The sequence below is a fragment of the Streptomyces sp. NPDC085946 genome, from assembly GCF_044540485.1.
In the GTDB taxonomy this organism is placed as follows: Bacteria; Actinomycetota; Actinomycetes; order Streptomycetales; family Streptomycetaceae; genus Streptomyces.
In genome coordinates, this window is the sequence record NZ_JBITSF010000002.1 from 225,761 (window position 1) to 283,100 (window position 57,340).

A 57,340-nucleotide genomic window follows, 5' to 3' on the forward strand; every position below is an offset into this window, starting at 1 on the left:
CCTCGCGGACGAGGACCAGGCCGAGCCCGAGAAGACCGCTGTCTGACCCCCATCCGCCTCACGCACAACCAGTTAAGGAGCCCGCCGTGGCCGGCACCCTGAAGAATGTGACCGACGACTCCTTCGAGCAGGACGTCCTCAAGAGCGACAAGCCCGTCCTGGTGGACTTCTGGGCCGCCTGGTGCGGTCCCTGCCGCCAGATCGCCCCGTCCCTCGAGGCGATCGCCGCCGAGTACGGCGACAAGATCGAGGTCGTCAAGCTGAACATCGACGAGAACCCGGGTACGGCCGCCAAGTACGGGGTGATGTCCATCCCGACCCTGAACGTCTACCAGGGTGGCGAGGTCGCCAAGACCATCGTCGGTGCGAAGCCGAAGGCCGCGATCGTGCGCGACCTCGAGGACTTCATCGCCGAGTGAACGGCGGAGCGCCGCACTGACGGCGTGTGTTTCACGTGAAACACGGAAGGGCCGGCCCGGACGGGCCGGCCCTTCCGCACGTGTGGCCGGGCACTGCTAGAGCGGCCTCAGGGCCGGTTCCTTCTGTACGGCTCCCAGCAACCGGTCCAGTGCCATCTCCACGTCTTCCTTCCAGGACAGCGTCGTCCTCAGCTCCAGCCTCAGCCGGGGATGGGCAGGGTGCTGGCGGACCGTCTTGAAGCCCACGGCCAGGAGATGATCGGCGGGCAGGACACACGCGGGTTCCTTCCAGCGGGCATCCCCGAACGCCTCGATCGCCTTGAAGCCACGCCGCAGGAGATCCTTGGCGACCGTCTGGACCATGACTCGGCCCAGTCCCTGCCCCTGGTAGCCCGGCATGATGAACGCGGTCATCAGCTGCACGGCGTCGGGGGAGACGGGGCTCGTGGGGAATGCGGTGGAGCGGGGGACGTAGGCGGGAGGGGCGTAGAGCACGAAACCCACCGGCACATCGTCGACGTAGACCACACGCCCGCAAGAACCCCAGTCCAGCAGGACGGCCGAGATCCAGGCCTCCTTCTCGGCAGCGGAGGTGCCCGCCCTTACCGCTGCCTCGCCACTGACCGGGTCGAGTTCCCAGAAGACACACGAACGGCAGCGCTTGGGAAGGTCCTGAAGGTTGTCCAGCGTGAGCGGTACGAGCCGGCGCCCCATGAAGGCTGTTCCTCGCTTCCTTCGCCCGCCGCATCACGGGCGGCTGTCAGAGCGCTCCGTTCCCTGAGCAGACTGCCGAGGAACCCACCGACCGCGCCCAGCCCCAGGCCTGCGCTCACCAGTCCGGTGCGGCTCATCGATCGCATGGGCCTCTGCCTCCCTCTTCGAGGTCCTGCCAGGTGGATGCGCCATACCCGAACGCATCGTATCCACGATGAGATTCCATCGATACCGCCAAAAAGCAAAGGGCGAGCCGTTTTCCGGTACACACCGGACACGGCCCGCCCTGGCGGCCGCGCGGCGCTGCCCGCGCCGCGTGGCCGACGGATCAGGAGTCCGTCTCCTCCGCGTCGTCCTCATGGAGGGTCTTCTGCAGAACCGGCCCCTCGCCGGGAGCGAGGGTGCTGAGGATCCGCTCCAGGTCCTCCATGGAGGCGAACTCGACGGTGATCTTGCCCTTCTTCTGCCCGAGGTCGACCTTCACCCGGGTCTCGAAGCGATCGGAGAGCCGGGTGGCGAGGTCGGACAGCGCCGGCGACACCCGGCCACCCGCTCGGGGCCCCTTGGGGCGCTGCGTCTTCTGGGGCCGTGATCCCATCAGGGTCACGATCTCTTCTACGGCCCGCACCGAGAGCCCCTCGGCCACGATCCGGTGGGCCAGCCGGTCCTGCTCCTCCGAGTCCTCCACGGACAGCAGGGCCCGCGCATGTCCGGCGGACAGCACCCCGGCTGCCACCCGGCGCTGCACCGCCGGCGAGAGCTTCAGCAGACGCAGGGTGTTGGACACCTGAGGACGGGACCGGCCGATGCGGTCCGCCAGCTGGTCGTGCGTGCAGTTGAAGTCCTTCAGCAGCTGATCGTACGCAGCCGCCTCCTCCAGCGGGTTCAGCTGGGCTCGGTGCAGGTTCTCCAGCAGCGCGTCCAGGAGGAGCTTCTCGTCCTCGGTCGCCCGCACGATCGCCGGGATCGACTCCAGGCCCGCCTCACGGCAGGCCCGCCAGCGCCGCTCGCCCATGATGAGCTCGTAGCGCCCGGCATCCACCTGTCGTACGACGACCGGCTGGAGGAGTCCCACTTCCTTGATGGAGGTGATGAGTTCCTGCAGCGCGTCCTCGTCGAAGACGTCACGCGGCTGGCGCGGGTTCGGCGAGATGGCGTCGAGCGGGATCTCGGCGAAGTGCGCACCGATGGGAGGCGCGGGCGTCGCCGCGACGCCGTTGGCCGGCGGCTCCTCCGTTTCACGTGAAACAGGCGGCAGCGTGGCGACCTTCGCCGCGGCCACTCCGCGGTCCGTCAGCAGCGGCATTCCGGCAGGCGAGGGAGCGGCGCTCCCCGTCGCGGCCGCAGCCACCGTCCTTTCCGTCGGGGCAGCAGGGATCAGCGCGCCGAGACCACGGCCCAGCCCCCTCCGTCGCTCACTCACTGAATCCCCTCCATGCTCGGGTCGTTCTGTTGTGCGCCGATGTGGGCGTGCGTCGCGTCGTAGCTGATGCCGACGCCCCTCAGCGCAATTTCGCGGGCCGCCTCCAGATAGGAGAGAGCACCGCTCGATCCTGGATCGTAGGTCAGCACTGTCTGGCCGTAACTCGGGGCCTCGGAGATACGGACGGAGCGGGGAATGCTCGTTCGCAGCACCTCGTCGCCGAAGTGGGTGCGCACCTCTTCCGCGACCTGGGACGCGAGGCGCGTCCGGCCGTCGTACATGGTGAGCAGGATGGTCGACACGTGCAGTGTGGGGTTGAGGTGCCCCCGCACCAGGTCGACGTTGCGGAGGAGCTGGCCCAGGCCCTCCAGCGCGTAGTACTCGCACTGGATCGGGATCAGGACCTCCTGGCCGGCCACCATCGCGTTGACCGTCAGCAGGCCGAGCGAGGGCGGGCAGTCGATGAGGATGTAGTCCAGTGGCTGCTCGTAGGCCTGGATCGCCCGCTGGAGCCGGCTCTCGCGGGCCACCAGGGACACCAGCTCGATCTCCGCGCCGGCGAGATCGATCGTGGCAGGGGCGCAGAAGAGGCCTTCGACGTCCGGGACCGGCTGCACGACCTCCGAGAGCGGCCTGCTGTCGACCAGCACGTCGTAGATGGACGGGACCTCGGCGTGATGGTCGATGCCGAGTGCTGTGGACGCGTTCCCCTGTGGGTCGAGGTCGATCACCAGGACACGGCCACCGTGCAGCGCCAGCGATGCGGCGAGGTTGACGGTCGTCGTCGTCTTGCCCACACCGCCCTTCTGGTTGGCGACCACGATGATGCGGGTCTGCTCAGGCCGGGGCAGACCCTCACCGGCGCGGCCCAGAGCATCCGCCGCCAGTTGGGCAGCTCGACCGATCGGCGTGTCGTCCATCGGAGGCGGTGTTTCACGTGAAACATCCGCCCCCGTCGACTCGGTACGGGGACCGGGGACCGGATCGGTCATCGGTCCCGCGATGTTGGCGTCGGACCGCAAGGATTCACTCTCCTCGACTTCAGGCTCGCAATGAACAGAGCCTCCCATGCCTCCCGGGTCGTGAACCAGTGAGGCCTGTCGTTCTGTGGAGAAATCCACCTCTGTGGACAACTCCGCGACCCCCGAGAGGGATGGAACGTCTGCGGGAACAGGCCTCTCGCCGAGAGAACCGAGGGGCTTGCGGTCGCGGGGTTCGGCCACAGCGCGGCCGCGGTTGATGATGCCGTGCAGCAGGGAGCGACGTTTCACGTGAAACACGATGCACAGCCGCCGCGACCGAACTGTCCCGACACTCCGGCATGCACAGCTTGGGATGCTTATGTGGAGTACGTCTCGTCGTCAGGACGGATCAGGCCTGTCCGCCGCGTCCGCTCGGCGGCTCACCCGCGGCGACGGCGTGTCCGACCGGTACGCGCCGCCTTGGCCCGCTTGGCCGCGAAGCGCACGCCGCCGGGGCTCTCGCCGACCTCCACCCGGACCACCGTGGACATCGGGTCCACGATCCCCTCGCCGACGTGCACGACCGAGGTTCCCACGGCGCCCAGTTTGCTCAGCGCCGTGGCCGCGCTCTTGAGCTCCTCCTCGGCGGTGTCGCCCTTGAGCGCGAGCATCTCCCCGTAGGGCCGGAGCAGGGGGATGCCCCAGGTGGCGAGGCGGTCGAGCGGAGCGACGGCGCGTGCCGTCACCACGTGGACCGGCGGGATCTTGCCCATGACCTCTTCGGCCCGGCCGCGGACGACCGTCACGTGGTCCAGCCCCAGCAGCTCGACGACCTCGGTCAGGAAGGTGGTGCGCCGCAGCAGCGGCTCCAGCAGCGTGATCTTCAGGTCCTCGCGGACCAGGGCGAGCGGAATGCCCGGCAGGCCGGCGCCGGAGCCCACGTCGCACACGGTCACGCCCTCGGGCACGACCTCCGAGAGCACCGCGCAGTTCAGCAGGTGCCGCTCCCACAGCCGGGGAACCTCACGCGGGCCGATCAGGCCGCGCTGCACACCCGCCTCAGCGAGCAGCTCCGCGTAGCGGACCGCGTCGGCGAACCGATCGCCGAAGACCTCGCGTGCCTGCTCGGGCGCGGGGGGAAGCTCCGCTGCCTCCGTCACGGGGGACCGTCCTTCCGTACACCGGCGCACCGGGCGCCGACATCAGAACCACCAGAACTATCAGGCTGACAAAGTTCGGCCCCGTCTGCGCAACAGACGGGGCCGGGGAGACGTACGAGCCGATCAGGCGGGGAGCACGACGACGAAGCGCTGCGGCTCCTCGCCCTCGGACTCGCTGCGCAGGCCGGCGGCCTTGACCGCGTCGTGCACGACCTTGCGCTCGAACGGCGTCATGGGCTTCAGCCGCACGGGCTCGCCGCTGCTCTTGGCCTCCGCGGCGGCCTTGGCGCCCAGCTCGGAGAGCTCGGTGCGCTTGCGGGCGCGGTAGCCGGCGATGTCCAGCATCAGGCGGCTGCGGTCCCCGGTCTCCCGGTGCACGGCCAGGCGCGTGAGCTCCTGGAGGGCCTCCAGCACCTCACCGTCCCGGCCGACCAGCTTCTGCAGGTCGCGGCTGCCGGTGTCGCTGATGATCGAGACGGCGGCGCGGTCCGCCTCGACGTCCATGTCGATGTCGCCGTCGAGGTCGGCGATGTCGAGCAGACCCTCCAGGTAGTCCGCCGCGATCTCACCCTCCTGCTCCAGGCGGGTCAGGGTGTCTGCACCCTCGGCAGCGGCGGAGGTGGTGCCTTCCGTCACGGGATGGACTCCTTCTTACTTCTTGGACGGGGACTTGGGCCGCTGCGGCCCCTTGCGCTGGCCGGACTGGGCCTTGCTCCGGGTGGCGGTACCGGGCTTGGCGGCGGCCTTCTTGGCAGCGGCGGCGGGCTTGGCGTCCTCGGACACGGCGTCCTCGGGCTCGTCCTTGATCAGCGACGTCTTCGGCTCGGACTCACCGGCCGTCTTCGACTGCCGCTGGGCCTTGGTCTGCCGCTTGGGCTGCTGGCGCTTGGGGACGGCGGCGGCGGTGGTCGGCGTACCGTCCTCGGTCTGGACGGCGACGGCGGACTCGCTCTTGATCACGGTGCCGTCGGGCTGGGCGGCCAGGCCCGCCTTGTTCAGACCGTTGATGAACTTGCGCTCGTGCTCGTTGCGGTCCCGGCCCTTGGCCACGATGGCCTTGATGATGACCTTGTCCCGGCGCCGCGTGACCTTGCCCCGGTGCGTGACGTGCTTGTGCAGGCGCTCCAGGTAGGAGGCCTGGGCCTTGGAGCCCGGGGTCGGGTTGTTGTGGATGACGTACATCTGCTGGCCCATGGTCCACACGTTGGTGGTCAGCCAGTAGACGAGGACACCGACCGGGAAGTTGATGCCGAAGACGGCGAAGATGACCGGGAAGACGTACATCAGCATCTTCTGCTGCTGCATGAACGGCGTCTTCACCGAGGTGTCGACGTTCTTCGTCATCAGCTGGCGCTGCGTGTAGAACTGCGACAGCGACATCAGGACGATCATGATCGCGGTGACGACCCGCACGTCGGTCAGGGAGGAGTTGAGCGCCTCGACCTTGTCCGAGCTGTCCGTGAACTTCGCCGCGAGCGGGGCGCCGAAGATGTGCGCCTTCTGCGCGCTCTCCAGCAGGCTCTTGTTGATCACGCCGATGGTGTCGTTCGACGCGATGCTGTTGAGCACGTGGTAGAGGGCGAAGAAGAACGGGGACTGCGCCAGGATGGGAAGGCACGAGGAGAGCGGGTTGGTGCCCGTCTCCTTGTACAGCTTCATCATCTCTTCGGACTGGCGCTGCCGGTCGTTCTTGTAACGCTCCTGGATCTTCTTCATCTCCGGCTGGAGCGTCTGCATGGCCCGCGTCGCCTTGATCTGCTTCACGAAGAGCGGGATCAGGCAGATCCGGATCAGGATCACCAGGGACACGATGGACAGGCCCCAGGCCCAGCCGGTGTCGGGCCCGAAGAGGGCGCCGTACACCTTGTGGAACTGGACGATGACCCAGGAGACAGGTGTTGTGATGAAGCTGAAGAGGCTGGCAATCGTGTCCACTAATCATGCTCCTTGGGCATGGGACGAGGTCTCTGCGGCCGGGCTCGAAGGAGTCGACGGACTCGTGCGAGAAGTCTGTCCCCCGGTGGCCGGTTCGGCGGCGGAGGGCCCGCCCCTGCGTGCACGCCAGGCGTTACGCAGCATTTCGTGCCACCGCGGGCGCTTGCGCGGCGGGACGTGGTCCACACCGCCCGGCGACCACGGATTGCACCGCAGGATGCGCCAGGCCGTGAGTGCCGTTCCCTTGAGGGCACCGTGCCGGTCGATGGCCGTGTAGCCGTAGTGGGAACACGACGGGTAGTACTTGCACACCGGCCCCAGCAGCGGACTGATCGTCCACTGGTAGAGCTTGATCAGAGCCAGCAGCGGGTACTTCATCGCGCGCCCCCTCCCAGCAGCCGCTGGACTGCGGCATCCAGGTCTCGGGCCAGCTGTGCGTGGTCGGCGTCACCCGCACCGGGCAGCGCTCGTACGACTACCAGGCTACCGGGGGGAAACAGGTCGACTCGGTCGCGCAGGAGGTGACGCAGTCGGCGCTTCACCTTGTTGCGCACGACCGCGCCGCCCACGGCTTTGCTCACGACGAAACCCGCACGCGTCGGGGGAGCGCTCTCCCCAGGCGCATGCGGGTCCGTGGCACCGCTACGAAGGTGGACGACGAGCGTCGGGCGTCCTGCCCGGCGGCCTCGTCGTACCGCGGTCGCGAAGTCCTCGCGCCGCCTCAGCCGGTTCTCGGTGGGCAGCACGACGTCATGACCTGACCGGGATCAGGCGGACAGACGGGCGCGACCCTTGCTACGGCGGGACGCGAGAATCGCGCGGCCGGCACGGGTGCGCATACGCAGCCGGAAGCCGTGGGTCTTCGCGCGACGACGGTTGTTCGGCTGGAAGGTGCGCTTGCTCACTCGGGGGCTCCAGAAAAGAATCGGGGTTGGCGGGGTGCCGTCCTGGCTGTCACCGTGCGCCCACGAGTAGCTCGCGTTACGCCCGAGTGCACCGCTGTCCGATCACCTTTGACGCGATCTTGTGCCCATCGGAGGCAGGCGGCAGCAGCCATCGACAACTCGACCTGGTTACGGTACGCGCGGCTGCGCCATTCGGTCAAACCAGGGGTCCTGGGGAGACACTATCCACAGGCTGGGGACAACAACTTGAACCGTGGCCGTCGCCCTGACTACCGTGACTGGACTCCGATTCGTTCCCTTGTCCCCGCACCACCCGATTTACATCCCGACCCGTCCACGAACCACACGTTCGAGTGGACCTGTGAGAGAGCGTGCCCTGTGGCTGACGTACCTGCCGATCTTGCCGCAGTGTGGCCACGCGTACTGGAGCAGCTCCTCGGGGAGGGCCGCGGCCAGGGTGTGGAGGCGAAGGACGAGCGCTGGATCAGGCGCTGCCAGCCGCTCGCGCTGGTCGCCGACACCGCGCTGCTCGCCGTGCCGAACGAGTTCGCGAAGGGGGTCCTGGAGGGGCGTCTCGCGCCGGTCGTCAGCGAGACGCTGAGCCGCGAGTGCGGCCGCCCGATCCGCATCGCGATCACCGTCGACGACTCCGTCGGCGAGTCCCCGGCCCCGCCGGCGCCCTCCGCCCGCCCGCAGCCGCGCTACGAGGAGCCCGAGCTGCCCTCCGCCGGCCAGGGCAGGGACGGCTACGACCAGGACGGGTACCACCGCGAGGGCTACCAGCGGGACGCCTACGACCAGGACGGGTACGCCCAGGGCCGCGACGGCTACGGCCGGCACCGCGCCGACCAGCACCCCGGCGGCGAGCAGCAGTCCCCGTCCGGCCGCCCGGACCAGCTCCCCAACGCCCGCCCGGCCTACCCCTCGGAGTACCAGCGCCCCGAGCCGGGCGCCTGGCCGCGGCCGTCCCAGGAGGACTACGGCTGGCAGCAGCAGCGCCTCGGTTTCCCGGAGCGGGACCCGTACGCCTCGCCTCCGCAGGACGCGTACGGCTCGCAGGAGGGGTACGGCGGGCAGGACGCGTACGGCTCGTCGCCCAAGGACGCCTACGGCTCCCCGGACTCCTACGGGCCGCCGCAGGACTACCGCCCGCAGGCGATGGAGCGTCCGCCGTACGACCAGGCGCGCCCCGACTACGACACGCCGCGCCCCGACTACGACCAGCGCGACCCGGTCCGGCGCGAGCTGCCGAACCCGCCGGCCGGCTCCGGCCACGTGCACCGCGGCGGCCCGGTCGGGCCGAACCTGCCCACCACGGGCGCGCCCGGGCCGCTGGCCGCGCAGCCCGCGCCGGCGACCGGCCCCGGTGAGCCGACCGCGCGGCTGAACCCGAAGTACCTCTTCGACACGTTCGTCATCGGCGCGTCGAACCGCTTCGCGCACGCGGCCGCGGTCGCCGTCGCCGAGGCGCCCGCGAAGGCCTACAACCCGCTGTTCATCTACGGGGAGTCCGGGCTGGGCAAGACGCACCTGCTGCACGCGATCGGGCACTACGCGCGGAGCCTGTACCCGGGCACGCGCGTGCGGTACGTGAGCTCGGAGGAGTTCACCAACGAGTTCATCAACTCCATCCGCGACGGCAAGGGCGACAGCTTCCGCAAGCGCTACCGCGAGATGGACATCCTGCTCGTCGACGACATCCAGTTCCTGGCGGACAAGGAGTCGACGCAGGAGGAGTTCTTCCACACCTTCAACACGCTGCACAACGCCAACAAGCAGATCGTGCTGTCCTCCGACCGGCCGCCCCGGCAGCTGGTGACGCTGGAGGACCGGCTGCGGAACCGTTTCGAGTGGGGTCTGACCACCGACGTCCAGCCGCCCGAGCTGGAGACGCGCATCGCGATCCTGCGCAAGAAGGCGGTCCAGGAGCAGCTGAACGCCCCGCCGGAGGTGCTGGAGTTCATCGCCTCCCGGATCTCGCGCAACATCCGCGAGCTGGAGGGCGCGCTGATCCGGGTGACGGCGTTCGCGTCGCTCAACCGGCAGCCGGTGGACCTGGGCCTGACCGAGATCGTCCTCAAGGACCTGATCCCCGGCGGCGACGACTCGGCGCCGGAGATCACCTCGACGGCCATCATGAGCGCGACCGCCGACTACTTCGGGCTGACGGTCGAGGACCTGTGCGGCACCTCGCGCGGGCGCGCGCTGGTGACGGCCCGGCAGATCGCCATGTACCTGTGCCGCGAGCTGACGGACCTGTCGCTGCCGAAGATCGGCGCGCTGTTCGGCGGCCGCGACCACACGACGGTCATGCACGCCGACCGCAAGATCCGCAATCTGATGGCCGAGCGGCGCTCGATCTACAACCAGGTCACCGAGCTGACCAACCGGATCAAGAACGGCTGACGGCCGACGGCCGTGCCGGTCCGTACGCCGCTGAGGGCGCCCGGGGAGTCCGTCCCCGGGCGCCCTCAGCCGTGCGGGTACGGGCGAGGCGGCCGCACGGCTGAGGACGACGGGCGAGGCGGAGGGCCTCGGGGAACCTCCCTCTCCGGGCGGGCCGGAGGTCCGGAAGGCCGTGCGGGACGGGGCGCCCTGCGGGACGGACAGGCCGGCCACAGGGCGCCCCGGGGCCGGCCGAGAGGCCCCTTCGCAGCCGCCGGCGCCGCCCCCGCAGGCCTCCTGGCGCCCGCAATCCCCACGCATCCCGGGCTACGCGCCCGTCCCGTGGCGCACGCGCGTGCCCCTCGCTGTTCGAACAGCGGCCAGGTCACGGCCGTTCTCCACAGATTCGGCGACTTTTTCCCGTCCACATCCTGGGGACCGCGGAGTTGTCCCGATCTTGTCCACAGCGTGAGGCGACGCTACGCCAACAGGGCAGGTCAGGCCGCTGTGGATTCGTGGACGAACACTCTCCACAGCCTGTGGACAACTTTTCCGCCCCTGGCCCGCGCACCGGGTTGTCCACGGCCGGCCCACAGGCTATGGCCGGTTGTCCCCAGCGATCACCGACTTCTCCACATCCCTGTCCACTGTTCGGCAACGCGACGCACGTCCTCACCCCGTCGAGTGAAAGGCGTCACATCGAGGTGCTGGATTGGCCTGTGGGAAAGACGGGTAAACCTGGGGACGGCGCTGGGGAGAACTCGCCCCGACCTGTGCACGGGGTGTGCAGAACTTTCCGTTCTCCACAGCGACCCCTGGTTGTCCACGGCCGCCACCCACAGGCCCCGTGGACAAAATTTCCGCGCTGAGCTGGGCAAACGTGGTTATCCACGGTATCCACAGGCCCTACTACTACGTCCGACTAGAGAGAGCGCGGAAAACGTCTGGAAGCGGGTCCTGTGCACAACTCGGCGCATCGGGCCCGACTGCCCCTCGTCGCGACTTGACCCCGACGGGCACCTACTGTCAGTGCGGTGCGTCAGACTGGTTCCCGGTGTCCTTCCCCACCCTGGGGACGGCGACACCGAGTCAGACGACGAAGGCGAAGCAGGGCGCGAACGCCGGCAACAGCAGGAGGCGGCTTACGGTGAAGATCCGGGTGGAACGCGACGTACTCGCGGAGGCAGTGGCCTGGGCGGCGCGCAGCCTCCCGGCCCGTCCGCCGGCGCCGGTCCTCGCCGGCCTGCTGCTGAAGGCCGAGGACGGCCAGCTGAGCCTGTCCAGCTTCGACTACGAGGTCTCCGCGCGGGTGTCGGTGGAGGCGGAGGTCGAGGAGGAGGGCACGGTCCTGGTCTCCGGCCGCCTGCTCGCCGACATCTCCCGCGCCCTCCCCAACCGGCCGGTGGAGATTTCCACAGACGGTGTACGGGCGACGGTGGTGTGCGGCTCCTCGCGGTTCACCCTCCACACCCTTCCGGTGGAGGAGTACCCGGCGCTGCCGCAGATGCCGAACGCCACGGGCACGGTCCCGGGCGAGGTCTTCTCCTCCGCCGTGCAGCAGGTCGCCATCGCCGCCGGGCGCGACGACACGCTGCCCGTCCTCACCGGTGTCCGCATCGAGATCGAGGGCGACACGGTCACGCTGGCCTCCACCGACCGCTACCGCTTCGCGGTCCGCGAGTTCCTGTGGAAGCCGGAGAACCCGGACGCCTCCGCGGTCGCCCTGGTGCCCGCCAAGACGCTCCTGGACACCGCCAAGTCGCTGGGTGCCGGTGACAGCGTCACGCTGGCGCTGTCCGGTTCCGGGGCGGGCGAGGGCCTGATCGGCTTCGAGGGCGCCGGGCGCCGCACGACCACGCGGCTGCTGGAGGGCGACCTCCCGAAGTACCGCACGCTGTTCCCGACGGAGTTCAACAGCATCGCCGTCATCGAGACCGCCCCCTTCGTGGAGGCCGTCAAGCGCGTGGCCCTGGTCGCCGAGCGGAACACCCCGGTGCGGCTCAGCTTCGAGCAGGGCGTGCTGATCCTGGAAGCCGGCTCCAGCGACGACGCACAGGCTGTGGAAAGGGTCGACGCCCAGCTGGACGGCGACGACATCTCGATCGCCTTCAACCCGACGTTCCTGCTGGACGGTCTGAGCGCCATCGACTCCCCGGTCGCCCAGCTGTCCTTCACGACCTCCACGAAGCCGGCGCTGCTGAGCGGCCGGCCCGCGGTGGACGCCGAGGCGGACGAGGCGTACAAGTACCTGATCATGCCGGTGCGGCTCAGCGGCTGATCCCGGTCGCGGGCGTCCCCGGCGGCCGCGTGCCGTCGGGGTTGTCCACAGGGTGAGGACAAAGGCCCAGGTGAGGGCGTGCGTCTGAGCGCGTATGCCCACAGATGTGCGTGACCGTCCGGGTTTAGGCTCGGACGCGAAGACGGAAGTGCCGCGGCACGCAGGTGCCCGGCACGGACGTACCGCCACGCCACGTCGCACACCTAAGGAACACAACTGATGGAGCTCGGTCTCGTCGGCCTCGGCAAGATGGGCGGCAACATGCGCGAGCGGATCCGCCGCGCCGGCCACACCGTCATCGGATTCGACCGCAACCCGGACCTCGCCGACGTCCACAGCCTGGAAGAGCTGGTGGGCAAGCTCAAGGGCCCGCGGGTGGTCTGGGTGATGGTCCCGGCCGGCGAGCCCACGCAGTCCACCATCGACGAGCTCGCCGAGCTGCTGGAGCCCGGCGACGTCGTCGTGGACGGCGGCAACAGCCGCTGGACCGACGACGAGAAGCACGCCGCGGAGCTGGCAGCCAAGGGCATAGGCTTCGTCGACTGCGGAGTCTCCGGCGGTGTGTGGGGCCTGGAGAACGGCTACGCGCTGATGTACGGCGGCGACCCCGAGAACGTCGCCAAGGTGCAGCCGGTCTTCGACGCCCTGAAGCCGGCGGGCGAGTTCGGCTCGGTGCACGCCGGCAAGGTCGGCGCGGGCCACTTCGCCAAGATGGTCCACAACGGCATCGAGTACGCGATGATGCAGGCCTACGCCGAGGGCTGGGAGCTGCTGGAGAAGGTCGACTCCGTGGAGAACGTCCGCGAGGTCTTCCGCTCCTGGCAGGAGGGCACGGTCATCCGCTCCTGGCTGCTGGACCTCGCGGTGAACGCCCTCGACGAGGACGAGCACCTGGCGGGGCTCCGGGGCTACGCCCAGGACTCCGGTGAGGGACGCTGGACGGTGGAGGCCGCGATCGACAACGCGGTGCCGCTGCCCGCGATCACCGCGTCGCTGTTCGCGCGGTTCGCCTCCCGTCAGGAGGACTCGCCGCAGATGAAGATGATCGCGGCGCTGCGCAACCAGTTCGGCGGCCACGCGGTCGAGAAGAAGTAGCACCACCGAAGGTCTGGAGGTCGGCGAAACGACCATGCACGTCACGCATCTGTCGCTGGCCGACTTCCGCTCCTATCCCCGGGTCGAGGTCCCGCTCGACCCGGGGGTGACGGCCTTCGTCGGCCCCAACGGGCAGGGCAAGACGAACCTGGTCGAGGCGGTCGGCTACCTCGCCACCCTCGGCAGCCACCGGGTCTCCTCCGACGCCCCGCTGGTCCGCATGGGCGCCGACCGCGCGATCGTGCGGGCCCAGGTCCGCCAGGGCGACCGGCAGCAGCTGGTCGAGTTGGAACTGAACCCGGGCCGCGCCAACCGCGCCCGCATCAACCGGTCCTCGCAGGTCAGGCCCCGGGACATCCTCGGCATCGTCCGCACGGTCCTCTTCGCGCCGGAGGACCTCGCCCTGGTCAAGGGCGACCCCGGGGAGCGGCGCCGCTTCCTCGACGAGCTGATCACCGCGCGCTCCCCGCGCATGGCCGGGGTCCGCTCCGACTACGAGCGGGTCCTCAAGCAGCGCAACACCCTGCTGAAGTCCGCCGCGCTGGCCCGCCGGCACGGCGGCCGCACCATGGACCTGTCCACCCTCGACGTCTGGGACCAGCACCTCGCGCGCGCGGGCGCCGAACTGCTCGCCCAGCGCCTGGACCTGATCGCGGAGCTCCAGCCGCTGGCCGACAAGGCCTACGAGCAGCTGGCGCCCGGCGGCGGCCCGGTCGCGCTGGAGTACCGGCCGTCCGCGCCCGGTGAGGCGCACACCCGCGAGGACCTCTGCACGCAGCTGACGGCCGCGCTCGCCGACGTCCGCAAGCAGGAGATCGAGCGGGGCGTCACCCTCGTCGGCCCCCACCGGGACGACCTGCTGCTCAAACTCGGCCGGCTGCCCGCCAAGGGATACGCCTCCCACGGCGAGTCCTGGTCGTACGCGCTGGCCCTGCGCCTGGCCTCGTACGACCTGCTGCGCGCCGAGGGGAACGAGCCGGTGCTCGTCCTCGACGACGTCTTCGCCGAGCTGGACGCCCGCCGCCGCGAGCGGCTGGCCGAACTGGTCGCGCCCGGCGAGCAGGTCCTGGTGACCGCCGCGGTCGACGACGACGTGCCGCACGTGCTGGCCGGGGCGCGGTTCGCGGTGTCCGAGGGGACGGTGGAGCGCGTATGAGCGAGAACACACCCGAGCGCGCGCCCGGCATGCCGCCCCGCCCCGCACCGGCCGGCCGGAGCGCGCCCGGTGTTCCCGGGACGCCGCGCGAGCCCTCCGGTGTCGACCTCGCGCGCGTGGCGCTGCGCGCGGCGAAGGAGGCGGCACGCGCGCGTGGCGAGGCGGCGCAGCAGAAGAAGCAGGCGCGGCGCGGCGGCGGGCTGCGCTCCGGCGCGCACGCCGACCGCCGCGATCCCATGGCGCTCGGCGCCGCCATCAACCGGCTCATCAGCGAGCGGGGCTGGGAGGCCCCGGCCGCCGTGGGCGGTGTCATGGGGCGCTGGCCGCAGATCGTCGGCGAGGACGTGGCCAAGCACTGCGTGCCGGAGCGGTACGACGAGGACGAGCGCGTCCTGGCCGTGCGCTGCGACTCCACGGCCTGGGCGACCAACCTGCGCCTGCTCGCGCCCACGCTGGTCGCGCGCCTCAACGAGGACCTCGGCCACGGCACGGTCCGGCTGATCAAGGTGAACGGGCCCGGCGGCCCGGCCCGCCGCTACGGCCCGCTGCGCGCCCCGGGCAGCACGGGCCCCGGCGACACCTACGGATGATCCGAACGAGGGCCGCGGCACCGTTGTCCACAGCTGTGGACAACGGGTGACAGACATCACATCGGACAGCGCACCGACGGGCGCCGACGGTCCTCCGGGACCGCCGGCGCCCTTCCTGTCGTACCACCGCACACGGTTGCGAATCGGGACCTGACTCGTAAGTAGCAAAGGGTTGACACCCGGAAGCGCTGGGTGCCTCCGTGAGCCTCTTGGAGCCCCCATCCAGATATCGGGAGTCGGCCGAGCACGGTTCAGGGCGGCACATGAGGACTCAGGTACCGGCAAACCCCCATCACTGTCAGTGCTACCGGTAGACTGGAGGAGAATCCCGCCCCGAACGTGGGGACCGCCCGGGAAACGCTGAGCAACGCTGATCAAGGCTTACCAACGCACCATGCCGCAGCCGCTCCGGCAACCCGCCGACGAGCCCGGCTCGTGCTGTGCCAGAAAGGGCGCTTCGTGGCCGATTCCGGCAACCCCAACGAGAACATTCAGTCCACCGAGGCCGTGGCGGACGCCGCCGAGGCCTCTGTCACGGCGTCCTACGACGCCAGTGCCATCACCGTCCTCGAGGGTCTGGACGCGGTCCGCAAGCGACCCGGCATGTACATCGGCTCGACCGGTGAGCGCGGCCTGCACCACCTCGTGTACGAGGTGGTGGACAACTCCGTCGACGAGGCGCTGGCCGGTCACGCGGACACGATCGACGTGACGATCCTCGCCGACGGCGGCGTGCGCGTCGTCGACAACGGCCGTGGCATCCCCGTGGGCATCGTGCCCTCGGAGGGCAAGCCGGCCGTCGAGGTCGTGCTGACGGTGCTGCACGCGGGCGGCAAGTTCGGCGGCGGCGGCTACGCGGTCTCCGGCGGTCTGCACGGCGTCGGCGTCTCGGTCGTGAACGCCCTGTCCAGCAAGGTCTCCGTCGAGGTCAGGACGGACGGCCACCGCTGGACGCAGGACTACAAGATGGGCGTCCCGACCGCTCCCCTCGCCCGGCACGAGGCCACCGACGAGACCGGCACCTCGGTCACCTTCTGGGCCGACGGCGACATCTTCGAGACCACCGAGTACTCGTTCGAGACCCTGTCGCGGCGCTTCCAGGAGATGGCGTTCCTGAACAAGGGACTGACCATCAGGCTCACCGACGAGCGCGAGTCGGCGAAGGCCACGGCCGGCGCGGACGAGGCGGGCGCGGACGAGAAGGACGAGCCGAAGACCGTCACGTACCACTACGAGGGCGGCATCGTCGACTTCGTGAAGTACCTCAACTCCCGCAAGGGAGACGTGGTGCACCCCACCGTCATCGACCTGGAGGCGGAGGACAAGGACAAGAGCCTGTCCCTCGAGGTCGCGATGCAGTGGAACAGCGGCTACAGCGAGGGTGTCTACTCCTTCGCCAACATCATCCACACCCACGAGGGCGGCACCCACGAAGAGGGCTTCCGCGCGGCGCTGACGAACCTGATCAACAAGTACGCGCGCGACAGGAAGCTGCTCCGCGAGAAGGACGACAACCTCACGGGCGACGACATCCGCGAGGGCCTGACCGCGATCATCTCGGTCAAGCTCAGCGAGCCGCAGTTCGAGGGCCAGACCAAGACCAAGCTGGGCAACACGGAGGCGAAGACCTTCGTCCAGAAGGCGGTCTACGAGCACCTCAACGACTGGCTGGACCGCAACCCGAACGAGGCCGCGGACATCGTCCGCAAGGGCATCCAGGCGGCCACCGCGCGCGTGGCGGCCCGCAAGGCGCGTGACCTGACCCGCCGCAAGGGCCTGCTGGAGACGGCGTCGCTGCCGGGCAAGCTGGCCGACTGCCAGTCCAACGACCCGGTCAAGTGCGAGATCTTCATCGTCGAGGGCGACTCCGCCGGCGGCTCGGCCAAGTCCGGCCGCAACCCGGAGTACCAGGCGATCCTCCCGATCCGGGGCAAGATCCTCAACGTCGAGAAGGCGCGGATCGACAAGATCCTGCAGAACCAGGAGATCCAGGCGCTGATCTCGGCCTTCGGCACCGGGGTCCACGAGGACTTCGACATCGAGAAGCTGCGCTATCACAAGATCATCCTGATGGCGGACGCCGACGTCGACGGCCAGCACATCAACACGCTGCTGCTGACCTTCCTGTTCCGCTTCATGCGGCCGCTGGTCGAGGCGGGCCACGTGTTCCTGTCCCGTCCCCCGCTCTACAAGATCAAGTGGGGCCGGGAGGACGTCGAGTACGCGTACTCCGACCGCGAGCGCGACGCGCTGATCGAGATGGGCCGCCAGCGCGGCAAGCGCATCCGCGAGGACTCGATCCAGCGCTTCAAGGGTCTCGGCGAGATGAACGCCGAGGAGCTGCGCGTGACGACCATGGACCAGGAGCACCGCGTCCTCGGCCAGGTCACCCTCGACGACGCCGCCCAGGCCGACGAGCTGTTCTCGGTCCTCATGGGCGAGGACGTCGAGGCCCGCCGCGCGTTCATCCAGCGCAACGCCAAGGACGTCCGCTTCCTCGACATCTGAGTCGGTCTCAGCTGACCGCACCAGGAAGGATCCTCACCAGCAATGACCGACGAGAACACTCCCGTCACTCCTGAGCAGGGCGGCGAGATCGCCATGCGCATCGAGCCCGTCGGGCTCGAGACGGAGATGCAGCGCTCGTACCTCGACTACGCGATGTCCGTCATCGTCTCGCGTGCGCTGCCCGACGTCCGCGACGGCCTCAAGCCCGTCCACCGCCGCGTGCTGTACGCGATGTACGACGGCGGCTACCGACCCGAGCGCGGCTTCTACAAGTGCGCCCGCGTGGTCGGCGACGTCATGGGCAACTACCACCCGCACGGCGACAGCTCCATCTACGACGCCCTGGTCCGCCTCGCCCAGCCCTGGTCGATGCGCATGCCGCTCGTCGACTCCAACGGCAACTTCGGCTCCCCGGGCAACGACCCGGCGGCGGCCATGCGGTACACCGAGTGCAAGATGGCGCCGCTGTCGATGGAGATGGTCCGCGACATCGACGAGGAGACCGTCGACTTCACGGACAACTACGACGGCCGCTCCCAGGAGCCGACCGTCCTGCCCTCCCGCTTCCCGAACCTGCTGATCAACGGCTCGGCCGGTATCGCGGTCGGCATGGCGACCAACATCCCGCCGCACAACCTGCGCGAGGTCGCCGAGGGCGCCCAGTGGTACCTCCAGAACCCCGACGCGTCCCACGAGGAGCTGCTCGACGCGCTCATCGAGCGCATCAAGGGCCCCGACTTCCCGACCGGCGCCCTCGTCGTCGGCCACAAGGGCATCGAGGAGGCGTACCGCACCGGGCGCGGCTCGATCACCATGCGCGCCGTGGTCGAGGTCGAGGAGATCCAGAACCGCCAGTGCCTGGTGGTCACGGAGCTGCCGTACCAGGTCAACCCGGACAACCTCGCGCAGAAGATCGCCGACCTGGTGAAGGACGGCAAGATCGGCGGCATCGCGGACGTCCGCGACGAGACGTCCTCGCGCACCGGCCAGCGCCTGGTCATCGTCCTGAAGCGGGACGCGGTCGCCAAGGTCGTGCTGAACAACCTGTACAAGCACACCGACCTGCAGACCAACTTCGGCGCCAACATGCTGGCGCTGGTCGACGGCGTGCCGCGCACGCTCTCCCTGGACGCGTTCATCCGCCACTGGGTGACCCACCAGATCGAGGTCATCGTCCGCCGGACGCGCTTCCGGCTGCGCAAGGCCGAGGAGCGGGCGCACATCCTGCGCGGCCTGCTGAAGGCACTGGACGCCATCGACGAGGTCATCGCCCTCATCCGGCGCAGCGACACGGTCGAGATCGCGCGCGGCGGCCTGATGAGCCTGCTGGAGATCGACGAGATCCAGGCCAACGCCATCCTGGAGATGCAGCTGCGCCGCCTGGCGGCCCTGGAGCGCCAGAAGATCGTCCAGGAGCACGACGAGCTCCAGGCGAAGATCACCGAGTACAACGAGATCCTCGCCTCCCCGCTCCGCCAGCGCGGCATCGTCAGCGAGGAGCTGGCCGCGATCGTCGAGAAGTACGGCGACGACCGCAAGACCAAGCTGATCCCGTACGAGGGCGACATGTCCATCGAGGATCTGATCGCCGAAGAGGACATCGTCGTCACCGTCACGCGCGGCGGCTACATCAAGCGCACCAAGACCGACGACTACCGGGCGCAGAAGCGCGGCGGCAAGGGCGTGCGCGGCGCGAAGCTGAAGGAAGACGACATCGTCGACCACTTCTTCGTGTCGACCACGCACCACTGGCTGCTGTTCTTCACCAACAAGGGCCGCGTCTACCGCGTGAAGGCCTACGAGCTGCCCGACGCCGGCCGGGACGCGCGCGGCCAGCACGTCGCCAACCTGCTGGCGTTCCAGCCGGACGAGGCGATCGCCGAGATCCTCGCGATCCGCGACTACGAGGCGGCTCCGTACCTGGTCCTGGCCACCAAGGCGGGCCTGGTGAAGAAGACGTCGCTGAAGGATTACGACTCGCCGCGCTCCGGCGGTGTGATCGCGATCAACCTCCGCGAGCGGGAGGACGGATCCGACGACGAACTGATCGGAGCCGAACTGGTCTCGGCCGACGACGATCTGCTTCTGATCAGCAAGAAGGCCCAGTCGATCAGGTTCACCGCCTCGGACGAGACCCTGCGGCCCATGGGCCGCGCCACCTCGGGCGTCAAGGGCATGAGCTTCCGCGAGGGCGACGAGCTGCTCTCGATGAATGTTGTCCGTCCCGGTACGTTCGTGTTCACTGCCACTGACGGCGGGTACGCGAAGCGGACCCCCGTCGAGGAGTACCGCGTCCAGGGCCGCGGCGGCCTCGGCATCAAGGCCGCCAAGATCGTGGAGGACCGCGGATCGCTCGTGGGCGCGCTGGTGGTCGAGGAGACCGACGAGATCCTCGCCATCACCCTCTCGGGCGGAGTGATTCGTACGCGAGTCAACGAGATCAGGGAGACCGGCCGTGACACCATGGGCGTCCAACTGATCAATCTGGGCAAGCGCGATGCCGTGGTCGGCATCGCTCGCAACGCCGAAGCGGGACGTGAGGCGGAGGAGGTCGACGGCGACGTGGCCGTCGACGAGACCGCCGAGGGCGCCGCGACCAGCGGCACGGACGAGGGTGAGGCGCCCTCGTCCGAGTAGGCACGAGGAGTGAGTCAGCGTGAGCGGAGCCACGGGCGCCGGATCGACCGGTACGGGGACGGACGGCGGCCGTGGCTCCGCCGCGCGGGCGAACGACCCGGAGACGACGAACCTCCAGGCGATCAAGACGCCCGCGAAGAACTCTCCCTCCGCGGAGGGCCACGGATCCCAGGGGGGAACGGTGACGGACACCAGAGGTCCGCAGACCCAGCACGCCGCGCAGCCGCACCAGGACGCCGCGCCGTCCGTCTCGCCGCTGCCGGGCGAGCGCCACGCGCAGGCGTCCTCCGGGCCGTACCACCCGCCGCAGGCCTACCCGTCGCAGGGCGCCCAGGGCGGTGCCGTACGCCGTCCGCGCACCGGCGCGCGCACCACGCCCCGGGTCCGCAAGGCGCGCCTGCGGGTGGCCAAGGCCGACCCCTGGTCGGTGATGAAGGTCAGCTTCCTGCTCTCCATCGCGCTGGGCATCTGCACGATCGTGGCCTCCGCGGTGCTGTGGATGGTCATGGACGCCATGGGCGTCTTCTCCACGGTCGGCGGCACCATCTCCGAGGCCACCGGCTCCAACGAGTCCAACGGCTTCGACCTGCAGGCCTTCCTGTCGCTGCCCAACGTGCTGATCTTCTCGACGATCATCGCGGTCATCGACGTCGTCCTGGCGACGGCCCTGGCGACGCTGGGCGCGTTCATCTACAACCTCTCGGCGGGCTTCGTCGGGGGCGTGGAGCTGACGCTGGCGGAGGACGAGTAAGGCCCTGGTGCCGGGGGTTTTCCGGCTCCGCCGGCGGGCCCCCGGCAACCGATTTTGGGACTGCCCGCCTCGTGCGCTAATCTTCAGGAGTCAGCGCGCGGGACACACACCGCAGAGCGCGGCGGGGCTATAGCTCAGTTGGTTAGAGCGCATCCCTGATAAGGATGAGGCCACAGGTTCAAATCCTGTTAGCCCCACCAGCGAGAAGACCCCCAGTCGATACCGGCTGGGGGTCTTTCACGTCCGTGGCTGACATCAGCCGATGAGTGGATCTTCCAGAAGCTCGGCGAGCATGCCGACCGCTTCCCGCTCACTGTCGCCGACCACGTGCGGGTAGACGTCCAAGGTCATGCTGACCCGGCTGTGCCGGAGGGTCGCCTGGGCGGCCTTGGGGTGCACCTCCAGGAAGGCGAGCAGGGTCCCGCAGGTGTGCCGGGCCGGGCGGACCGTGATTCGGCAGGTACATCGCCTTGCCCGAGTGGTTCGCGCCCAGGGTGAGCGCCATGGGGCCTTGCGGCAGTCCCGCTCGAAGGCGGGCCCGTCCTCTCGAGGATGAGCGGGGTCAAGGGGTACCGAGCGACCCCTCGGAGGACGATGGGACCCGCCGGTGCAGGACGGCGCCGGCACCGGCCAGGACGATGGCAAGACCTGCCAGCAGGCAGACGAGCATGGTGATCGACATCGAGATGTGCTCCACCGTTGCACCGTCGGAGTAGACGCAGGCGCTGCGAAGAGGCCAGCGCTCCTGCACAATGCTCGCCAGTTCGGCGCCGGAGGCGTTCCGGTCTTCGCACAGGGCGGGAAACGGCCCTCCCAAGGTGACGGAGAACCAGCCGTAGCAGTACACGGCTGCTGCAGAGGAACCGAGGACCAGAACGAGAACCGCACAGAGCCTGGGCAGGGCCAGGGGTGAGGTGTTCAGCATCAGGACGGCGGTCACGATGCCCGCCGCCGCAGTGGCCAGACTGACAAGCAGCAGCACGCCCAGCATGGGTAACAGCACTCTGTCCCCTCCTCGCACAGTCATGTGGTGCGCCGGGTTGGGCCTGTCAGGACCGTCCTCGTGCGCTGACATCAGTGGCTGGCACAACGAGCGCGCACAGCGGTGGCCTGTCCCAGAACGCTGTGTACGGTCAGACGATGCGCGGTGCGCGCGGGTCGGCGTCGCCAGTACTCCGTGACCGATCTGGCAAGGATGAGGCCACAGGTTCAGATCCTGTCAGCCCCACCAGTGCGAAGACCCCCGGTCGATCCGACCGGGGGTCTTCTGCATGGGCGGCCTTCCGGCCTTCCGGGCAGGGCCTTCTAGGGTTCGCGGCTGCCGTATCCGGAGGTGCCGCGGGAGCGGCGGCCGGACTGCATCTTCGCGCCGGCTGCGGCGGCCAGGGCCAGCAGGAGGCCGATCACGCCCACGATGACGTTGTTGGTGATGGTGCGCGTGGTGTCCACTTCGCCCGCCACCACCCACGGCGCGATGATCGTCCACGCGCCGAGCGCCGCGGCGGCCCAGGCCATGCTGTGCGTGCGCTCGTAGGCGTGGCCGAAGCCGCCCATGAGCAGCGCGTAGGAGAGGCCCACGATCAGGTTGGTGACGGCCAGGGTCGAGAAGCCGTTGAAGCCCGCTATCCAGGGCGAGGCCGCCAGGTACAGCCCGGTGATCACACCCAGGGCCTCGATCGCCTGGGCGCGCGGGGTGGTGGCCGCCCGCTCGTGGCGGGCCCGCATCTCGAGGATGTCGGGGTGGGATTCCATGGTGGGTTGGGTGTAACTCACGACCGCCTCCTGCGTGTGAGGTGCTTGCAGGCGCTCCGCGTACCCGCAAAAATGCACAAAACCACCTTTATCGCCTGTGTTTCCCGGGAGACCGGAGAGCTTCGGCCGGGTCGGCGCGCGGGGTCCGGCATGACGGAGGCCCGGCCGCTGTGGTGCGCGGCCGGGCCTTCGGGACGGGGGCGGTGTGCTGTACGCAAGGTCGCCGTGAGGACTGGGGGTGAGACGGGTGGGGCGGAGGTGCGGGGGTGATGGGCGGCGGTGCCGGCGCGGTCGGGGTGTCGCCGGCCTGCCGGGCCGTCAGCGCTGGATGGGGGCGACGGGCGGGACCGGGTCCGGCTGGGACGCCTCGGCGTCGTCGCAGAGGGCGGCGGCCGCCGTGTCGGCCGCGATCGCGTCCGACGGCGAGCGGTGGCGGCACCGGGGGGACTTGCCGTGGGCCTCGGCGTGGATGCGCTGCTTCATCGTGGGGGGCAGTGACCTGGTGAGGGACCAGGACCAGGAGGACGTCGCCGGTGTCGTCGTCTGCGGGGCGCTTTCGGTGTTGCGCGCCGTCGCGGTCTGCGGTACCGCCGCGGAGGCGGAGGTGGTGATGAGTCCGAGCGCCGTGCACAGCGCGAGGAAGGCGGTGACGATGGCGGTCCACAGCTTCATGACCTTGGTGCGGGCCATGGCCCCTCACTTTCGGGTTGGGCGATTTGCGTACTTTCCTCATGATGTGTATGAGGATCGCGAAGTGGTGGACCGACGCCCGCGGCGCGGCGATGTTCAGATGAACACCACTCGGATGGCCGCATGAAGGGCGAAAACGTGCAGAGACGGGAGGAGAGCGGTCATAGTCGCCCTGTGTCGCGGCCCGGTCACCCTCCGGCCGGAGCGGGCGGTCCCCGCTCCTGCAGGGGTGCGCCGGGCGGGAGTTGGGGGCCGACTCAGGTCACCGATCGATATCGGTCGGTGTGTATAGTCGGGCGCCAGAGGTCCCCTACGTCAAGGAAAGACGAGGTCGCGCGGTGAAGAAGCTTCTCCTGGTCGCACTGGCCGCCATCGGCGGGCTCCTCGTGTACCGCCAGATCCAGGCGGATCGCGCCGAGCAGGATCTGTGGACGGAGGCGACTGACTCCGTGCCCACGGGTTCGTGAGTACCGACAACCGGTTCTGAGCAGACCCCGGCCGCCTTCGCGGTCGGGGTTTCGTGTGCGCGGGCGTGTTCCGGACGGCCGTACGGATTGCGGCGAACTCCCGGGTGGCGCGGTGGCGGGCCGGGCAGTATGGGCCTCGGTTCCACGAGTGCACGGTCCGGGAGACGACGAGGGGTGGCGCGTGAGGGGACGGCGGTGCAGTGCCCGCGGGCGGGCGGGGAGCGCGTGGCGCGGTCGTCCGCCGGCGGGCGTACGCCTGGGGGCCGCGGCCGTGCTGCTCGGTACGGCGGCCGTACTGCCGGGCCAGCCCGCGGAGGCCGCCGCGGCGGCTCGGACGCCGGAGGCGGCGGACTACGCCTTCGCCGAGGGCGCGCAGCGGATCGAGGGCGCCCGGGGCACCGACGAGGCCGCGCTCCTGGAGGCCGGCCGCACCTACCGCAGCTCCCTCCCGCCGACCGGCGCGGTGTACTACCGCCTGGAACTCGACGACGTCTCGAACACCTACGTCTCCGCCACCGCCGTCCCCGGACCGGACAGCTCGGTCTCGGTCGTCGACGGCCTCGAGGTGTCCGTGGAGGACGCCGACGGCACCTCCTGCTCCCTGGACACCGCGCGTTTCGGCGCCGCCCGCAGCCCGCACCCGATCGCGGCGTGGGGCGTGCGCGAGATCTCGCCCGCCAGGAGCCTGTGCCAGGAGGCCGGGACGTACTACGTCTCCGTCGAACGCTCCGACCCGGAGGGCGAGGGTTCCTCGCCGGACACCTGGGACCTGGAACTCTCGGCCGTGTCGGAACCGCGCCTGGCGAAGGCCGGGGGGACGAGCGCGCCGCGGGAGTGGAACTCCGCCTCGCCGCGGCCCCTCCCGGGCACGGGCGAACGCCGTCCGGGCGGTGCCGGTTTCTCCCGCGCGACCCCCCTCGGCGAGGGCGTCTGGCGGGACGACATCCGGCCCGGCCGGACGCTGTTCTACGAGGTTCCGGTCGACTGGGGACAGCAACTGCACGTCACCGCCGGCCTGGGCAGCACCGGCTCCGACGGGACCGGTTACGTCCCCGGCGCCCTGGACGTGGCCCTGTACAACCCCGCGCGCGGCCGGGTGGCGGACGTGGGCGTCGGCTACGACGGCAAGCAGAAGTCGGACAGTCTCCCACCCCTGCCACCGGTCGGCCACGTCAACCGGTACGCCACCGCCGGCCAGGTCGGCGCGATGCGGTTCGCCGGGTCGTACTACCTCGTCGTCCATCTCGCCGAGGGCGTGGCCGGCCGCTTCGGGGACGGGCCGTTCGGGCTGACGCTGCGCGTCCGGGTGAGCGGAGCGGCCCAGGCGGGACCGGACTACGCGGGGGAGTCCGTGCCGGAGGGGGTCTTCGAGGTCACGGACCGGGAACGGGAGGTGGCGGCCGAGGGCGCGGCCGCGGCGGACGACGCCGTGATGACGGCGATCGCCGTGGGCGGGATCGGCACCGGCAGCGTGCTGCTGGCGGGGCTCGGGGTGTGGACGGTGGTGGCCCGGCGGAGGGCTGCGGCCTAGAGCCGTGGGCGGAGGCCCGGTTGCCCGTGGGGGACGGGGCTTGTCCGGAGGCGGACGCGGGCCTGCCCGACGGCGGCTCGGACGCGGGCCGGTGCGCCGGGGCTCTCGTGCGGGACGGCGCACCAGGGGCTGGTGCGGTCGGCGTGTCCCGGCTCAGATGCGGGTCAGCGCCCAGAAGCCCACGGCGTAGCAGGCCAGGGCGAGGAGCAGGAGCGGGATCGCCACCTTGGCCGGGGGGCCGGGGCGGCGCCGGCGGCGGTCCGCGCGGTGCCGTGACGTTCCCGGCGGCGGGGCCGGGCTGTGCGGAGCGTAGGCGGTGTACGAGGCGGTGGGGGCGTCCGCGCGCTGCTGCGGGGTGTGGGGCGGGCCCGGGGCGGGGTGCCCGGGGAGCGGGTGGGTGGGGTCGTAGGGGGAGACGGGGCCCGGGTGGTGCGGGGGAGCCGGGGAGAAGAGGGCCTGGGGGTGGCCCTGCGGTCGTACGGGGGCCTGGGCGGGGGACGGCAGATGCGGCTGTGGCGGGTGGTGCGCCGGTGCCTGGACGCGGGAGGCCGCCTCGTCGGCGCGAGGGGCGGAGGCCACCGAGGCCTGGGGCGGCGGAAGGTGGAAGCTGCCGGTGTCCGACATGGTGGGGGGCGTGGCGGACGAGCCGGTGCCCGAGTCCTCGGCGGCCTCGGGAGCCCTGTCGGTCCCGTCGGCCTGCTCGGCCTCTTCCGCCCCAGGGGTGACGGGCCCGGAGGCGACCTGCCTCGGATCCAGCCCCCGGGCCCGCTTCAGGGGCCCGTCCGGGCCGAAACCCGAGGGCAGCGGACCGAGTTGGTCGAAGATCTCGATCACTTCGTCGTCGGGGCCGGGTTCGGGAAGGAGCTCCGCGGCCGCGGCGAGGGCCTTGCGCGCCCCGGTGGCCGTACGGAACCGTGCCTCCGGATCCGGCTGGAGCAGGGTGGCCACGACCTGCCACAGCGGTTCGGGGATCCCCTTGGGCGCGCCGGGCGTCCCGTGCTCGGTGAAGTACCGGATCAGTGCCTTGCCGTCCGGCTTGGCGCCCTCCAGCAGGTACAGCGCGACCAGGCCCACGGCGAACAGGTCGGCCGGGAAGTCCGGCTCCGCACCCATCAGTTGCTCGGGAGCGAGGTAGCCGGGCGTGCCGACCACGAGGTTGGTCTCGGTCAGGCGGGGCTCGCCCAGCCGCATCGCGATGCCGAAGTCGGACAGCCGCAGCCGGGGCCGGCCGGTGCCGGTGGCCTCCAGCAGCACGTTGGCGGGTTTGACGTCCCGGTGGACGACGCCTTCCGCGTGCACCGCGGCCAGCCCGGAGAGGAGCTGGTCGAGCAGGGTGCAGACGAAGGCCGGTGGCAGGGGTCCGTAGTCCCCGACCAGGTGGACCAGCGAGCCGCCGCCGACCAGGTCCATGGTGAACAGGACCTTGTCGTCGTCGGCGGCCCAGCTGGTGGGCGCGAGCACATGGGGATGGTCGATGCGCAGGGCCTGCTCGCGGACGAAGCGCAGCAGCGCGTGGGCGTCGCTCTGCAGCAGGACCTTGGCGGCCACGTAGCGGCGCCGGCGGTGGTCCCAGGTGCGCCAGACGGCACCGACCCCGCCGCGCCCGATCGGGTCGACCAGTTCGTACCGGCCGGCGAAGACCTCACCCATGGCTCTGCGTCGCTCCTCCCCCTGTGGTTTCCCCCTTGCTTCCCCCTCGACGAGCGATACGACTCCCCCTCGCCGTGATCTGCCCCCGGTGCCGGACACACCCCCATGTGTCCGTCCGCGGGGCGCGTGGCACGACCCCTCGCGCCACGTCCGGCCCCGGCTGCCGACCCCCCGGCGGCCGGGCGGGGAGATCAGCTCTGGTGGGACTGGTAGTGCGCGACGGCGTCGGAGGTGCGGCCGGCACCGTACACCCGGAGGAACTCTGCCAGCTCGGGGTGGGTGGGGGCGAGGGTGTCGGCGGCGTCGATGATGTCGCCGGCGGCCGCGACCGAGCGCAGCAGCGACTGGATCTCGCGGACCACGCGCTTGACGGTGGGCGCGCCCGAACTGGTCGTCGTCTGCGTGGTGTTGCTGAGTACCGAGCCCCCCTGGGACTTCTTGATCTCCTCCATGCGCTCGGTCGCCTCGGCGGCGCTGACGCTGCCGTCCGCGACCTGCGCGGCCAGGTCCTGCAGCAGCTGCACCCGCTGCACCACGGCCGGATTGCCGATCTTCGCCCGCTGGCCGCTCATCAGCTGCGACAGCATCGGTGCGGAGAGCCCCAGTACCCCCGCGAGACGGGCCTGGTTGAGGCCCAGGTCGTCTATGAGCCTACGGAAGAGCGCCCCCAGCGGCTCCCCGTACCAGTTCCGCTGCAGTTCCCGCGCTCTTGCGGTCGCTTCCTGCTGTGCGGCGTCCATTGCGTCTCCCCATCGCTTCCCCAAGTACGATGGTTCGCTGTAGCGAACCACGCCGAGCATCTTACGGAGAGTGGTCGGCGACGGGGACCCCCAATCTTTTTGCGGAATCCCGGGGGTGACCCGGTACTCTGGTCTCCGGCGCCCGCCGGGATCTCGTGTTCCGGGCGGACGTTCCTCTTCGGGGCCTTAGCTCAGTTGGTAGAGCGCTGTCTTTGCATGGCAGATGTCAGGGGTTCGACTCCCCTAGGCTCCACTCGACCAGACCCCTCCACCTGCGGAAACGCGGCGGAGGGGTCTTTTCGCGCTCGGGTTCCCGAGCGCGCCGGGCCGACGGGGGCGCCGGGGAGTTTCACGTGAAACAGCGGGGCGGCACGACGCGGTGGGGCGGGAGACCGGCAAGTCTCCCGCCCCACCGCGCAGTTGGGTCCGGCGGCCGTCAGGGGCGCTCGTCGCGCTTGGCGGCCTCCTCGGCCTCCTTCGCCTGGACCTCGGGGTCCAGCGGGGACTGGCCGCTGCCGTCCACGGACGCCAGGCGGCCCGACTCGGGCACCTCCGTCGCCGCGGGCGGCTCCACCAGCCAGTCCGGGTTGGCCTGCTTGTCCCACCACTTCCAGACGGCGAAGGCACCGCCGGCGACGACACCCAGCATCAGCACCGTCCGGGTGGCGCGGCCGGCCTTCGCCCGCCGCTCGTGCTTGCGGATCAGCTTCTGGATGTCCTTGGCGGTGATCTGACCGCGCAGGGCGGCCAGGGCGGCCAGGCTCCGGGCGGTGGCCTCGTCCCTGACGGGGGCGGCGGCGGCCATCGCCTGCTCGAGCTTGGGCCGGGAGTACTCGGCGGCCTGCCGAGCGGCCAGACGGGTGCGGGCGGCGGCCTGGTCGACCTTCGGCGGCACGTGGGTGCGGGCCTGCTCCAGGTACGGCTGCACATAGGTGCCGTACTGGACGCGCGCCTGCCCGGCGGCCTGCGTCACCTTGGGCGCTAGCCGTACGCGTGCCTCGTGTGCGTAGTGCGCGGCCCTGTCCTTGGCCGTGTCGGCGTAGGGCGCCACCACTTCCGCGGCGTGCAGCACGCTGTCCTTCGCCGAACCAGTCGCGGCGCGCACGCTGTCGATGCGGGTCACGGGTTCCTCCTCCTCGGTGGCGTACGGTATTTCGACTTTCCACCCTTTTACGGATCATGCCTGTCGGTGCACGACCCGGCACGTGCGGACGTGCATCCGGGTCACGTGAGCCGCCCGGGCGCCGTCGCCGGTCGAGGGGCTGACCGCGAGCCGGCCAGCGGCTTGATCGGGAGGGGGCCGGGAGCGGATCTCGTGCGGGAGCGGATGAATACGTGGCAACAGGAACTTGTCGTCGACAATGCCACGGATCGTCGCGTCGCGCTCCCGCCCGGGCCCGCTCGACCGGTTTCGCGCAGTCGTCCGGCCCCGTTGCGCGCGGGTGAACCGGTGCCGGGCGACGCGGGGCGCGGTCCGTGCGAGGATCGTGCCGTCACAGAAAGACAACGGAAGGCAGATCGTGGCTGAGCAGCTCTACGCCACCCTGAAGACCAACCACGGCGACATCGAGGTCCGGCTCTTCCCGCACCACGCGCCGATCACGGTCAAGAACTTCGTCGAGCTCGCCAAGGGCGAGCGGGAGTGGACCAACCCGGCGACCGGTCAGAAGTCCACGGACAAGCTCTACGACGGCACGGTCTTCCACCGGGTGATCAGCGGCTTCATGATCCAGGGCGGTGACCCGCTGGGCAACGGCACCGGCGGTCCCGGCTACCAGTTCGAGGACGAGTTCCACCCGGACCTGCGCTTCGACAAGCCCTACCTGCTGGCGATGGCCAACGCCGGTCCGGGCACCAACGGCTCGCAGTTCTTCATCACCGTCTCCCCGACGGCCTGGCTGAACCGCAAGCACACCATCTTCGGCGAGGTCGCCGACGCGGCCAGCCAGAAGGTCGTGGACACCATCGCGAGCACCCAGACCAACCCGCGCACCGACCGGCCGCTCAACGACGTGGTCATCGAGTCGGTCGAGATCCAGAGCCGCGAGGGCTGAACGACGGCCCGCGAGGGCCGAGCGCGGGCCCGCGGTGATCACGCGGGCGTCCCGAGAGGGCTGACGGGGCCCGGGAGCACCGGGCACGAAAGCCCTCAGAGGGAACCAAACGCCCCGCTCATCCGTAAGGATGGGCGGGGCGGGGCTTTCCCGTCGCGCCCTTCCCACCGTGGCTGAGGGGAACCCATGGACGAACAGGCCGCAGGCAGCCCGCAGGACGCCCACAGCGTCCCCGTCTGCTACCGCCACCCGGAGCGTGAGACGGGCGTCCGCTGCACCCGCTGCGAGCGGCCGATCTGCCCCGCGTGCATGGTCGACGCCTCCGTCGGCTTCCAGTGCCCCGACTGCGTGCGCACCGGTTCGGGGACGGGGCACGCGCCGGGCGCCGCGGTGCCCCGCACCCTCGCCGGCGGCACGGTCACGGCCGACCCCCGCCTGCTGACCAAGATCCTCATCGGGATCAACGTGGCGGTCTTCCTCGCGGTCCAGGTCCGGTCCTCGCTCCTGGACCACCTGTTCCTGGTCAGCGCCTGGCCGCCGGCGCCCTACGTGTCCACCCAGGGCGTCGCGGGCGGCGAGTGGTACCGCATGCTGACCTCGGTCTTCACGCACGAGGCCCCTTGGCACGTCGCCTTCAACATGCTGAGCCTGTGGTGGCTCGGCGGCCCCCTCGAAGCGGCTCTCGGCCGGGCCCGCTACCTCGCGCTCTATCTGGTCTCCGGTCTGGCGGGCAGTGCGCTGGCCTATCTGCTGGCCTCCCCGGACACGGCCACGCTGGGAGCGTCGGGCGCCGTCTTCGGCCTGTTCGGCGCGACCGCCGTGCTCATGCGCCGGCTGAACCACGACATGCGGCCGATCCTCGCGCTGCTGGTGATCAACCTGATCTTCACCTTCAGCCCGGGGTTCAACATCTCCTGGCAGGCCCACATCGGAGGCCTCGTGGCGGGGATCGTCATCGGCTACGCGATGGTGCACGCCCCGCGCGAGCGCAGGGCACTGATCCAGTACGGCACGTGTGCCCTGGTCCTGGCCGTGATCGTCCTCGTGACCCTGTTGAGAACAACCCAGCTCACCTGAGCGCCGCGTTGTCCACAGTGTGTGCCCGACCTTGCGCACAGGGTGCGGGAACGTCTGTGCCCCCTGTCGCTGACCGGTGTTTCCGCAGGTCAGGACAGGGGGCGAACATGTTTTCGACTGCCGGTTGTTCTGTCGTACCGGTGTCAACGCCAGACGGGTTATCCACAGATCGTCGTTTCTTTTCCCCATGTGGAAAAGTGCTGTGGATAACTCAGTGGACAGCCCTGGGCAGGGCTGCGGACGCCGTGCGGCGGCCCGCTACTTCCACTGCGTGGAGACACCGAATCCCGCGGCGATGAAGCCGAAGCCCACCACGATGTTCCAGTTGCCCAGCGCGTCGACGGGCAGCGAACCGTCGGTCACGTAGAACACGACGATCCAGGCCAGGCCGATCAGGAACAGGGCCAGCATGACGGGCGCGACCCAGGCGCGGCTGGTCAGCTTGAGGGCGGTCGCCTGCTTCGCCGTCGGCGGCGTGTAGTCGGCCTTCTTGCGGATACGTGACTTCGGCACGAGGGTCTCTCCTGTCGATGCGCTGCGTGGCCGCGCAGGGAACTGGGTCAGGCTCGGGGCAGCGTACAAGGGGACTCTTAGTGCTCCCCCGGGCGTCCGTTAGCGTAGTGCTTCCGTGGCGCCTAAGGAGATAAGGGTACGTTGAGCAATTCCGCCGACTTCCCGGGTGAGGGTTCCAGCCCTGCCCGCCGGCGCCGCGTCCGGCCCGTGCGGGTGCTCACCGCCGCCGTCTTCGCCCTCGCGGGGCTGCTCTTCTTCACCAGCTTCAACACGGCCAAGGGCACCAACATCCGCACGGACACCTCCCTGCTGAAGCTGTCCGACCTCATCCACGAGCGCAGCCGCGAGAACGGCGAGCGCGAGGAGGCGAACGCGGCGCTGCGCGAGGACGTCGAGACCCTCGCCGAGCGCGACGACGGCAGTACCCGCGCCGAGGACGACCGCCTCACGGAGCTGGAGAAGCGGGCGGGCACCCAGAAGCTGACGGGCGAGGCGATCACGGTGACGCTCAACGACGCCCCGCCCGACGCCACCGCCAAGCTCCCCGGCTACCCCGAGCCGCAGCCCGACTACCTCGTCATCCACCAGCAGGACCTCCAGGCCGTGGTGAACGCGCTGTGGCAGGGCGGCGCCCGGGGCATCAAGGTCATGGACCAGCGGCTGATCTCCACCAGCGCGGTGCGCTGCGTGGGCAACACCCTGATCCTCCAGGGCCGGGTCTACTCACCGCCGTACACGATCACGGCGGTCGGCCGGCCCGAGAAGCTGAAGAAGGCGCTCACCGCCTCCCCGGCGATCCAGAACTACATGGTGTACGTCAACGTCTACGGACTCGGCTGGGACGTCGAGGACAACGGCACCGTGACGCTGCCCGGTTACTCGGGCACCGTGGACCTGCACTACGCGCGGCCGGCGGAGTAGGACCCGCCCGCCGCACCCCGCTCGGTTTCACGTGGAACACCGCCCCGCGCGAAATCGCGCTTCGGAGATCGAGGCGATCGGCGCTGCGCCACGTACCTCGGGATACGTGCTTCCCGGCCGCCACCGAGCCCGCGGAGGCCGGGAAACCGGAGGCCCCACGCCGTTAGTCTGGTGACGTACGGCGTGGGTCGGGTGCCGTGGTGCGACGGAAGGGACGGCATGTACAGCTGGATCTGGCGGCATCTGCCGGGTAACGGATGGGTGAGGGCGCTCATCTCGCTCGTGCTGGTCCTCGCCGTGGTCTACATCCTCTTCCAGTACGTCTTCCCCTGGGCCGAGCCGCTGCTGCCCTTCAACGATGTGACGGTGGACAACCAGTGAGCGCGCGCATTCTCGTCGTCGACAACTACGACAGCTTCGTCTTCAACCTGGTCCAGTACCTCTACCAGCTCGGCGCCGAGTGCGAGGTGCTGCGCAACGACGAGGTGTCGACCGCGCACGCGCAGGACGGCTTCGACGGCGTGCTGCTGTCGCCGGGCCCCGGCACCCCCGAGGAGGCGGGTGTCTGCGTCGACATGGTGCGGCACTGCGCGTCGACCGGGGTGCCCGTCTTCGGCGTCTGCCTGGGCATGCAGTCGATGCAGGTGGCGTACGGCGGGGTCGTGGACCGGGCGCCGGAGCTGCTGCACGGCAAGACCTCGCCGGTCGAGCACGGGGGCAAGGGCGTCTTCCGGGGTCTGCCCTCCCCCTTCACGGCGACCCGCTACCACTCGCTGGCCGCCGAGCCGGCCACGGTCCCGGCCGAGCTGGAGGTCACGGCCCGCACCCACGACGGCATCGTCATGGGCCTCAGGCACCGCGAACTCCCCGTCGAGGGAGTGCAGTTCCACCCCGAGTCGGTGCTGACCGAACACGGGCACCGGATGCTGGCCAACTGGCTGGCGGAGTGCGGCGACCAGGACGCGGTGGCGAGGTCGGCGGGGCTCGCCCCGGTGGTGGGCAGGGCCACGGCGTGACCGCGCTGCGCCCCGAGCGCGAGTCCGGCACCTCGTACGGGCAGCAGGAGCCGTACGGGGGGCCGGGCACGTTCGAGGACTGGTCGGCGCAGGCGCCGGGCACCGGGGCGTACGGCGCGGTGCCCGGCGGGCCGGACCAGGGACCGTACGAGGGGGCGCCCGCAGGCCCGTACCCGGCCGCTCCGCACGACACGAGCGCGTACGGGCCGGGGACGGCCGGGTACGGGACGGCCGCCCACGAGACGGTTCCGCACCAGGCGGCCCGGTACGAAGGGGCCGCGGGGACGGCGCCCTCCGCGGGGTACGAACCACCCGTGGACGACGAGACGGTGGCGCTGCGGATACCGGATCCGCCGCCCGGCGCCGACGACGCCGTCACGGCGCCCGCGGCCCCTGGCGCCTCGCGGGCCGCCCGGAGCCCCGCCCCCGCTCCCGGCGGCCGCGCGGCCCGCAGGAAGGCCGCCAAACGGCGCCAGGGGCGCCACGGCGGACCCCGCCCCGCCCTGGAGGAGGCGGACGCCCCGCGGGCGCCGCTGTCCCGCGTGGAGGCCCGCAGACAGGCACGGGCGCGCCGGCCCGGCCCGGCCGTCGTCGCCAGCCGGGTGATCGGCGAGCTCTTCATCACCACCGGCGTGCTGATGCTGCTGTTCGTCAGCTACCAGCTGTGGTGGACCAACGTCCGGGCGCACGCCCAGGCGGACAAGGCGACCAGCAGCCTCCAGGACGACTGGGCCAGCGGCAGGCGCGCCCCGGGCGCCTTCGAGCCGGGGCAGGGCTTCGCCATCCTGCACATCCCCAAGCTGGACGTGGTCGTGCCGATCGCCGAGGGCACCAGCAGCAAGAAGGTCCTCGACCGGGGCATGGTCGGGCACTACGCCGACGGGGCGCTGAAGACCGCGATGCCGGACGCCGAGACCGGCAACTTCGGGCTCGCGGGCCACCGCAACACCCACGGCGAACCCTTCCGGTACATCAACCGGCTCCAGCCGGGCGACCCGATCGTCGTGGAGACGCAGGACACGTACTACGTCTACACGATGGCGTCGATCCTGCCGGTGACCCCGCCCAGCAACGTCCGTGTCCTCGACCCGGTCCCCGCGGGCTCGGGCTTCACCGAGGCCGGCCGCTACATCACGCTCACCACGTGCACGCCGGAGTTCACCAGCAAGTACCGCATGATCGTCTGGGGCAAGATGGTCGAGGAACGGCCGCGCAGCAAGGGCAAGCCGGATGCGCTCGTCAGTTAAGGGCAGATGAAACGTGGCAGCGACCGCCGACGACACCGCAGAGCACACCGACGCCCCCGCGTCCCCGGCCCCTCCGGCGCGCCGCCGGGGCGCCGGCGGCGTGATCGCGGGCGTGGTCAGCGTCTTCGGGGAACTCCTCATCACCACGGGCCTGGTCCTCGGCCTGTTCGTCGTCTACTCGCTGTGGTGGACGAACGTGGTCGCGGACCGGGCGGCCGACCAGCAGGCCGACAAGGTCCGTGACACCTGGGCCCACCAGGAGGAGGACGAGGCCCCCGCCACGTTCGACTCCAAGAACGGCATCGGCTTCCTGCACGTGCCCGCGATGAGCAAGGACGAGATCCTCGTCGAGAAGGGCACCTCCATGAAGGTGCTCAACGACGGCGTCGCCGGCTACTACACCGACCCCGTCAAGGCGACCCTGCCGACGTCGGGCAAGAAGGGCAACTTCTCGCTCGCCGCCCACCGCGACGGCCACGGCGCCAAGTTCCACAAGATCGACAAGATCGCCGAGGGCGACCCGATCGTCTTCGAGACGAAGGACAAGTGGTACGTCTACAAGGTCTACGCCATCCTCCCCGAGACCTCGAAGTTCAACGTCCAGGTCCTGACGAAGGTCCCCAAGGAGTCCGGCAGGACCAAGGCCGGCCACTACATCACCCTGACGACCTGCACCCCGGTCTACACCAGCCGGTACCGCTACATCGTCTGGGGCGAGCTGGAGCGCGTGGAGAAGGTGGACGAGAACCGGACGCCGCCGAAGGAACTGCGCTGACCCCGCCCACCGCCTGACCCCACCGCCCGCCCCCGCCCGGCCCAGGCCCGCGGCCACCGCCCGATCCCGGCCCGCCGCCCCGCCCGATCCCGGCCTGACGCCGCCGTCCGGCACCCGGCACGACGCACGACAGAGCCCCGGCCCTCCGATGAGGGCCGGGGCTCGCGTCGTGCGGAGCGGCTGCGGGCAGCCGGGTCAGTCGTCCTCGTTCTGGCCGGTGAGGCCGCCGAAGAAGCCGCCGCCGTTGTCGCCGCCGCCGTTGTTCCCGCCGCCGTTGTTCCCGCCGGTGGTGGTCAGCGTGATCGTCTGGCCGCCCGGGTTCTCGACCTCGGTGCCCGGCTGCGGGTCCTGCTGGGTCACCACCGCGTTGTCGTCACCGGAACCGGCGACCTGGATGTTGGTGAACCCGGCCTGCTGCAGGATCTGGCGGGCCTGGGCCAGCGTCCGCAGGCGGACCTCCGGCACCGACACCTTCTTCTGCTCCTTGGCCTTGCCGATCTTGATGTCGACCGACGAGCCCTTGTCGACCTGGGTGCTCGCCTGGGGCGTCGTCGAGATGACCTTGCCGGCCTGGTTCGGGTCGTCGACCTCCACCTCGGTGCAGTTGCCCTGCAGGTCGTTGGCCGACATCTGCGCCTTGGCCTCGTCGCAGGACTTGCCGACGACGTCGGGGACGGTGGACTTCTCCTCCGCCTTGGCGACGATGAGGGTGACCGTCGAACCCTTCTCCACCTCTTCGCCGGTGGTCGGGTTCTGCTCCAGCACCGTGCCCGGGTCCTCGGGCGACTCCCGGGTCTCCGTCTCCACGTCGAACTGGTACTTGTCGCCCTCGAGCTTGTCCTTGGCCTCGTCGATGCTCAGGCCGGTGACGCTGGGCACGGTGACCTTCGGCGCGCCGGTGGAGACCACGAGGTTGACGACGGAGCCCTTGTCGACCGTCTCCCCCTGCTTCGGATCCTGCGTGCAGACCTTGCCCTTGCTCTGGTTCTCGCAGGGCTTCTCGGTGAAGGTGAGCTCCAGCTCGGCGTTCTTGGCCAGGCGCTGCGCCTTCTCCTGCGTCTCCCCGACGAAGACCGGGACGGGGACCGTGTCGTTGTCCGGTCCCCCCTCCCCGCTGAACGCCCACCGCCCGATCAGGATCGCGCCGACCAGCACCAGGACGCCCGCCACGACCAGCAGGACGGTCGAGGTGCTGGACTTGCGCTGCGGCTGGCGGCGGCGGTCGGGGCGGTCGTCGTAGCCGTAGCCGTCGTCCGGGTTCATGGGCGGCAGCATCGACGTGGCGGCGGCGCCGGAGTCGGCGCGCAGGGCCGTCGTCGCCTGGTCGTCGGGATAGCCGCCGTAGCCGACCGCGCCCATGGCCGCGGTGGCCGCGACGGGCTGGCCGTCGAGGCAGGCCTCGATGTCGGCGCGCATCTCGTCGGCGGACTGGTAGCGGTAGTCCGGGTCCTTGACGAGCGCCTTCATCACGATCGCGTCCATCTCGGGCGTGATCTCGGGGTCGAAGACGCTCGGCGGCTGCGGCTCCTCCCGGACGTGCTGGTAGGCGACCGCGACGGGGGAGTCGCCGACGAACGGCGGACGGACCGTCAGCAGCTCGTACAGCAGGCAGCCGGTGGAGTACAGGTCGGAGCGGGCGTCGACCTGCTCGCCCTTGGCCTGCTCCGGGGAGAGGTACTGGGCGGTGCCGATCACGGCCGCGGTCTGCGTCATCGTCATGCCGGCGTCGCCCATGGCGCGGGCGATGCCGAAGTCCATCACCTTGACCTGGCCGCCCCGCGTCAGCATGACGTTGGCCGGCTTGATGTCGCGGTGCACGATGCCGTTGCGGTGGGCGTACTCCAGGCCCTGGAGGATGCCGATGGTCATCTCCATCGACCGCTCCGGCAGCAGCTTGCGGCCGGAGTGCAGCAGCTCGCGGAGCGTGGAGCCGTCGACGTACTCCATCACGATGTACGGGATCGAGACCCCGTCGATGTAGTCCTCGCCCGTGTCGTAGACCGCGACGATCGCGGGATGGTTGAGCGAGGCGGCCGACTGGGCCTCCCGGCGGAACCGGGCCTGGAAGGACGGGTCGCGCGCGAGATCCGCGCGCAGCGTCTTCACCGCCACGGTGCGGCCGAGGCGGGTGTCATGGGCGAGATACACCTCTGCCATGCCACCGCGGCCGAGCACCTGGCCCAGCTCGTACCGGCCGCCGAGGCGACGCGGCTCTTCCATAGCTACCTACCAGCCCTCTCCGTCGGTCCCGACCGGCACGCTCGTACGGTCGGAGGCTGCCGTCCGGGCCTACCGTACCCGGCTCGTTCTGTGTGACCTGGCCAAGCCCGTCACCCGATACAGGACCGGTATCGCAACGTGCACCGATGTGAAGCAGACGTGAGCGGAGTCACTTGTTGCTGTCGACGACGGCCTCCATCACGTCCTTCGCGATGGGGGCCGCGAGACCGCCGCCGGAGATGTCGTCGCGGTTGGCGTTCTCGTCCTCGATGACCACCGCCACGGCGACCGGGGAGCTGTCGTCACCGGTCTTGGCGTACGAGATGAACCACGCGTACGGGTTCTCGCTGTTGTCGACGCCGTGCTGGGCGGTACCGGTCTTGCCGCCCACCGTGACGCCGGGGATCTGCGCGTTGCGGCCCGTGCCGTCCGCGACGACCGTCTCCATCATCGACTGCAGGATCTGCGCGTTCTCCGCGGACAGCGGCCGGCTCAGCTCCTCCGGGTCGGTCTTGGAGATCGGGTCGAGGCCGGGGGACTGCAGCGCGTCGACCATGTACGGCTTCATCAGCTTGCCGTCGTTGGCGACGGCCGAGGCGACCATGGCCATCTGCAGCGGGGTCGCGGCGGTCTCGAACTGGCCGATGGAGCTCAGCGCGGTCTGCGGCCGGTCCATGTCGTCGGGGAAGACGGAGGCGCTGGAGCGCACCGGCGTGAACTGCTCCTCGTTGAAGCCGAACTTCTCCGCCGTCTCCAGCATCTTGTCCTTGCCGAGGTCGGACCCGATCTTGCCGAAGACCGTGTTGCAGGAGACCCGCAGTGCCTCGCGCAGCGAGGCGTCCTTGCAGGGCAGGTCGCCCTCGTTCTTCAGCACCGTGGTGGTGTCCGGCATCGTCCACGGCAGCGGCGAGTCGGTCTTCTCGTCGGCGTCGTCGTACAGCCCCTCCTCCAGCGCGGCGGCCGCGGTGACCACCTTGAAGGTGGAGCCCGGCGGGTACGTCTCGCGCAGCGCCCGGTTGAGCATCGGGTCGTCGGGGTTGTTCTTCTTCTGCAGCTTCTTCCAGGCCTCGGCGTCCGAGGCGCCGTCACCGGCGATCGACGACGGGTCGTACGACGGGTACGACGCCAGCGCCAGGATCTTGCCCGTGGACGGCTCCAGCGCCACCACGGCGCCCTTGCCGCCCTGCCGCTTCAGGCCGTTGTACGCGGCCTTCTGCGCGGCGGCGTTGAGCGTCGTGACGACGTTGCCGCCCTCCTTGTTCTTGCCCGTCAGCATGTCGAGCGTGTTGCGGAAGAACAGCCGGTCGTCGTTGCCGGTGAGGATGCCGTCCTCGATGGACTCCAGCTGGTTGGCGCCGTAGGCCTGCGACACGAAGCCGGTGACGGGCGCCCACATGGCGCCGTTCTTGTACGTGCGCTTGTACTTGAAGTCGCCCGAGGTGGTGGCGTGCCCGGTGATCGGGTCGCCGCCGACGATGATGTCGCCGCGCGGCGAGGCGTACCGCTCGATGGCGACACGGCGGTTGTGCTCGTCGGTGCGCAGGGCGTCCGCCTGGACGTACTGCAGCCAGTTGTCCCGGATGAGCAGGGTGAGGATCAGCAGGCCACAGAAGATCGCGATCCGGCGCAGGGGCTTGTTCACGGTCGGACCACCTGGGTCATCTCGGCGTCGGGGTTGGTGGCGGGGGCGGGTGCGGGGCGGCGGGCGGTGTCGCTGATGCGCAACAGGATGCCGATCAGCGCCCAGTTGGCGATCACGGACGAACCGCCGGAGGCGAGGAACGGCATCGTCATGCCGGTCAGCGGGATCAGGCCCATCACACCGCCGGCGACGACGAAGACCTGCAGCGCGAACGCGCCGGACAGGCCGATGGCGAGCAGCTTGCCGAACGGGTCGCGGGCGGCGAGGGCGGTGCGCACGCCGCGTTCCACGATCAGCGCGTACAGCAGCAGCAGCGCCATCACGCCGGCCAGGCCCAGCTCCTCGCCGAAGGTGGCGAGGATGAAGTCGGAGTTGGCGGCGAAGCGGATCAGGTCGGAGTGGCCCTGCCCCCAGCCGGTGCCGAGGGTGCCGCCGGAGCCGAACGCCCACAGCGCCTGCATGGCCTGCTCGGAGTGGCCGACGACGCCCTCGCGGGAGAGCGTGTACTCGCGCATCGGGTCGAGCCAGGCGTCGACGCGCTGCTGGATGTGCGGCTCGAAGGAGGCCACGCCGACGGCGCCCACGGCGGACATCAGCAGGCCGAAGACGATCCAGCTGGTCCGCTCGGTCGCCACGTACAGCATGATCACGAACATGCCGAAGAACAGCAGCGAGGTGCCGAGGTCGGTCTCGAAGACCAGGATGAGGATCGAGATCGCCCAGACGACCAGGATCGGGCCGAGGTCGCGGCCGCGCGGCAGGTACAGCCCCATGAAGCGGCGGCTGGCGAGCGCCAGCGCGTCGCGCTTGACCATCAGGTAGCCGGCGAAGAACACCGCGAGCACGATCTTCGCGAACTCACCGGGCTGGATGGAGAAACCGGCGATCGAGATCCAGATCTTGGCGCCGTAGAGGTCCTTGCCGAGGCCCGGCACCAGCGGCAGCAGCAGCAGGAACAGCGCGCCGACCATGGAGATGTAGGTGTAGCGCTGGAGGACCCGGTGGTCCTTGAGGAAGATCAGCACCGCGACGAACAGCGCGATGCCCATCGCCGTGTACATCAGCTGGCGTGGCGCGGCGCTGCCCGCCTGACCGATCGACTGCAGCAGCTCGGACTGGTCCAGCCGCCAGATGGCGACCAGCCCGAGCCCGTTGAGCAGCGTCGCCAGCGGCAGCAGCAGCGGGTCCGCGTACGGGGCGAACTTCCGGACGACGAGGTGTCCGACGCCGGCCAGCAGGCCGAGGCCGAGCCCGTAGCTCAGCAGGCCCGACGGCACCTGGTCGTTGAGGGCCAGCCCCACGTTGGCGTAGGCGAACACGGGGATGACGACGGCGAACACCAGCAGCGCGAGCTCGGTGTTGCGCCGGCTGGGGGCGCCGATCGAGCCGATCGTGGACGTGTGGTGCGTCGGCGAGTTGGTAGTACTGCTCATCGTGTGCCAGGGCCTCTCACGGCTTGCCTACTGCTTACCGCACAGCGAGACGACCTTCTGCTCCTCCTCCGAGAGGCTGGGGCCGGGGCTGGGAGTGGGTGCGGTCGTGGACGGGGACGGGGACTTCTCCGGTGCCGCCGGCGAACCCGAGGGGGAACCCGACGGGTTCGGCGGCGGCGTGGCCTTGGACGTGAAGGAGGCGGGAGTGGTTCCCGTGGTGCCCCCGGCCTCGCCCTGGCCCGTCTCGGCGTTCCTCGCGCTGTCGGCGGCGCGCCGCTGCGCCTCCTTCTTGCACGCGGAGGCCTGTACCGACAGTTCCTCGATCTTCCGCTGGGCGCCCTTCAGGTCGCCCTCGGCGATCGTCGCCTCGACCAGCTTCTGCTGGTAGGGCGGCAGGTACTTGAGTTCGATCTCGGGGTGGTCCCGCTCGACCTCCGACAGCGACACCCAGGCGAGGTCCTGGCTGATGCCCCGGTACAGCGCGACGTGCTCGTCCTTCGTGCCGACGTAGTACTGCGTCTGCGTCCAGCGCCACCCGCCGTACAGGCCGCCGCCGATGACGGCGAGCGCGAGGACGCCGTACAGGGACGTCTTCAGCCACCGGAGGTTCTTGCGGGGCTTGACGAAGTCGTCGTCGCCGTAGTCGCCGAAGCCGCCGGCGGGGATGTAGCCGGTGGTGTCGCCGCTGCCGGGCGGGCCGAACTCGCCGCCGCCCCCGCCGTCGCCCCGGCCGCGGCGGCCGAGGCCGGAGGCGCGGCCGGCCGGCGTCTGCATGATGCCGTTGTCGCTCGGCTGGTTCTGGTTCTCGGCGACCGCGCCGACCACGACGGGCGTGTCGGACAGCTGGCCCGCGAGGGTGTCGCCGGTGTCCAGGTCGAGGACGTCGGCGACGATGACGGTGATGTTGTCCGGGCCGCCGCCGCGCAGTGCCAGCTCGATGAGGTTCTGGACGGTCTCCTGGGGGCCCTGGTAGCTGGCCAGGGTGTCTTCCAGGGTCTGGTGCGAGACGACCCCGGACAGGCCGTCGGAGCAGATCAGGTAGCGGTCGCCGGCCCGCACCTCGCGGATGGACAGGTCGGGTTCGACGTGGTCGCCGCTGCCCAGCGCGCGCATCAGCAGGGAGCGCTGCGGGTGGGTGGTGGCTTCCTCCTCGGTGATGCGGCCCTCGTCGACCAGCCGCTGCACCCAGGTGTGGTCCTGCGTGATCTGCGTCAGCACGCCGTCGCGCAGCAGGTACGCGCGCGAGTCGCCGACGTGGACGAGGCCGAGCCGCTGCCCGGTCCACAGCAGCGCGGTCAGGGTGGTCCCCATGCCCTCCAGCTCGGGGTCCTCCTCGACCATGGCCCGCAGCTGGTCGTTGGCGCGCTGGACGGCGGTGCCGAGCGAGGTGAGGATGTCGGAGCCGGGGATGTCGTCGTCGAGCGCCACGATCGTGGAGATGGCCTCGGAGGAGGCGACCTCGCCGGCCGCGGCGCCGCCCATGCCGTCGGCGATGGCGAGCAGGCGCGGACCGGCGTAACCGGAGTCCTCGTTGCCCTCCCGGATCATGCCCTTGTGCGATCCGGCGGCGAAGCGCAGGGACAGACTCATGCGCACCTCGCCTGTCGGCTCCGGGTACAGCCGGTCGTGTCGAGCCACACTGCCCACCCTCCGGTCGGGAGCGCGCCGGGGCCCGGGGTGAGGACCGCCGCTGCGTGCTCGCTCCGCTCGCTCATTGTCGTACTACTTCCGCAGCTCGATGACGGTCTTGCCGATGCGGATCGGCGCGCCCAGCGGAATCGGTGTGGGGGTCGTCAGCCGGGTCCGGTCCAGGTACGTGCCGTTGGTGGACCCCAGGTCCTCGACGATCCACTGGCCGTCGCGGTCCGGGTAGATCCTGGCATGGCGGCTGGAGGCGTAGTCGTCGTCCAGCACGATCGTGCTGTCGTGCGCCCGGCCCAGGGTGATGGTCTGGCCCTGCAGCGCGACGGTGGTGCCCGTGAGGATGCCCTCGGTCACCACCAGCTTGGTGGGAGCGTTGCGGCGCGCGCGGCCGCCGCTCGGCTGCTGGCGCTGCTGCGGCGGCGCCTGACGGGCGGCCTGCTGGGACCGCCCCGCGTCCCGTCGCGACCCGCGCTGGGTGACGCGCGTGCCGAACAGGTCGCTCCGGATGACCTGCACGGCCACGATCACGAACAGCCACAGTACGGCCAGGAACCCCAGCCGCATGACCGTGAGGGTCAGCTCTGACATTGCCCCCGCTTCACCCTTCGGCTTGCCTATAGATAACGGTGGTGCTGCCCACGACGATCCGCGAGCCGTCGCGGAGCGTAGCGCGGGTGGTGTGCTGCCCGTCCACCACGATGCCGTTGGTGGATCCGAGATCCTGGATCGTCGAGGGCGTTCCGGTCCGGATCTCGCAGTGCCGGCGGCTCACGCCGGGGTCGTCGATCCGCACGTCGGCGTCGGTGCTGCGGCCCAGCACCAGCGTCGGGCGGGAGATCTGGTGGCGGGTGCCGTTGATCTCGATCCAGTGGCGGGTGCGTCCGCCGGGAGCGGGCGCGGCGGGGGGCCGCTGCCCGGCCGCGGCCGGCGGGTAGCCGTACCCGCCGGGACGGCCGCCGGGCGGCGGCGCGGCCGGCATGGGCGGGGCGCCCGCGGGGGAGGCGGCCGGCGGGTAGCCGTAGCCGCCGGGACGGCCGGCCGGGGCGGCGGGCGAGGCGGGGGCCGCGGCCTGGCTGCTGGAGGAGGCGAGCGTACGGCTGCGCACCCGGTACAGGCCGGTGTCGAGGTCGTCCGCCTTCTCCAGGTGCACCTTGATCGGGCCCATGAAGGTGTAGCGCTGCTGCTTGGCGTAGTCGCGCACCATGCCGGCGAGCTCGTCGCCGAGCTGCCCGGAGTACGGGCTGAGCCGCTCGTAGTCCGGGGCGCTCAGCTCGACGATGAAGTCGTTGGGCACGACCGTACGGTCGCGGTTCCAGATCGTCGCGTTGTTGTCGCACTCGCGCTGGAGCGCACCCGCGATCTCCACGGGCTGTACCTCGGACTTGAACACCTTGGCGAAGGTGCCGTTGACCAGACCTTCGAGACGCTGCTCGAACTTCTTCAGGACTCCCATGGGGCACCTCCTCCGTCCGCTGTCCTGCGTACTGCCTCGCGTACTGCTTACCTGCTGCCGGTCGTACTGCTCACTGATCGTATCCACGCGCCGGTCAATCGGGTGGTTCCCCCGGCGCTCCCCTTCGAACTCCTCGGAAGCACTCCTGCGCGCGGTTCTGCCAAGGATCGTAGAGGCGGGCGCAAACCAGTGTCCCGCACCCGGCTGTGGACCCCGACCGGCTCCCGGGCGGACGGGGAGGACCGGTACGAGGTTGATACGTGTCGCGGACGGTGCGCAGGCCCGTGCGGGGGCGCCCTTCCCGGGCCCGCGGCAAGGGATGTGAATCCACCCCGCACAGCGTGCTAATGTTCTGCGTGTCGGAAGGCGCCGGACCGAAAGGAAAGGCCCGGAGGACACACCCAATGCGCGGGTGGCGGAATAGGCAGACGCGCTGGATTCAGGTTCCAGTGCCCGCAAGGGCGTGGGGGTTCAACTCCCCCCTCGCGCACACCGAGGGAACGGGTCCCTGCAAGTGACGGAAGTCACCTGCAGGGGCCCGTTTCTCGTTGTCCCGGCGGTCGCGCGCGGGCCCGGTCCCGCCGTGCGGCCGTGACCTATCTCACGGACCGTCATTCCCGCAGTCCCGCCCCCGCGACCGCCCGGCGGCGCAGGAGCAGACCGGCGGGGACGACCGAGGCGACGACGGCGAGGACCGCGCAGGCGGCCGTGGTCGCGGCGAGGGCCGTCCAGGGCAGCCGGAGGCCCGCCGGGACCGACAGCAGGGCCAGGGCCGCCCCCATGCCGGCCAGGTTCAGCGCGGCGGCCAGCAGGCCGAGCAGCGCCCCGACCGCGACCACCAGGAGCGCCTCGGCGGCCACCGTCCACAGCACCTGCGGGCCCGTGGCCCCGGCCAGGCGCAGCGCGACCAGGTCCCGCACCCGGTCGGAGGCCGCCATGACCATGGTGCTGACCAGCGAGATGCCGGTGTACAGCAGCGCGATGCCGAGGACCAGCAGGAGACCGAGCCGGGTGGCGCGGTCGGTGCGGGGACGGACCGCGTCCAGCCACTGCTCCCGGGTGAGCACCCGCCCGCCGGAGGCCCGCACCGCCTCGCGCAGCCCGGCGGCCACGGCGTCCGCGCCGGCGCCGTCGGCCAGGGCGACGTCGACCCGGTCGACGGGGGCGCCGGGCGCGTTGCGGGGGGTGACGTAGACGCCGTTGTCGCCGGTGCCGGTGGCCGTCACCGCGGCGATCCGCAGGGTCCGCCGCGTGCCGTCGGCGAGCCACACCCGGACCCGCTCGCCGACGGTGTGCCGCTCCCACTCCTCGTCGACGACGATCGAGCCGTCGTCGAGGTCGCCGAGCCGGCCGGCGGTGAGCGGCAGGCGCGCGGTGGCGGCCAGGGCGTCCGGGTCGGCGGCCCGGGCGGGCCGGCCGGTCAGGGCCACGCCGTCCTCCAGGACGTGGACGGTGCTGGAGGCGCTCGCCGACACCTCGGCGCCGGGGACCGCGCGCAGGGCGCGCAGCGTCGCCCCGTCGAAGCCGGCGCCGCCCGGCGGGGTGACGACGAACGCGGCGGCCGTGCGCTCCCGCGTCTCGGCGGCCTTCGCCTCGTCCAGGGTGGCCGTGGCGCCCAGCAGCGAACCCGCCAGGGCCACCGTGACCAGGACGGGCGCCGCGACCGCGGCACCGCGCCGCACCCCGGCGGCCGCGTTCTCCCGCACCAGCACACCGGTGGCGCCCGGCAGCCGGGCGGGCAGCCGGGCCAGCAGCCGGGCCAGGGGACGCACCAGCGCCGGGGCGAGCAGCGCCACCGCGGTGATCAGCAGCATCGGGCGGCTCACGTAGGTCTTGCGGTGCAGCAGGTCGCCCGGGTCGCAGGCCAGGGCCCGGGCGAGCGTCACGGCCGCCGCCAGCAGCAGGGCCGCACCGGACAGCAGGCGGCCCCGGGTCAGGACGCCGCTGTCCACGGACGCCTCGCGCAGCGCCTGGAGGGGCCCGGTGCGCCCGGCCCGCCAGGACGCGGCGGCCGCCCCGCCGAGCGCGACGAGCAGGCCGGTCCAGAAGGCCGCGTGGTACGGCCAGGCGTGGTCGCCGAGCGTGAACCAGGCGGGGGCCAGGCCGCCGTCCACCACCCGCGCGACCAGGTGCGGGGCGCCGTACGCGCCGAGCAGGCAGCCGGCCGCCGAGGCGGGGACGCCGACGGCCAGGGCCTCGGCGAGCACCGCGCGGCGCAGCTGTCCGGGCGTCGCGCCCGTGACGCGCAGCAGGCCGAACTCGCGGCGCCGCTGGGCGACCGCGAACGCGAAGGTGGACGCCACGACGAACACCGACACGAAGGCGGTGACGCCGCCGGCCGTGCCGAACAGGGCGTTCAGCGCGGTGAGGGCCTCGCGGTCCCGGTCGGGACCGGCGTCCGCGCGGCGGCGCGCGTCCCCGGTGAGGACCTGCGCGCTGCCGCCCACCACCGCGCGGACGGCCGCCGGGTCGGCGTCCACCACCAGCTGGACGCTGTCCGGCGCGAGGCGGGCGGCGTGGGCGTCGGTGTGGAAGACGGCGTTCTCGAAGCCGCGCGGGGCCAGGACGGCCACGACCCGCACGGTGCCCCGGTCGGTGCGGATCCGGTCGCCGGGCCGCGCCCAGCCGCCGGTGACGGCCACCTCGCCGGCCGCGCGCGGCGCGCGCCCCGCGACGGTCGTGTACGGGGCGAACGCGGCGGTGGACCAGGGGTGGCCCACCAGGTCGGCGGGGGCGCCCGCGGCGCGCACCGGGAACGACCGGTCCTCGACCACGGTGCCCAGCCCGCGCAGCGCGGCGACGGTCCCGGCGGGCACCGGCCGGGGCCGGTCCAGGGGCCGCACCCGGTCGCCGGCCGGGGTCGGCACCCGCAGGGTGTCCGTGCCCCGCACCACGACCGGCGCGGCGGCGAACCGCTGCGGCGCGCGGCCGGGGGCGTCCAGCGAGGCGGCCAGCGCCAGGCCCGTCGCTGTGAGCAGGGCCACGCCCAGCGCGAGGGCGGTGAAGCTGCCGGCGAAGCCGGTCCAGCGGGTGCGCAGGGTGTGCAGGGTGACGGTCAGCACGGGCGGGCCTCCGGGCGGGGCGTGGGGGTGGTGGAGGCGGTGCGGGGGGTGGGCGGGGTGGGTGGGGTGTGGAGGGTGGTGTCCGGGGCCGGGGTGGTGAAGCCGCCGGTGGAGCCGGTCCGGGGGATGGGGCGGGTGCGCCCGGTGGGACGGATGGGCTCAGTGGGACCGATGTGGGTGTCTCCGGTGAGACGGGTGTGTTCGGTGGGTCGGGTGTGCCCGATGGGTCGGGTGTGCCCGGTGACGGTCAACACGGGTGGGTCTCCAGCCGGGTCATGCGGGCGGCGATGGCGGCGGCGTCCGCGCCGGCCAGTTCGCCGTGGACGCGTCCGTCGGTGAGGAAGACCACCCGGTCGGCGTGGGAGGCGGCCACCGGGTCGTGCGTGACCATGACGACCGTCCGGCCCTCCCGGTCCACCACGGCGCGCAGCAGCGCCAGGACCTCGCCGCCGGTCCGCGTGTCGAGGGCACCGGTCGGCTCGTCGCCGAACAGCACCTCGGGGCGGGTGATCAGGGCGCGGGCCAGGGCGACGCGCTGCTGCTGGCCGCCGGACAGCTCGCCGGGCCGGTGCCGCGCCCGCTCGCCGAGGCCGACCCGGTCGAGCACCTCGCGCACCCGCGCCCGGGGCACCCGCCGGCCGGCCAGGCGCAGCGGCAGCGCCACGTTCTGCTCGGCGGTCAGCGACGGCAGCAGGTTGAAGGCCTGGAAGACGAACCCGACGCGTTCGCGGCGCAGCAGCGTCAGCCGCCGCTCGCTCAGCCCGGTCAGGTCGGTGCCGCCCACGGTCACCGACCCGGACGTGGGCCGGTCGAGGCCGGCGGCGCACTGCAGCAGGGTCGACTTGCCGGAGCCGGAGGGGCCCATGACGGCCGTGAACGTCCCCCGGGGGAAGGCGAGCGAGACCGCGTCGAGCGCCGTCACCGCGCTCTCCCCCGAGCCGTACCGCCTGCTGACGGACCGCAGTGCGACGGCCTCGCCGTGCGTCTGTCCCACCTGCCCCAACTCCCTTTTCCCGCCGGTCTCCTGATGCCTCCACGAAACCGTCCGGGGCCCGTCCGGCGCAGTGCGGCAGGGCCTAGAGCGGGGGTAGGGCCAGACCTACCCCCGAACCTCGTGCCGGGCCGATGGCCCGCGGGGCGGCGGGCTCCTACGGTGATCCGCATGGACCCTCGCACCGTGTGGCAGGCCCTGCCCCGCCCCGGCTACCTGCTGTCGGCGTGGCCCTGGCGGTCGGCCGCCTACCTGCTCACCGGCGCGCTGACCGGCCTCCTCGCGCTCGCCGGGATCGCGAGCGCCGCGGTGCTCGGCGGGGTGCTCGCCGTCGTCCTGGTGGGGCTGCCGCTGCTGGTCCTCACGGCCCTGGCGGGCCTGCCGGTGGCCGCGGTGGAGCGGCGCCGGCTGCGCCTGGTCGACGCGGACCCGGCCCCCGGCCGGCACCGGACGCCCGCCGCCGCGGGCCTGCGGGCCTGGCTGGCGACCCGGCTGCGGGAGCGGGCCACCTGGCGGGAGTTCGGCTTCGCCCTGCTGTTCGCGGGGCTGCTGTGGCCGGTCGACGCCCTCGCGCTGACCGTCGTCCTGCTGGCCCCGGCGTCCGTGGCGGCCACCCCGCTGCTCCTGGCCGCCGCGGGCGACGGGCGGGAGGTGAAGGTGCTCAAGCAGTGGACGGTGACCACCTGGCCCGCCGCGTGCGCCGTCGCCGTCCTCGGCCTGGTGCTGCTGGCCCTGGGCGCCTACCTCCTGGGCGTCGCGGCCGGCGCCCGGGCCGGGCTGACCCGGCTGCTGATCGCCCCGCGCGACGGCGACCTGGGCGACCGGGTGGTCGAACTCACCCGTTCCCGCGTGCGGTTGGTGGACGCCTTCGAGGCGGAGCGGCGGCGCATCGAACGCGACCTGCACGACGGGGCGCAGCAGCGGCTGGTGGCGCTGACGATGATGCTCGGCCTCGCCCGGCTGGACGCCCCGCCCGGACCCCTCGCCGAGCAGCTCGCCAGGGCCCACGCCGAGGCGGGCAGGGCGCTGGAGGAACTGCGCGAACTCGTCCACGGCATCCACCCCAAGGTCCTCGCCGACTACGGCCTCGCGGCCGCCGTCGCCGACGCCGCCGACCGCTCCGCCGTCCCCGTCGACGTCGGCCTGGACCTGCCCGGGCGGCTCCCGCAGGCCGTCGAGGCCGCCGCGTACTTCGTGGTCTGCGAGGCGCTCGCCAACGTCGCCCGGCACAGCGGGGCGAGCCGGGCGCGGGTCGGCGGCGGGCACCGCGGGGGGCGGCTGGTGCTGGAGATCCGCGACGACGGCCGGGGCGGCGCCGAGGCCGGGGCGGGCAGCGGGCTGACCGGACTCGCGGACCGGGTGTCGGTGCTCGATGGCACACTCGCCCTGTCCAGTCCGCCCGGCGGACCGACCCTGCTGCGTGTGGAGATCCCTTGCGTCCCGTGCGTCCCGTGCGAGCCGACCGAGCCCTGCGCGTAGTGCTGGCCGAGGACAGCGTGCTGCTGCGGGAAGGGCTCGTCGGCCTGCTGGGCCGCTGCGGACACCAGGTCGTCGCGGCGGTCGGCGACGCCGAGGCACTCGTCGGCGCCGTCCGGGAGCACTCCCCCGACATCGTGGTCACCGACGTCCGCATGCCCCCCGGTTTCCAGGACGAGGGCCTGCACGCGGCCGTGCGGCTGCGCCGGGAGCGGCCGGCCCTGCCCGTCCTCGTCCTCAGCCAGTACGTGCAGCGGACGTACGCCTCCGACCTGCTCGACTCCGGTGACGGGACCGGTGTCGGCTACCTGCTCAAGGACCGGGTCGGGCAGGTCGAGGAGTTCGTCGGGGCGCTGTGCGAGGTGGCGGCCGGCGGCACGGTCGTCGACCCGGAGGTCGTACGGCAGTTGCTGCGCCGGCGCCGCGACCCGCTGGAGCGGCTCACCCCGCGGGAGCGGGAGGTGCTGGCGCTGATCGCGCAGGGCCGGTCCAACGGGGCGATCGCCCGCGACCTGGTGGTCTCCGAGGCGGCCGTGGGCAAGCACATCAGCGGCATCCTCGCCAAGCTGGACCTGCCGCCGACGGACGACGGCCATCGCAGGGTGCTGGCGGTCCTGGCGTATCTGCGGGCGTGAGGAGCGCCGTACGGGCGTTGCGCCGGCGCTGCGAGCAGGCGTGGAGCAGCGGGGCGTGCGCGGGGGCGGGGGACCCGCGCCGGGTCCGTGTGCCGGCGCAGCGGTAGGCCGGCTTCCGCCTCACTGTGGCGAAAGCCATGGCCAGAACATACCGGTTGACTGGTTTCCCGGGCCGGTCCGGAACGCACGATGGTTCCCCAGTCCACGGACCAAGGAGCGATGCGTCATGGCACAGCAGCCCTGCCCCTTCCTCGCGATCGACCCGTCCGGCCAGGACCTCTACGGCCAGATCACCCGCATCCGGGAACAGGGCCCCGCCGTCGAGGTCGAACTCCCCGGCGGCGTCCGGGCCTGGTGGGTCACCGGTCTGGAGCTGAACAAGCGCCTCCTGGCCAGCCCGCTGGTCAGCAAGGACGCGTACCGGCACTGGCCGGCGTGGATCAACGGGGACGTCTCGCGGACCTGGCCGCTGGCCATCTGGGTGTCGGTGCGCAACATGATCACGGCCTACGGCACCGACCACACCCGGCTGCGCAAGCCGATGGCCGCCGCGTTCACCAAGCGCCGCGTCGACGCCCTGCTCCCGCGCATCCGGGAGGTCGTCGACGGCGCCCTCGACGACCTCGCACGGATACCGGCGGGCCAAGTCGTCGACCTGCGCGCCGCGTTCGCCGCGCCGGTACCGCACGAGGTGGTGTGCGAGCTGTTCGGCGTACCGCGCGAGCCGGACGGGCCCGACGGCCCCCGCCAGGCCCTCTACCGCATCATCAACCGCTTCTTCGACACCGAGATCTCCCTGGAGGACGCCCAGGCCAACAACCTCGACCTCTACGCGACGCTGACGGCGTTCCTCGGCGCCAAGCGCGCCCGCCCCGGCGACGACCTGACCACGGCCCTCATCGCCGCCCACGACCAAGGCGCGATGACCGAACAGGAGTTGATGGACAATCTGATCCTGCTGCTGACCGCCGGGTTCGAGACCACGGTCAACCTCATCGACAACACCGTGCACAGCCTGCTCGCCCACCCCGACCAGCTCGCCCTGGTCCGTTCCGGGCGGGCGACCTGGGAGGACGCCGTCGAGGAGTCCCTGCGCCACGAGGCGCCCGGCGCGATGTCGGGCCTGCGCTACGCCGTCGAGGACATCGAGATCGAGCCCGGGCTGACCATCCCCCAGGGCGACCCCGTCGTCGTGTCCTTCGCCGCCGCCGGGCGCGACCCGCAGCGGCACGGCCCGGACGCCGACCGCTTCGACCTCACCCGGCCCACCAGCCGCGACCACATCTCCTTCGGCCACGGCGTGCACCACTGCCTGGGACGGTCGCTCGCCATGGCCGAGGCCACGACCGCCCTGGCCTCCCTCTTCGCCCGCTTCCCGCACCTGGCCCTGGCCGACCCGGCCCGTCCCCCGCGGCGGCTGCGGTCGATCATCTCCACGGGGCACCAGGAACTGCCCGTTCTGCTGCACGGGCGGCGGGAGGAGCGCGGGCGAGGGGCGGTGTCCGGGCGTGGTGCGGTGTCCGGGCGTGGCGCGGTGTCCGGGTGTGGCGCGGTGTCCGGGTGTGGCGCGGTGTCCGGGCATGGTGCGGTGTCCGGGCATGGTGCGGGCGCGCGTCCTGCCGGGGGCGCCGGGCTGGGGCCCGGGCCCGAGGAGCTGCGGGTGATCAGGAAGCTCGCAGATGGGAGCGGTACCACGGTGCCGAGCGCGTGAACGTGCGGGCGAAGCCGTCGCCCGGAGCGCAGTCCAGGTCCTTCCAGAAACCGTCGTCCGCGAACCAGTGGTCGACCGTGAGCAACGAAAGGTGATGCAGCGCGCGCGGTGACCCGGCGGCGCGTTCCAGGGCGGTGGCGACGTCCACCACCGCCCCGCCGCCGGGCCGCCCGACCCGCGCGCACACGGCCTCGACCAGCTCCGCGACCGGCACCGGCTCGGGATGGTTGACGTGGTGCACACCCGGCCCGTGCGCCGGGGACAGGGCCGCGGCCACCACGGCCCGGCCCAGCGTCTCCACGTCGATCATCGACTGCAGCGCCTCGCACCCCGTCACGGCCGCCGACAACTCCCGCATCAGGCCCATCAGTCCGGGCACCACCCAGCGGTCGCCGTCGCCGTACACGAGATGCGGGCGCAGCACCAGGCCTCCCGCGTCGAGGACGTGCCGCTCGGCCGCGGCCCGGGTGCGGCTGGCGGCCGACACGGGCGCGAGCGGCGCCCCGCCGGGTCGCAGCGCCCGGAACGGCCCCCGGCCGTAGACCGCGGCCGTGCTCACGTAGACGATCCGGCGCACGCCGTGGCGCACCGCGTCCTCGACCAGCGCCCGGGTGCCCGCGTCGTTGACGGCGGCGGCGACGTCGGGGTCACCGCCGACCACCGAGGCGCAGTGCACGAGCACGTCCGCTCCGGCGCAGCAGTCGCGCAGGGACGGCGGGTCGGCCAGGTCGCCGGGGATCACGGCTTCGGTGGCGGTGGCGGTTTCGGCGGTGGTTCCGGGACCGGTTCCGGTTCCGGTGCCGGTCCGGGGGCGGGCGTCGGCGGGGCTCGGTGGTGCGTGGCGGGACAGGGCGCGCAGGCGGACGCCGGGGCGTCGGCGTGCCGCGTCCGCGACCCGGCTGCCGATGAAGCCGCCGGCGCCCGTGAGCAGGAGGGTGACCGTCACGGCAGGGACCGCACCGGGGCGTCCGGCTCGCAGGAGAGCGTGGCGCTGAACACGGCCTCGCCGTCCTGCTGCCCCGACACGCGGACCTCCACCTCGTCCGGGCCCTTGTCGAGCACCTCGGCGGCGATCCAGCAGGGGCTGTCCAGTTCGGCGTAGCGGTGGAATGCGACGGTCATCCCGCTCGGCAGGAACGGACGCCGGCCCGTCGCCGCGGTCGCGGCCTGCCGGGCCGCCTCGAACAGGACCATGCCCGGTACGTGGTCGTTGGGGCGCGGGAAGAGGACCGGGTGGCCGGTGTCGACGCGCAGCCGCCACACGCCGGGGCGGTCGGCGGGGGCCAGGACGACGTCCTCGGGCCGGCTCCGGCCGACCAGCTCGGGCGGTACGGCGGGCGGGGGCGGCACCGGGACGCCCAGGGCCGCCAGGGCGTCCAGCCGGGCGCCCCGCAGGCGGCGGTAGGCCAGGGGCGAGGTGCAGCCGGTGCTGCCGGTGCCGCGGGCCACGAGGCGGCCCGCGCGGCGGAACTCCATCGTCGTCCGCATGCTGCTCAGGCCGCGCCCCCGGCGCCGCACCTCGGAGCAGACGACCTCGATGGCGACCGGCTGGGCGGCGTCGGCGGGCCGCAGGGCGTCCGGGGCGAGGGACACGGACATGTCCCACATGACGAAATGGGTGTCCTCCGGGACCCCGAACTCGGCGTGCGCGAGCACCATCGAGGTCTGCCGCAACGTTTCTCCTACGACCATGGGGTCCTGGTGCCGGTCGTCGGGAGGGGAGAAGAAACGGTGGACCGGGGGCCAGTACGCGGTGACGAGGAAGCGGGTGTCGGACAGGCGGCGCCAGTGAGCGGGGAAGACGTCCGACTCGTGGGGGCGGTGGGCGAGCTCGGGGGTGACCCTTCGGGCGGGGGTGCCGGGGATTGCCGGGGTTCTACTGGGTCCGGTGGGGTTTTCGGGCCCTATGGGGCCTGTGAGGTCTAGGGAGCCTGTGACTCCTGTGGAGTTTGCAGACCTGGTGAGGCCTGTGGGGTCTGTGGATCCGGTGAGGCCTGTGAGTCGTGTGGATCCGGTGGTCCTGGTGGAACCGGTGTCTCCGTGGCCGGTGGGTGGGGGTGTCCGGTCGGCCACGGGGTTCGTCGGACCGTCACCCTGTCCGGCCTTGTCGTCCGTGGGCAGGGAGAGAGGGGCTGTAGAGGGCATGAGGAACTCCCAGCATCGGCTGCCTGACTACGGTCGGCGTGGCACTAAGATACGGACGGGCCGGTTTTTTTCAAAGGGTGCGCCGAGCCGCTGGGCCGAGCAACAGGCCCGCGCCGCAGTGACGTTGCGCAGCCACAGAGCCGCTGTCGGGGACAGGGACGCCGCTGCCGGGCACAGTCTCATGCTGGTGCGGGGCGGGCGTCGGCACAGCAGACGCACATGCGAGCCGGCGGAGACGTCGAACAGACGGAGACGCCGCTCAGATCCACGGAGAGCAGGAGGCACCCGATGGCGCGACAGGAGCGCGCGATCCGAACCCGGCGCACCATCCTGGAGGCGGCCGCGGCCGTCTTCGACGAACGCGGCTACACCTCGGCCACCATCGGGGAGATCCTGGAGCGGGCGGGGGTCACCAAAGGCGCGCTGTACTTCCACTTCGCCTCGAAGGAGGAACTGGCGCTCGGTGTCTTCGCGGAGCAACTGGCGATCTCGCTGCCCCCGCAGCCGAGCAAGCTGCAGGAACTCGTCGACTCCGGGCTGGTGATGGCCCAGCGGCTGCGGTGCGAACCGCTGGTGCGGGCCAGCGTCGGCCTCGCCCTCGACCAGGGCGCCATGGACCTCGACCGCACCCCGGCCTTCCAGATGTGGATCGACCAGAACAAGCAGCTGCTCACCGAGGCGAGGGAACGCGGCGAACTGCTCCCGCACGTCGACGCGGCCGAGACCGCCGAGCTGCTGGTCGGCTCCTTCTCCGGGGTGCAGCTGCTGTCGCAACTACGCTGCCAGCGGCAGGATCTGGAACGCCGGGTGATCGTGCTCTTCGAGCACATGCTGCCCAGCATCGCCGTGCCGGCGGTGCTCGCCCGGCTCGACATCGCCGCGGACCGGGCCGAGCGGGTGCTCGCGGAGTCCGGCGCGCGGGTCGGAGAGGCGACGGGGGCGGCGGTGCCGGGTGCCGGTACCGCGGCGGGGCCGGTGACGGAGGGGGAGCCGGTGTCGGGGACGGAGCCGGTGTCGGAGTCGGAGGCGGAGTCGAGGGTGACGGCCTGGTCGGGTGGTGACGGACCGGCCTTCGCCGGTGGCCGAGTCGAGTGACCGCCGGGTCGACCGTGACGGTCGTGGCCGGGTCGACCATGACGGTCGTGGCCGGGGCGGGGCAGGGGACATCCGTGGAGTTGTCCACATCAGCGGAGTTGTCCACAGGGTCTGACGCGCTCCGCCGCCCGGTTGTACCGTCGACACGAGTTGATGTTCGTGCGTGCGGGGGGAGGCGGTCGCGGTGACCGAGGTCGGTGCGGAGGCTACCGGAGCGAAGAAGCCGGAGGCCGATCGGACGAAGCGGACCGGGGCGGGGCAGCCGGAGACGGAGCAGCCGCGAGCGGGGCAGTCGGAGGCGGGCGACGCCGAGGGCCGGACGGCGGCCGGCAGCAGGGGGGCGGCCGTCGTAAGCGGGGCGGCACGCCGGCTGCCGCGGGTGCGCGGGTTCGCCGCATGGCCCGCCGAGGACTCGCCCAAGGACGAGGGGAAGGCGCGACGCAAGCAGGTCCCGCGCCACGCGCACGCCACGCTGGACCTGGACTCCGCCCGGCCCGACACGGTGGCCGCGGTCGAGGAGTCCAACCGCGGACGGCTCCCCGACCTCATCCCGATCCGGGTCGGCCGGATGGCCGCCACCCCGTTCGCCTTCCTGCGGGGTTCGGCCGGCCTCATGGCCCACGACCTGGCCCGCACCCCCACGACCCGGATCCGCGCCCAGATATGCGGCGACGCCCACGCGGCCAACTTCGGCCTCTACGGCGACGCACGCGGCCGCCTGGTCATCGACCTCAACGACTTCGACGAGACGATCCAAGGCCCCTGGGAGTGGGACCTCAAACGCCTCGCCGCCTCGCTCGTCCTCGCGGGCCGGGAGGCCGGCGCGGACGAGGACACCTGCCGCCAGGCCGCCCACGACGCGGCGGGCGCCTACCGCCGCACCATGCGGCTGCTCGCCAAGCTGCCGGTCCTGGACGCGTGGAACGCCATCGCGGACGAGGAACTGGTCTCCCACACCGACGCCCACGACCTGCTCGGCACGCTCGAACGGGTCTCCGAGAAGGCGCGCCACAACACCAGCGGACGCTTCGCCGCCAAATCGACCGAGACCACCGAGGACGGCGGACGCCGCTTCGTCGCCGCCCCGCCCGTACTGCGGCCCGTCCCCGACGTGGAGGCCGCGCTCGTGGCGGAGTCCCTGGAGGAGTACCTGACCACCCTGCCGGAGGACCGCCTGCCCCTGCTGGCCCGCCATGCCGTCCACGACGTGGCGTTCCGCATCGTCGGCACGGGCAGCGTCGGCACCCGCTCGTACGTCGTCCTCCTGCTCGACCACCGCGGCGAATCCCTCATATTGCAGGTGAAGGAGGCCCGCGCCTCGGCGCTGCTGCCCCATCTGGCCACAGCCGGCTTCGAGACACCGCCGGCCGGTCACGAGGGCCGCCGGGTGGTCCTGGGCCAGAAGCGCATGCAGGTGGTCAGCGACGTCCTGCTGGGCTGGACGACGGTCGACGGCCATCCCTTCCAGGTCCGCCAGTTCCGCAACCGCAAGGGCAGCGTGGACCCCGCGGCCCTGGCCGCCGACCAGATAGACGACTACGCCCGTATGACCGGCGCCCTCCTGGCCCGCGCCCACTCCCACAGTGCCGACCCGCGCCTCGTCGCCGGCTACTGCGGCAAGAGCGAGGAGCTCGACGAGGCGATCGCCGCCTTCGCGGTCTCCTACGCCGACCGCACCGAGGCCGACCACGCGGAACTGGTGGCGGCGGTGCGGGCGGGGAAGGTGGCGGCTGAGCTGGGGGTGTGAGGGGGCGGGCTTGGAGGTCGAGGGGGAGGGAGGGGAGGGGGGAGGGGGAGGGGAGCCCCCTCAGGAAGTTCCGGAGATTTGCGGTGCAGCCCAGCCCAGCCCAGCCCCGCCGGAAGCCGAGCCCACCCGCCCCGTGGCCTACGCTGGTCGGGTGACGACCCCGGAAGCTGAGCAGTCCCGCCCGGAGGAGCGGCTGGAGAAGGCCGTCCGGGCCGCCGAGCAGGCGTTGATCGAGTTCGAGATCGCGGTGGAGACCTTCCGCGTCGAGGTGGAGAACTTCTCGCGCCTCCACGAGGAGAAGCTCGGCCCGATGTACGCCCGTCTCGAGGAGCTGGACGCGCGGATCGCCGAGGCCAGGGCCGCCCGCACCGGCGACCCGGAGGACGTCCGCAGGGCCCAGGAACTGCGGGCGCACCTGATCCCCGTCCCGGGCGTCGAGGAGCTGCTGCACGGCTGGATGGGCGGCGAGGGCCTGTTCCCGGAGGCGGCGGCGATGCTCACGGACCAGCCGGTGCGGCCCCCGCGGCGGGTACGGCCCAGTGACGAGGCCCGCAAGCTCTACCGCGACCTGGCCCGCAAGGCGCACCCGGACCTGGCGCAGGAGGAGAAGGAGCGGGCGCGGCGCGAGGAGTTCCTCACCCGTGTCAACGCCGCCTACGCCTGCGGTGACGAGGCGGAACTGCGGGAGCTGGCCGAGGAGTGGGCCGCGGGTCCGGAGCCGGCACCGCGCCCGAG

The 57,340-nt window shown here is 71.6% G+C and carries 51 protein-coding genes and 3 tRNA genes (2 of these 54 cut by a window edge); 28 read left to right on the forward strand and 26 right to left on the reverse strand.

Translation table 11 applies throughout. The annotated features are described in order from the left end of the window. Both trxB and trxA read left to right on the forward strand, forming a co-directional pair. Positions 1-46, forward strand: the end of a protein-coding gene (trxB, locus tag ACIF8T_RS06635; RefSeq protein WP_400031868.1) for a thioredoxin-disulfide reductase. 923 nt of this gene lie to the left of the window's left edge; only the last 46 of its 969 coding nucleotides appear in the window; the start codon falls outside the window, past its left edge; it ends in the stop codon at positions 44-46. 40 nt (positions 47-86) lie between these two features. Then, a complete protein-coding gene (gene trxA, locus ACIF8T_RS06640) occupies positions 87-419 on the forward strand; it encodes a thioredoxin (protein ID WP_003991504.1) in 333 nt (110 codons plus the stop codon). Positions 420-515: 96 nt separating this feature from the next. Here trxA and ACIF8T_RS06645 read toward each other — a convergent pair whose 3' ends face one another. The 9 genes from ACIF8T_RS06645 to rpmH form a co-directional block, all read right to left on the reverse strand. Then, the gene (locus ACIF8T_RS06645; RefSeq protein ID WP_400031870.1) at positions 516-1,133 is read right to left on the reverse strand and encodes a GNAT family N-acetyltransferase; all 618 of its coding nucleotides are present in this window, start codon (positions 1,131-1,133) and stop codon (positions 516-518) included. Between the two features lie 328 nt (positions 1,134-1,461). After that, on the reverse strand, positions 1,462-2,556 hold the full coding sequence (locus tag ACIF8T_RS06650) for a ParB/RepB/Spo0J family partition protein (RefSeq protein ID WP_400031872.1): 1,095 nt from the start codon (positions 2,554-2,556) through the stop codon (positions 1,462-1,464). Continuing rightward, complete coding sequence (locus ACIF8T_RS06655; protein WP_400032353.1) at positions 2,553-3,626, reverse strand: ParA family protein; 1,074 nt, start codon at positions 3,624-3,626, stop codon at positions 2,553-2,555. Before ACIF8T_RS06655 ends, ACIF8T_RS06650 begins: the two co-directional genes overlap by 4 nt. A gap of 332 nt (positions 3,627-3,958) precedes the next feature. After that, positions 3,959-4,678, reverse strand: coding sequence for a 16S rRNA (guanine(527)-N(7))-methyltransferase RsmG (gene rsmG, locus ACIF8T_RS06660; protein WP_400031874.1), 720 nt, complete (start codon positions 4,676-4,678; stop codon positions 3,959-3,961). Positions 4,679-4,801: 123 nt separating this feature from the next. Further along, entirely contained in the window at positions 4,802-5,314 is a 513-nt protein-coding gene (locus ACIF8T_RS06665) for a protein jag (RefSeq protein WP_400031876.1), read from the reverse strand. Between the two features lie 15 nt (positions 5,315-5,329). After that, a complete protein-coding gene (gene yidC / locus ACIF8T_RS06670) occupies positions 5,330-6,613 on the reverse strand; it encodes a membrane protein insertase YidC (RefSeq protein ID WP_400031878.1) in 1,284 nt (427 codons plus the stop codon). Positions 6,614-6,616: 3 nt separating this feature from the next. Further along, positions 6,617-6,991 (reverse strand): membrane protein insertion efficiency factor YidD, encoded by a 375-nt coding sequence (yidD, locus tag ACIF8T_RS06675; RefSeq protein WP_400031880.1) that lies wholly within the window; start codon positions 6,989-6,991, stop codon positions 6,617-6,619. Next, complete coding sequence (gene rnpA / locus ACIF8T_RS06680; RefSeq protein WP_400031882.1) at positions 6,988-7,359, reverse strand: ribonuclease P protein component; 372 nt, start codon at positions 7,357-7,359, stop codon at positions 6,988-6,990. The genes yidD and rnpA overlap by 4 nt, the downstream gene beginning before the upstream one ends. Before the next feature lie 21 nt (positions 7,360-7,380). Continuing rightward, the gene (gene rpmH / locus ACIF8T_RS06685; RefSeq protein WP_003956500.1) at positions 7,381-7,518 is read right to left on the reverse strand and encodes a 50S ribosomal protein L34; all 138 of its coding nucleotides are present in this window, start codon (positions 7,516-7,518) and stop codon (positions 7,381-7,383) included. Positions 7,519-7,926: 408 nt separating this feature from the next. Between rpmH and dnaA the strand changes: the two genes are divergently transcribed. From dnaA to ACIF8T_RS06730, 9 genes are all read left to right on the forward strand, one after another. Continuing rightward, positions 7,927-9,924 (forward strand): chromosomal replication initiator protein DnaA, encoded by a 1,998-nt coding sequence (gene dnaA / locus ACIF8T_RS06690; RefSeq protein WP_400031884.1) that lies wholly within the window; start codon positions 7,927-7,929, stop codon positions 9,922-9,924. A gap of 1,126 nt (positions 9,925-11,050) precedes the next feature. Next, entirely contained in the window at positions 11,051-12,181 is a 1,131-nt protein-coding gene (gene dnaN, locus ACIF8T_RS06695) for a DNA polymerase III subunit beta (RefSeq protein WP_400031886.1), read from the forward strand. A gap of 219 nt (positions 12,182-12,400) precedes the next feature. Further along, a complete protein-coding gene (gnd, locus tag ACIF8T_RS06700) occupies positions 12,401-13,276 on the forward strand; it encodes a phosphogluconate dehydrogenase (NAD(+)-dependent, decarboxylating) (protein ID WP_400031888.1) in 876 nt (291 codons plus the stop codon). A gap of 34 nt (positions 13,277-13,310) precedes the next feature. Then, positions 13,311-14,432, forward strand: a complete 1,122-nt coding sequence (gene recF / locus ACIF8T_RS06705) for a DNA replication/repair protein RecF (RefSeq protein WP_400031890.1) — start codon at positions 13,311-13,313, stop codon at positions 14,430-14,432. Then, positions 14,429-15,022, forward strand: coding sequence for a DUF721 domain-containing protein (locus ACIF8T_RS06710; protein WP_400031892.1), 594 nt, complete (start codon positions 14,429-14,431; stop codon positions 15,020-15,022). Before recF ends, ACIF8T_RS06710 begins: the two co-directional genes overlap by 4 nt. A 435-nt stretch (positions 15,023-15,457) precedes the next feature. After that, a complete protein-coding gene (gene gyrB / locus ACIF8T_RS06715) occupies positions 15,458-17,530 on the forward strand; it encodes a DNA topoisomerase (ATP-hydrolyzing) subunit B (RefSeq protein WP_400031894.1) in 2,073 nt (690 codons plus the stop codon). Positions 17,531-17,572: 42 nt separating this feature from the next. Then, a complete protein-coding gene (gyrA, locus tag ACIF8T_RS06720; protein WP_400031896.1) occupies positions 17,573-20,167 on the forward strand; it encodes a DNA gyrase subunit A in 2,595 nt (864 codons plus the stop codon). Between the two features lie 19 nt (positions 20,168-20,186). After that, positions 20,187-20,918 (forward strand): DUF3566 domain-containing protein, encoded by a 732-nt coding sequence (locus ACIF8T_RS06725; RefSeq protein WP_400031898.1) that lies wholly within the window; start codon positions 20,187-20,189, stop codon positions 20,916-20,918. Positions 20,919-21,041: 123 nt separating this feature from the next. Then, positions 21,042-21,118: transfer RNA gene (locus ACIF8T_RS06730), tRNA-Ile, on the forward strand. Between the two features lie 362 nt (positions 21,119-21,480). Here the strand turns inward: ACIF8T_RS06730 and ACIF8T_RS06735 are convergent. From ACIF8T_RS06735 to ACIF8T_RS06745, 3 genes are all read right to left on the reverse strand, one after another. Then, positions 21,481-21,921: a hypothetical protein gene (locus ACIF8T_RS06735; protein ID WP_400031900.1), complete on the reverse strand. Its 441-nt coding sequence runs from the start codon at positions 21,919-21,921 to the stop codon at positions 21,481-21,483. A 302-nt stretch (positions 21,922-22,223) separates the two neighbouring features. After that, the gene (locus ACIF8T_RS06740; protein ID WP_400032355.1) at positions 22,224-22,670 is read right to left on the reverse strand and encodes an SPW repeat protein; all 447 of its coding nucleotides are present in this window, start codon (positions 22,668-22,670) and stop codon (positions 22,224-22,226) included. A 318-nt stretch (positions 22,671-22,988) separates the two neighbouring features. Beyond that, a complete protein-coding gene (locus tag ACIF8T_RS06745; RefSeq protein WP_400031902.1) occupies positions 22,989-23,360 on the reverse strand; it encodes a DUF6344 domain-containing protein in 372 nt (123 codons plus the stop codon). Between the two features lie 338 nt (positions 23,361-23,698). On the opposite strand from ACIF8T_RS06745, the gene ACIF8T_RS06750 reads away from it, so the two are divergent. Both ACIF8T_RS06750 and ACIF8T_RS06755 read left to right on the forward strand, forming a co-directional pair. Beyond that, on the forward strand, positions 23,699-23,827 hold the full coding sequence (locus ACIF8T_RS06750; RefSeq protein WP_003999697.1) for a DLW-39 family protein: 129 nt from the start codon (positions 23,699-23,701) through the stop codon (positions 23,825-23,827). A gap of 181 nt (positions 23,828-24,008) precedes the next feature. Next, positions 24,009-25,358, forward strand: coding sequence for a hypothetical protein (locus tag ACIF8T_RS06755; RefSeq protein ID WP_400031904.1), 1,350 nt, complete (start codon positions 24,009-24,011; stop codon positions 25,356-25,358). 153 nt (positions 25,359-25,511) lie between these two features. On the opposite strand, the gene ACIF8T_RS06760 is transcribed toward ACIF8T_RS06755, so the two are convergent. After that, positions 25,512-27,008 (reverse strand): protein kinase, encoded by a 1,497-nt coding sequence (locus ACIF8T_RS06760; protein ID WP_400031906.1) that lies wholly within the window; start codon positions 27,006-27,008, stop codon positions 25,512-25,514. 191 nt (positions 27,009-27,199) lie between these two features. Beyond that, positions 27,200-27,748: a helix-turn-helix domain-containing protein gene (locus ACIF8T_RS06765; protein WP_400031908.1), complete on the reverse strand. Its 549-nt coding sequence runs from the start codon at positions 27,746-27,748 to the stop codon at positions 27,200-27,202. A 180-nt stretch (positions 27,749-27,928) separates the two neighbouring features. On the opposite strand from ACIF8T_RS06765, the gene ACIF8T_RS06770 reads away from it, so the two are divergent. Further along, positions 27,929-28,001 (forward strand) — tRNA-Ala (locus ACIF8T_RS06770). 183 nt (positions 28,002-28,184) lie between these two features. Here ACIF8T_RS06770 and ACIF8T_RS06775 read toward each other — a convergent pair. Continuing rightward, positions 28,185-28,871 (reverse strand): DUF5324 family protein, encoded by a 687-nt coding sequence (locus ACIF8T_RS06775; protein WP_400031910.1) that lies wholly within the window; start codon positions 28,869-28,871, stop codon positions 28,185-28,187. Between the two features lie 397 nt (positions 28,872-29,268). On the opposite strand from ACIF8T_RS06775, the gene ACIF8T_RS06780 reads away from it, so the two are divergent. Both ACIF8T_RS06780 and ACIF8T_RS06785 read left to right on the forward strand, forming a co-directional pair. Continuing rightward, complete coding sequence (locus ACIF8T_RS06780) at positions 29,269-29,802, forward strand: peptidylprolyl isomerase (protein WP_400031911.1); 534 nt, start codon at positions 29,269-29,271, stop codon at positions 29,800-29,802. Between the two features lie 186 nt (positions 29,803-29,988). Continuing rightward, positions 29,989-30,879: a rhomboid family intramembrane serine protease gene (locus ACIF8T_RS06785; protein ID WP_400031913.1), complete on the forward strand. Its 891-nt coding sequence runs from the start codon at positions 29,989-29,991 to the stop codon at positions 30,877-30,879. A 258-nt stretch (positions 30,880-31,137) separates the two neighbouring features. Here ACIF8T_RS06785 and crgA read toward each other — a convergent pair whose 3' ends face one another. Continuing rightward, positions 31,138-31,392, reverse strand: coding sequence for a cell division protein CrgA (gene crgA, locus ACIF8T_RS06790; protein WP_400031915.1), 255 nt, complete (start codon positions 31,390-31,392; stop codon positions 31,138-31,140). Positions 31,393-31,533: 141 nt separating this feature from the next. On the opposite strand from crgA, the gene ACIF8T_RS06795 reads away from it, so the two are divergent. The 5 genes from ACIF8T_RS06795 to ACIF8T_RS06815 all read left to right on the forward strand — a co-directional run bounded on the left by ACIF8T_RS06795 (position 31,534) and on the right by ACIF8T_RS06815 (position 35,351). Further along, entirely contained in the window at positions 31,534-32,313 is a 780-nt protein-coding gene (locus tag ACIF8T_RS06795; protein ID WP_400031917.1) for a DUF881 domain-containing protein, read from the forward strand. Between the two features lie 219 nt (positions 32,314-32,532). Next, positions 32,533-32,694, forward strand: a complete 162-nt coding sequence (locus tag ACIF8T_RS06800) for a hypothetical protein (RefSeq protein ID WP_400031919.1) — start codon at positions 32,533-32,535, stop codon at positions 32,692-32,694. Next, positions 32,691-33,329 (forward strand): aminodeoxychorismate/anthranilate synthase component II, encoded by a 639-nt coding sequence (locus tag ACIF8T_RS06805; RefSeq protein ID WP_400031921.1) that lies wholly within the window; start codon positions 32,691-32,693, stop codon positions 33,327-33,329. The genes ACIF8T_RS06800 and ACIF8T_RS06805 overlap by 4 nt, the downstream gene beginning before the upstream one ends. Further along, complete coding sequence (locus ACIF8T_RS06810; RefSeq protein ID WP_400031923.1) at positions 33,326-34,576, forward strand: class E sortase; 1,251 nt, start codon at positions 33,326-33,328, stop codon at positions 34,574-34,576. The genes ACIF8T_RS06805 and ACIF8T_RS06810 overlap by 4 nt, the downstream gene beginning before the upstream one ends. Positions 34,577-34,589: 13 nt before the next feature. Then, positions 34,590-35,351 (forward strand): class E sortase, encoded by a 762-nt coding sequence (locus ACIF8T_RS06815; RefSeq protein WP_400031925.1) that lies wholly within the window; start codon positions 34,590-34,592, stop codon positions 35,349-35,351. Between the two features lie 195 nt (positions 35,352-35,546). On the opposite strand, the gene pknB is transcribed toward ACIF8T_RS06815, so the two are convergent. From pknB to ACIF8T_RS06845, 6 genes are all read right to left on the reverse strand, one after another. Further along, a complete protein-coding gene (pknB, locus tag ACIF8T_RS06820) occupies positions 35,547-37,571 on the reverse strand; it encodes a Stk1 family PASTA domain-containing Ser/Thr kinase (protein ID WP_400031927.1) in 2,025 nt (674 codons plus the stop codon). A gap of 169 nt (positions 37,572-37,740) precedes the next feature. Next, complete coding sequence (locus ACIF8T_RS06825) at positions 37,741-39,213, reverse strand: peptidoglycan D,D-transpeptidase FtsI family protein (protein ID WP_400031929.1); 1,473 nt, start codon at positions 39,211-39,213, stop codon at positions 37,741-37,743. Next, entirely contained in the window at positions 39,210-40,646 is a 1,437-nt protein-coding gene (locus ACIF8T_RS06830; RefSeq protein ID WP_400031931.1) for an FtsW/RodA/SpoVE family cell cycle protein, read from the reverse strand. The genes ACIF8T_RS06825 and ACIF8T_RS06830 overlap by 4 nt, the downstream gene beginning before the upstream one ends. Before the next feature lie 27 nt (positions 40,647-40,673). Further along, a complete protein-coding gene (locus tag ACIF8T_RS06835) occupies positions 40,674-42,236 on the reverse strand; it encodes a Stp1/IreP family PP2C-type Ser/Thr phosphatase (RefSeq protein WP_400031933.1) in 1,563 nt (520 codons plus the stop codon). Between the two features lie 132 nt (positions 42,237-42,368). After that, on the reverse strand, positions 42,369-42,878 hold the full coding sequence (locus ACIF8T_RS06840; protein WP_400031935.1) for an FHA domain-containing protein: 510 nt from the start codon (positions 42,876-42,878) through the stop codon (positions 42,369-42,371). A 10-nt stretch (positions 42,879-42,888) separates the two neighbouring features. Beyond that, positions 42,889-43,743 carry an FhaA domain-containing protein gene (locus ACIF8T_RS06845; RefSeq protein ID WP_400031937.1) on the reverse strand — a complete coding sequence of 285 codons (855 nt, stop codon included), beginning with the start codon at positions 43,741-43,743 and terminating at the stop codon, positions 42,889-42,891. Between the two features lie 406 nt (positions 43,744-44,149). Between ACIF8T_RS06845 and ACIF8T_RS06850 the strand changes: the two genes are divergently transcribed. Continuing rightward, positions 44,150-44,233 (forward strand) — tRNA-Leu (locus tag ACIF8T_RS06850). Positions 44,234-44,354: 121 nt separating this feature from the next. Here the strand turns inward: ACIF8T_RS06850 and ACIF8T_RS06855 are convergent. Together ACIF8T_RS06855 and ACIF8T_RS06860 are read right to left on the reverse strand one after the other, a co-directional pair. Continuing rightward, positions 44,355-46,805 (reverse strand): ABC transporter permease, encoded by a 2,451-nt coding sequence (locus ACIF8T_RS06855; protein WP_400031939.1) that lies wholly within the window; start codon positions 46,803-46,805, stop codon positions 44,355-44,357. Between the two features lie 247 nt (positions 46,806-47,052). Further along, positions 47,053-47,799, reverse strand: coding sequence for an ABC transporter ATP-binding protein (locus tag ACIF8T_RS06860; RefSeq protein ID WP_400031941.1), 747 nt, complete (start codon positions 47,797-47,799; stop codon positions 47,053-47,055). A 168-nt stretch (positions 47,800-47,967) separates the two neighbouring features. Here ACIF8T_RS06860 and ACIF8T_RS06865 point away from each other — a divergent pair, with 168 nt between their 5' ends. The 3 genes from ACIF8T_RS06865 to ACIF8T_RS06875 all read left to right on the forward strand — a co-directional run bounded on the left by ACIF8T_RS06865 (position 47,968) and on the right by ACIF8T_RS06875 (position 51,618). Beyond that, complete coding sequence (locus tag ACIF8T_RS06865) at positions 47,968-49,275, forward strand: sensor histidine kinase (RefSeq protein ID WP_400031943.1); 1,308 nt, start codon at positions 47,968-47,970, stop codon at positions 49,273-49,275. Beyond that, complete coding sequence (locus ACIF8T_RS06870) at positions 49,248-49,907, forward strand: response regulator (RefSeq protein ID WP_400031945.1); 660 nt, start codon at positions 49,248-49,250, stop codon at positions 49,905-49,907. The genes ACIF8T_RS06865 and ACIF8T_RS06870 overlap by 28 nt, the downstream gene beginning before the upstream one ends. A 226-nt stretch (positions 49,908-50,133) precedes the next feature. After that, positions 50,134-51,618, forward strand: a complete 1,485-nt coding sequence (locus tag ACIF8T_RS06875) for a cytochrome P450 (protein ID WP_400031947.1) — start codon at positions 50,134-50,136, stop codon at positions 51,616-51,618. Here ACIF8T_RS06875 and ACIF8T_RS06880 read toward each other — a convergent pair. Continuing rightward, positions 51,572-52,564 (reverse strand): NAD-dependent epimerase/dehydratase family protein, encoded by a 993-nt coding sequence (locus tag ACIF8T_RS06880; RefSeq protein ID WP_400031949.1) that lies wholly within the window; start codon positions 52,562-52,564, stop codon positions 51,572-51,574. The two genes, ACIF8T_RS06875 and ACIF8T_RS06880, sit on opposite strands and share 47 nt — an antisense overlap. Next, positions 52,561-53,484, reverse strand: a complete 924-nt coding sequence (locus tag ACIF8T_RS06885; protein WP_400032357.1) for a ScbA/BarX family gamma-butyrolactone biosynthesis protein — start codon at positions 53,482-53,484, stop codon at positions 52,561-52,563. The genes ACIF8T_RS06880 and ACIF8T_RS06885 overlap by 4 nt, the downstream gene beginning before the upstream one ends. A 567-nt stretch (positions 53,485-54,051) precedes the next feature. On the opposite strand from ACIF8T_RS06885, the gene ACIF8T_RS06890 reads away from it, so the two are divergent. The 3 genes from ACIF8T_RS06890 to ACIF8T_RS06900 form a co-directional block, all read left to right on the forward strand. Next, positions 54,052-54,858: a ScbR family autoregulator-binding transcription factor gene (locus tag ACIF8T_RS06890; RefSeq protein WP_400031951.1), complete on the forward strand. Its 807-nt coding sequence runs from the start codon at positions 54,052-54,054 to the stop codon at positions 54,856-54,858. Positions 54,859-55,228: 370 nt separating this feature from the next. Continuing rightward, positions 55,229-56,605, forward strand: a complete 1,377-nt coding sequence (locus ACIF8T_RS06895; protein ID WP_400032359.1) for a DUF2252 domain-containing protein — start codon at positions 55,229-55,231, stop codon at positions 56,603-56,605. Between the two features lie 151 nt (positions 56,606-56,756). Beyond that, positions 56,757-57,340, forward strand: partial view of a hypothetical protein gene (locus ACIF8T_RS06900; RefSeq protein WP_400031953.1) — the 5' portion only. The gene runs 211 nt beyond the window's last position; only the first 584 of its 795 coding nucleotides appear in the window; its start codon is at positions 56,757-56,759; the stop codon falls past the right edge of the window.

Excerpts from the sequence above, each read along its gene's own strand:
- ACIF8T_RS06655 (WP_400032353.1), bottom strand. The coding sequence starts at position 3,626 with ATGGGAGGCTCTGTTCATTGCGAGCCTGAAGTCGAGGAGAGTGAATCC.
- ACIF8T_RS06645 (WP_400031870.1), bottom strand. The coding sequence starts at position 1,133 with ATGGGGCGCCGGCTCGTACCGCTCACGCTGGACAACCTTCAGGACCTT.
- ACIF8T_RS06835 (WP_400031933.1), bottom strand. The coding sequence starts at position 42,236 with ATGAGTCTGTCCCTGCGCTTCGCCGCCGGATCGCACAAGGGCATGATC.
- ACIF8T_RS06740 (WP_400032355.1), bottom strand. The coding sequence starts at position 22,670 with ATGGAATCCCACCCCGACATCCTCGAGATGCGGGCCCGCCACGAGCGG.
- recF (WP_400031890.1), top strand. The coding sequence starts at position 13,311 with ATGCACGTCACGCATCTGTCGCTGGCCGACTTCCGCTCCTATCCCCGG.
- ACIF8T_RS06745 (WP_400031902.1), bottom strand. The coding sequence starts at position 23,360 with ATGGCCCGCACCAAGGTCATGAAGCTGTGGACCGCCATCGTCACCGCC.
- ACIF8T_RS06800 (WP_400031919.1), top strand. The coding sequence starts at position 32,533 with ATGTACAGCTGGATCTGGCGGCATCTGCCGGGTAACGGATGGGTGAGG.
- ACIF8T_RS06760 (WP_400031906.1), bottom strand. The coding sequence starts at position 27,008 with ATGGGTGAGGTCTTCGCCGGCCGGTACGAACTGGTCGACCCGATCGGG.
- gyrA (WP_400031896.1), top strand. The coding sequence starts at position 17,573 with ATGACCGACGAGAACACTCCCGTCACTCCTGAGCAGGGCGGCGAGATC.
- ACIF8T_RS06830 (WP_400031931.1), bottom strand. The coding sequence starts at position 40,646 with ATGAGCAGTACTACCAACTCGCCGACGCACCACACGTCCACGATCGGC.
- ACIF8T_RS06865 (WP_400031943.1), top strand. The coding sequence starts at position 47,968 with ATGGACCCTCGCACCGTGTGGCAGGCCCTGCCCCGCCCCGGCTACCTG.
- ACIF8T_RS06710 (WP_400031892.1), top strand. The coding sequence starts at position 14,429 with ATGAGCGAGAACACACCCGAGCGCGCGCCCGGCATGCCGCCCCGCCCC.
- ACIF8T_RS06785 (WP_400031913.1), top strand. The coding sequence starts at position 29,989 with ATGGACGAACAGGCCGCAGGCAGCCCGCAGGACGCCCACAGCGTCCCC.
- ACIF8T_RS06890 (WP_400031951.1), top strand. The coding sequence starts at position 54,052 with ATGGCGCGACAGGAGCGCGCGATCCGAACCCGGCGCACCATCCTGGAG.
- ACIF8T_RS06840 (WP_400031935.1), bottom strand. The coding sequence starts at position 42,878 with ATGTCAGAGCTGACCCTCACGGTCATGCGGCTGGGGTTCCTGGCCGTA.
- ACIF8T_RS06765 (WP_400031908.1), bottom strand. The coding sequence starts at position 27,748 with ATGGACGCCGCACAGCAGGAAGCGACCGCAAGAGCGCGGGAACTGCAG.
- ACIF8T_RS06875 (WP_400031947.1), top strand. The coding sequence starts at position 50,134 with ATGGCACAGCAGCCCTGCCCCTTCCTCGCGATCGACCCGTCCGGCCAG.
- ACIF8T_RS06845 (WP_400031937.1), bottom strand. The coding sequence starts at position 43,743 with ATGGGAGTCCTGAAGAAGTTCGAGCAGCGTCTCGAAGGTCTGGTCAAC.
- pknB (WP_400031927.1), bottom strand. The coding sequence starts at position 37,571 with ATGGAAGAGCCGCGTCGCCTCGGCGGCCGGTACGAGCTGGGCCAGGTG.
- gnd (WP_400031888.1), top strand. The coding sequence starts at position 12,401 with ATGGAGCTCGGTCTCGTCGGCCTCGGCAAGATGGGCGGCAACATGCGC.
- yidD (WP_400031880.1), bottom strand. The coding sequence starts at position 6,991 with ATGAAGTACCCGCTGCTGGCTCTGATCAAGCTCTACCAGTGGACGATC.